This window comes from Nocardiopsis sp. NPDC055824 (assembly GCF_053616335.1).
Genome location: NZ_JBSHDN010000021.1, coordinates 1 through 55,770 on the forward strand (window position 1 = coordinate 1; position 55,770 = coordinate 55,770).

The window sequence follows — 55,770 nt, forward strand, 5'->3', positions numbered from 1 at the left end:
CGGTCCCCCGGCGACGGCCCCACGGCCCGCCGGGCGCCCCTCCCCCGCAGAGCCGGCCCGCCGCCACCCTCCGTGAACGAACGCGGCCCCGACCGCAAAGACGCCGCCCGCGGCAGGGCCTGCGCACCCTCCCCTTCGGGCGAACGCCCCCGGGCGCCGGCCCGCGACGCACCGCGGCCGCCCGCGCCGCGCCCCCGCCGGGGCGGCCCGGCCCCGCACCGCCCGAACGCACGGGCCGCCCGGAGCCGCCCGTGCCCGCGGCGGGAACGCACCGGCAGGAAACCGGCACACCGCGCAGGACCGCACACAGCGGACACCCGCGGAGCCGCCCCGGGAGCGGATCCGCGCCGCGCATGCCCGCGCCCCGGCGCCGCGGGACGCGACCGTCGCCACAGTGCGGGAACCTGGGACGCGGGGACGCACCGGGATGACAATGTCCTCCCCCGCCACGAGAATGTCCCCGCACCGAACAGCCAGAGAGTGGACGTTAAGACAGTGACGACCCCTGTGACACCCACGATCGACCAGCGCATCGCCGAGGAACTCGGCGTGGGCGCACACCAGGTCACCGCCGCCGTCGGACTCCTCGACAGCGGATCGACCGTGCCCTTCATCGCGCGTTACCGCAAGGAGGCCACCGGCGCGCTGGACGACGCCCAGCTGCGCGCCCTCGAGGAACGCCTGCGCTACCTGCGCGAGCTGGCCGAGCGCCGGACCGCGATCCTGGAGTCGATCCGCGGCCAGGGCAAACTGGACGACGAGCTGGAGGCGCGCATCAACGCAGCCGACTCCAAGGCCCGTCTGGAGGACATCTACCTCCCCTACAAGCCCAAGCGCCGGACCAAGGCGCAGATCGCACGCGAGGCGGGGCTCGAACCCCTGGCCGAGGGGCTGCTGGACGACCCGGGGCAGGACCCCCAGGAGGCCGCCGCCGCCTTCGTCGACCCGGACCGCGAGGTGGCCGACGTCAAGGCCGCGCTGGACGGCGCCCGCGCCATCCTGGTCGAGCGCTTCGCCGAGGACGCCGACCTCACCGGGGTCCTGCGGGAGCGGCTGTGGGAGAAGGGGCGCCTGGGGTCGGCCGTGCGCGAGGGCAAGGAGGAGGCCGGCGCCAAGTTCGCCGACTACTTCGACTTCTCCGAGCCGCTCACCAAGCTGCCCTCCCACCGGGTCCTGGCCATGTACCGGGGCGAGAAGGAGGAGGTGCTCACCCTCACCCTGGAGCCCGAGGAGCCCCCGGCCGCGAACGCCGACGGCACGACGCCCCGCAGCACCTACGAGAACGCCATCGCCCACCGCTTCGGGATCGTGGACCGGGGCCGCCCCGGCGACCGGTGGCTCCAGGACACCGTCCGCTGGGCGTGGCGCACACGCATCCTGGTGCGCCTGGACATCGACGTGCGGATGCGGCTGTGGCAGCAGGCCGAGGACGACGGCGTCAACGTGTTCGCCGCCAACCTGCGCGACCTCCTGCTCGCCGCCCCGGCCGGCAGCCGCTCCACCCTGGGTCTGGACCCCGGTCTGCGCACCGGCGTGAAGGTCGCGGTCACCGACGCCACCGGCAAGGTGGTCGCCACCGACACGATCTTCCCGCACGCGCCCCGCCACGCCTGGGACGCCTCCCTCGCCTCCCTGGCCAGGCTGTGCGCGGCGCACGCCGTCGAGCTGATCGCCATCGGCAACGGCACCGCCTCGCGCGAGACCGACAAGCTCGCCGCCGACCTGCTCCGGCTCCACCCCGATCTCGGGCTCACCAAGGTGATGGTGTCGGAGGCCGGGGCGTCCGTGTACTCGGCCTCCGCCTACGCCTCCGAGGAGCTGCCCGACCTGGACGTGTCGCTGCGCGGCGCCGCCTCCATCGCCCGCCGCCTCCAGGACCCCCTGGCGGAGCTGGTCAAGATCGACCCCAAGTCGATCGGGGTGGGCCAGTACCAGCACGACCTGGCCGAGGCCAAGCTGTCGCGCTCCCTGGACGCCGTGGTCGAGGACTGCGTCAACGGCGTGGGCGTGGACGTCAACACCGCGTCCGTGCCGCTGCTCACCCGCGTGTCCGGCGTGACCTCGACCCTGGCGCGCAACATCGTCTCCCACCGGGACGCCAACGGCCCGTTCCGGAGCCGGGACGCCCTGCGGTCCGTGCCGCGGCTGGGCCCCAAGGCGTTCGAGCAGTGCGCGGGCTTCCTGCGCGTGCCCGGCGGCGACGACCCGCTGGACACCTCGGCCGTGCACCCCGAGGCCTACCCGGTGGTGCGGCGCATCCTGGACCGCGTGGGGACGGACCTGCCGACGCTGATCGGCGACAAGGCGGTCCTGTCCAAGGTGCGCCCCGAGGAGTTCGTGGACGACACCTTCGGCCTGCCGACGGTCACCGACATCCTCGCCGAGCTGGAGAAGCCGGGACGCGACCCGCGCCCGGCCTTCACCACCGCGACCTTCAAGGAGGGCGTCGAGAAGCTGTCGGACCTGGAGCAGGGCATGGTCCTGGAGGGCGTGGTCACCAACGTCGCCGCCTTCGGCGCGTTCGTGGACGTGGGCGTGCACCAGGACGGCCTGGTCCACGTGTCGGCGCTCTCGGACAAGTTCGTCGAGGACCCGCGCGAGGTGGTCAAGCCGGGCGACATCGTCAAGGTCAAGGTGCAGGACGTCGACATCCCGCGCAAGCGCATCTCGCTGACCATGCGCCTGGACGACGCGGCCCCGGCCCCGGGCGGGCGCGAGGAGCGCGGCGGCCGGGGCGGGGACCGCCGCCGCGGCGGCGGGAACGGCGAACGCGGCGGCGCCCCGAAGGCCGACGGCGGCCGACGGGGCGGCGGCCAGAACAACCGCAGCGCCCCCGCGCCCCAGGGGGCGATGGCCGAGGCGCTGCGCCGCGCGGGCCTGGGCAAGTAGCCGCCCGGGAGGGTGTTTGCGAGCGGGCGTCCTCACCGCGGACCTGTGCTCGGGCGAACGGCGCCCTGCTGTGGGTGCGCCCGGGTGGCCCGAGGAGCACCGGAGCGCGCAGGGGGTCCCGCCCGCGGGTGCACCCGGGCAGGCGGCCCGGAGGACGGCGGTGTGACAGCCTGACAGGAGGGGGAGGGGTCTGAACGGACCCCTCCCCCTCGTGCGTTCGGGGTGGTCACCAGATGGGGCGCAGCGGGGGCAGGTCTGCCCCGGCCAGTCCCCGGATGAGCCCGGCCAGCTCGGTCCGCAGGAGTGTGAGCTCATCCGGGCCCAGTCGCTCGCCGACCCGCGCCTCCAGCTCGCGCATGACGCGTCCCGCCACAGCGAGGTGCTTCTCGGCCCGGTCGGTGAGCACCACCAGGCGGCGCCGACCCCCCTCGGCGTGCTCCACCCGCCGCACGTAGCCGCGCTCCTCGAGGTAGGCCACGATCTGACCGGCGGCCTGCTTGGTCACGCCCAGGCGTTCGGCCAGCTCCGAGCTGGTCGCTCCCCCGTGCCGAAGCACCTGGAAGGCGAGCCCGTGGATCGGCCGGAGCTCCTCGTAACCCGCGGCCTCGACCTCGCGCACGAACTCGGTGAGCACCAGCTGGAAGGCCATGCCCAGCAGGAAGGTCAGTTCGGTGCGCTCCAGCGGGTCGTTCATGCACCCATCTTGACACATCCGAGTCAAGCGACTTTACTCACAGGAGTAAAGCTAGTTTACTCAGGAGGACCCTTGCTGATCGTCACCGAGAGCGACACCCGCACCACCACGACCCCGGCCGGCGTCATGTCCGCTCTGGCCGGTCCCAGCCGGGGCAGCCACCGGTTGAGTACCTGGCGGGTACGGATGGCGCCGGGCGCGGCCTCGCCCGAGCACGTGATCGACCGCGACCAGGTGTGGATGCCCGTCTCCGGACGGTTCGAGGTCAGCGTCGACGGGGAGGAGGCCGAGATGGCCGCCGGCCAGGCGGCGGTCATCCCCGCCGGCGCGGTGCGCAGGATACAGACCGGCGAGGGGGCCGGGCGAGGCACTGGTGTGCATGGTTCCCGGCGGCCGGGCGTCTGTGGTCGGGCAGGAGGGAACCGTCCCCCTGCCCTGGGCCGAGTGACCCGGAGGCCCCGCCCCCATGACACCGTGGACCGGGCGGCGCTCAGCCGCTCGCGCCGCGCACCCGGTCGCTCAGGGCGCGGAGCAGGTCCTCGGCCACCGGGAGCGCCCGCAGCTCCTCCGGGCCGGGAAGGCGGTCTTCGGTCCCGTCCCCGAGCTCGCGGACCTCGTTGTGCAGGCGCTCCATCGTGACGTCGAGCCGGTTGGCGGTCTCCGCCGCCTCCCTCAGCTCGTCGAGCAGGTCCCGGGGCACGTCCTTGGCGTACTTGTAGTAGATCTTGTGCTCCAGGCTCGCCCAGAAGTCCATCGCGATCGTGCGGATCTGGATCTCCACCGGGACCTGCTCGGTGCGGTCGGACATCCGCACCGGCGTCTCGACCAGCAGGTGCAGGCTGCGGTAGCCGTTGGCCTTGGGCGCCTCGACGTAGTCCTTGACCTCCGTCACCCGGATGTCCTCGTGCCCGGCCAGCATGTCCCGGATCGTGTACACGTCCGAGACGAAGCTGCAGGTGATGCGGATACCGGCGATGTCCAGGATGGTGGCCCGGATGTCCCCAAGGTCCAGCGAGCAGTTCCGGCGGCGCGCCTTCTCCATGATGCTGGCGGGCGACTTCAGCCGCGAGCTGACGTGCTCGATCGGGTTGTGGTCGTGGACGTAGCGGAACTCCTCGTTGAGGATGTTCACCTTCGCCATCGTGGTGTCGATGGCGAACTTGTACGACATCAGGAAGCGCGCCACGTCGTCGCGCGCCTCCGACAACGCCTTGGACACGTCGTCGTCCCCCACCATCGGCCACCCCCCGTGTCCCCGTAGCCTCATGCTAGCGCCAGGGTCGCAGTGGGCACGGGGCGGCCGGGCGCTCCTACCTGGGCGTGAGGGGGATCTCCGACCAGAGCGCGCGCAGGGGCTCCGCGTCCGCGGAGCCGAGCGCGTCCTCGACGTCCCACACCTTCACCGCGGTGGCGCCGGCGGTCACGGCGGGCCACCCCGGGTCCCCCGTGGCGGCGAAGTCGCGCCAGGCCGCCACCATGCGCCCGGACAGGGCCGTGTGGGCCTCGGTGGGCTTGCCGTCGAGGAGGAACAGCGCGAGGTCCGTGTCCAGGTTGCCGAACGCGAACGGCAGGTCCAGCGCGTGGCAGGCCCCCAGCCGGCCGCCCAGGGCGGGGCTCTCGAAGGCCAGCCGGAAGAGGTGCGCGCGTCCCCCGCCGGAGGCGTGCGCCTCGGCGAGGCGCACCGTGTACTCGCCGAACACGGCGTCGCCCTGGATGGCGGCGTACAGCAGGCGCGGGGAGGCCCCGGGGTCCGCCGCCCGGTAGGCGGCGACCGCGCCCTCCCCGAGCCCCAGGCGGGCCGCTGTCAGCTCGAGGGCCGACTCGTCGTCGATCTCCACGCTCTGCCCCAGTTCGGTGAACAGCCGGTACTCGTGGGCGTTGTGGCCGGTGAGCAGGTCCACCCCGGCCGCCGCTCCGCCGGCGACCGCCTCCAGCGGGGGCAGGGGCAGCTCGGGCCCTCCGACGACGGGGGCGAAGCAGGTGAAGGCCTTGGCGCGCACGCCGCCGGAGGAGCCGGACGGGGCGGAGAGCACGGTGTCGACGGCCTCCAGCACCGCCTCCGGCGCGAGCGCGGCGAGGGCGTCGGCGTCCAGGGGCACCCCGGCGGCCCCGGCCACGCGCTCCGAGACCGAGCGGGCGGTGTCCGGGGTGATCATGTCTCCGGGGACGCTGTGCGCGATCGCCCGGCGGAAGAGCCCGTCGGCGACGGGGGAGGCCATGAGGCACACCACGGACCCGGCTCCGGCCGACTCCCCCGCGACCGTGACGTTGTCCGGGTCGCCGCCGAAGGCCGCGACGTTGTCGCGCACCCAGCGCAGCGCGGCCGCCTGGTCGAGCAGGCCCCGGTTGTCGGGGCGGCCCGGCACGTGGCCGAAGCCCTCGAAGCCGACCCGGTAGTTGACGCCGACGACCACGAGGCCGCTCTCGGCCAGCCCGGTGCCGTCGTAGGCGGCCTCGGAGGAGGCCCCGACGATGTACGCGCCGCCGTGGATCCACACCAGGACGGGCGCGCGGTCGCCCTCGCGCGCGGCGGACCACACGGTGAGCGAGAGGCAGTCCGGGGACATCCGCGCGTTCCAGGGCGCGGCGCCGAGGAGCTGGGCGCCCTGCGGGGGCGGCGGGCCGAAGGCGGTGCAGTCGCGGACGCCGTCCCAGGCGGGTGCGGGGGCGGGCGCCGAGAAGCGGAGGTCGCCGAACGGCGCCGCGGCGTAGGGGATGCCGCGGTGGACGGTGACCCCGCCGTTCTCGGATCGCTGGGAGACGGTGCCCCGGACCCGTCCGGCCCTCGTCCTCACTGTGTGCTCGGCGTCCACGTGCGTCCTTCCCTCGGTTCACGACACCCCCACCTAACAACGTTAGGTATAGGCGCGCAAGCCCCCCGGCCCCACCCCTCCGTCTCCGGCGGGCCGGACGCTCCGCCCGCACGGCGGCCGGTAACATACCACCCGGTCGGTATGAGCACACGAACGAAGGGTCCCCATGCGCGCCATCCAGATCACCGAGTTCGGCGGCCCCGAGGTCCTCGAACTCGCGGAACTGCCCGACCCCGAGCCCGGCCCCGGCGAGGTGCTCGTCGACGTCACCCGCTCGGGCGTCAACTACGCCGACACCCACCAGGCGGAGAACAGCTACCTGTCGCCCGCGTCCCTCCCCCTCGTGCCCGGCATGGAGATCGCCGGGCTCACCCCGGACGGCCACAGGGTCGTCGCCCTGTCCTCCAGCGGCGGCTACGCCGAGCGGGCCACCGCGGCCCCCGGCATGAGCTTCGAGATCCCCGACGAGGTGACCGACGACGACGCCCTCGCCCTGGTCGTCCAGGGCGCCACCGCGTGGGTCCTGCTGAGCAAGACGGCTCGGCTGGACCCCGGCGAGTCGGTCGTGGTGCACGCGGCGGGCGGGGGCGTGGGCACGCTCGCCGTCCAGCTCGCCAAGCGGTTCGGCGCGGGACGGGTCGTCGCGGTGGCGAGCAGCGCGGAGAAGCGCGAACTGGCGCTGCAGCTGGGCGCGGACGCCGTCGTGGACTCCTCGGCGCCGGACATGACCGAGGCCCTGATCGAGGCCAACGGCGGACGCCGGGTGGACGTCGTGCTGGACATGGTCGGCGGCCGGGTGACGGACGAGAGCGTGCGGGCCCTCGCCCCGTTCGGCCGCCTGGCGTTCTACGGGATGGCCTCCCGCGAGCTGCCCAGCCCGGTCCAGCCGGCCAACCTGATGAAGTACTCCACCACGGTGGGCGGCATGTGGCTGCCCCACGTGTGGCGGCTGCCCGGCGAGGTCATGGGGACGGCGATGGCGGAGCTCTTCTCCCTGGTGGCCGCCGGGAACCTGAAGCCGGTGCTCGGCGGGACCTATCCGCTCGCCGAGGCCCGCCGGGCGCACGAGGCGCTGCGGTCCAGGGGCACGACCGGCAAGCTCACCCTCGACCCCCGGGCGTGATCCCCCCGGGCGGCCACAGGTCGAGCACTGCCTTTACGACGTAGATTCACCAGTTCGGCAGGGCCCGGCGCGTTCGGCCGCCACCCCGGCGGGGCCCGCGGGGCCGCAGGTCCCGCGGGGGCCGGCCCCGGGCCCCCGGCCGGCCTACTCGGACGGGGACCGGTAGACCAGGTCGGCGTACTCGCGGTGCCGCTGGATCCAGCCCTTGACGAACGGGCACAGCGGCAGGACCGCCAGGCCCCGCGAGCGCACGTCGTCCAGCGCGCCGCGGACCAGGGCGCCGCCCAGCCCCCGCCCCTCGAAGGCGGGGTCGATCTCGGTGTGGGTGAAGGTGACCAGCTCGCCGGTGAGGATGTACTCGGCGTACCCGGCGGTCTCGCCGTCGGCGGTGATCTCGTATCGGCGCTGGTCCGGTCGGTCGGCGACGTCGGTTGTCATGGGGAGTCCTCTGTCTGTGGCTCGGAGGCGGGGGACGGTGGCCCGCGCCGCCATTGTCCCGCTTCCGCGCCGCTCGCGCCCCTTGCGGCACGCGCCTCCGGGGACATAGAGTCTCCGTTGCATACCGACCAGTCGGTTTAAGGAGAACGTGATGACTTCCCGGTTCAGCGGCCGGACCGCCATCGTCACCGGCGCGAGCCGCGGCATCGGCCTGGCCGTCGCCCGGCGACTCGTCGACGAGGGCGCGCGCGTGTGCGTCACCGCGCGCAAGCCCCAACCCCTCCAGGAGGCCGTCGAGGCCCTGGGCGGACCCGGGCACGCCATCGGCGTGCCCGGTCGGGCGGACGACCCGCGCCACCAGGACGAGGCCGTCGCCGCGACCCTGGAGGCCTTCGGCAGCGTCGACATGTTCGTCAACAACACCGGCATCAACCCGGTGTACGGGCGGATGGTGGACCTGGACCTGGACGCCGCCCGCAAGATCTTCGAGGTCAACGCCCTGTCCGCGATCTCGTGGGTGCAGAAGGCGTACAAGGCCTGGATGGCCGAGCACGGAGGGGCGATCGTCAACGTCTCCTCGGTCGCCGGACTCAAGCCGGCCCCCGGCATCGGCTTCTACGGGGCCACCAAGGCGATGCTCCTGCACATCACGGAGGAGCTCGCCGTCGAACTCGGCCCCGGAGTCCGCGTGAACGGGGTCGCCCCGGCCGTGGTCAAGACCAGATTCGCCGCCGCCCTGTACGAGGGACGCGAGGAGAAGCTCGCCGCCGAGTACCCCCTGGGCCGCCTCGGCGTGCCCGAGGACGTCGCGGGCGCGGTCGCGTTCCTGCTCTCGGACGACGCCTCCTGGATCACCGGCCGCACGCTCGTCCTCGACGGCGGCGTCACCCTGACCGGGGGCGTGTGACATGGACCTGACCGACAGCGGGGCGGTCGTCACCGGCGCGGGCAACGGCATCGGCGCCGCCATCGCGCGCAGGCTGGCCGGGGCCGGGGCGCGCGTGGTGGTCAACGACATCGACGCGGGCGCGGCCGAGGCCGTGGCCGCGGAGATCGGCGGGGTCGCGGTCCCGGGCGACGCCGCGAGCGAGGCGGGCGTGACCGCGCTCATCGCCGAGGCCGGGGCCCACCTGGGCGCCATCGACCTGTACGCCGCCAACGCGGGGGTGGGGGTGGCCGGGGGCCCCGAGGCCTCCGAACAGGACTGGGACCTGGCCTGGCAGGTCAACGTCATGGCGCACGTGCGCGCCGCGCGGGAGCTGGTGCCCGGCTGGCTGGAGCGGGGCAGCGGACGCTTCCTGTCCACCGTCTCGGCGGCCGGCCTGCTCACGATGCTGGGCAGCGCGCCGTACTCGGTGACCAAGCACGCCGCCCTGTCCTTCGGCGAATGGCTGTCGGCCACCTACGGGGACCGCGGGATCACCGTCCAGTGCGTCTGCCCGCTCGGGGTGCGCACGAACCTGCTGGAGGCGTCCGGGGACACCGGCAAGGCCATCCTGGCGGCGGAGGCCATCACCCCGGAGGAGGTCGCGGACGCCGTGATGGCCGGCCTGGCCGACAGGCGGTTCCTGATCCTGCCCCACCCCCGGGTCGCCGACCACTACGCCGCCAGGGCGAACGACACCGACCGCTGGCTCGCGGGGATGCGCCGCCTCCAGGCCAAGGTCTTCGAGGGGAACGCATGAGCGACGAACGAACCGGCCTGCCGGGGCTGGACCTGGACCGCCTGCGCGCCCACCTGGACGCCGCACGGCCGGGACTGGTCACGGGACCGCTGCGCGGAAGGGTGGTCGCGGGGGGCAGGTCCAACCTGACCTACGTGGTCCGCGACGGGACCGGCGAATGGGTCGTGCGCCGGCCCCCGCTCGGGCACGTGCTGGCGACCGCCCACGACATGTCCCGCGAGTACCGGGTGATGACCGCGCTGCGGGACACCGGGGTACCGGTCCCCCGCACCCACCTCCTGTGCGAGGACCCGGAGGTGCTGGGCGCGCCCTTCTACGTCATGGAGTACGTGGGGGGAACGCCCTTCCGGACCCGGGACGAGATCGCGCCGCTGGGGCCGGGCACCGCCCGCAGGGTCGCCGAGGAGCTCATCGCCACCCTCGGCGTGCTGCACGCGGTGGTGCCCGAGGAGGTCGGGCTGAGCGGCTTCGGCCGCCCGGAGGGGTTCCTGGAACGCCAGGTGCGCAGGTGGGGCAAGCAGTGGGAGGCCTCGCGCAGCCGGGACGTCCCGGGGATCGACGAACTGCGCGCGAAGCTGGCCGCGACCCTCCCCGAGCCGTCGGCCCCCGCCGTCGTGCACGGCGACTACCGGCTCGACAACGTGCTGGCGACCCCGGAGGGGCGCATCACCGCGGTGCTGGACTGGGAGATGGCCACGCTCGGCGACCCGCTCGTGGACCTGGGCCTGATGCTCGTGTACCAGCAGCAGCCCGTCGGGATCGGCGGGGTCCCGGCGACGTCCGCCGAGGGGTTCCCCCCGCCGGAGGAGCTGGTGGCGATGTACGCGGCCACGACCGGCCGTGACGTGTCCCGGCTCGCGTGGTACGTGGCCCTGGGCTGCTTCAAGCTCGCCGTCATCGCCGAGGGCATCCACTTCCGGCACGGCAAGGGACTGACCGTCGGCGCGGGCTTCGACCGGATCGGCGACGTGGTCGCCCCCCTGGTGGAGCGCGCCCACACGATGCTCGAGGAGGACTGATGGACTTCGCCTACGACGAGGGGACCGAGGAGCTTCGCCAGAGGCTGCTGGCCTTCATGGACGAACACGTCTACCCGGCCGAGGCGGTGCTGGAGGAACAGCTCGCCGCGCGGGAGGACCGGTGGTCGACCGCGCCGGTGGTGCGCGAGCTCCAGGCTCGGGCGCGCGAACAGGGGCTGTGGAACCTGTTCCTGGCCGGACACCCGGAGCACGGCGGGTTGGACAACCTCCGGTACGCGCCGCTGGCCGAGATCACCGGCCGCAGCCCGAGGCTGGCTCCCGCCGCGCTCAACTGCGCGGCGCCCGACACCGGGAACATGGAGGTGCTGACGATGTTCGGCACCCCCGAGCAGAAGAAGCGCTGGCTGGAACCCCTGCTGGCCGCGGACATCCGCTCGGCGTTCGCGATGACCGAGCCGGAGGTGGCCTCCTCCGACGCCACCAACATCACCACCAGCATTGTCCGTGACGGTGACGAGTACGTGGTCAACGGGCGCAAGTGGTTCATCACCGGCGCGCTCAACCCCGAGTGCGCGGTCTTCATCGTGATGGGCAAGACCGACCCCGACGCCGACCGGCACCGCCAGCAGAGCATGGTGCTGGTGCCGCGCGACACCCCGGGGCTGACGGTGCGGCGCGGCATGTCCGTGTACGGCTTCGACGACAGCGACCACGGCGGCCACGCGGAGGTCCTGTTCGAGGACGTGCGGGTGCCCGCGGAGAACCTCGTCGGCGGGGAGGGCGAGGGGTTCGCCATCGCCCAGGCCCGGCTGGGCCCCGGCCGCATCCACCACTGCATGCGGCTCATCGGCATGGCCGAGCGGGCCCTGGAGCTCACCTGCCGGCGCGTGCTGGACCGCGTGGCGTTCGGGCGGCCCCTGGCGGAGCAGGGCGTGGTCCGCGAGTGGATCGCCGAGGCGCGCGTGTCGATCGAGCAGCTGCGGCTGCTGGTGCTCAAGACCGCCTACCTGATGGACACGGTCGGCAACCGCGGCGCGCACACCGAGATCCAGGCGATCAAGATCGCCACCCCGCGCACGGTGGAGTGGATCATGGACAAGGCGATCCAGGCGCACGGGGCCGCCGGGGTGAGCCAGGACCTGCCGCTGGCCGGCTGGATGGCGGGCGTGCGCTCCCTGCGGCTGGCCGACGGCCCCGACGAGGTGCACCTGCGCTCGCTGGGCCGGGCCGAGCTGCGCAAGTACCGCTAGCGCGACGGAAGGCCCGGGACGAGCACGGCCCGGGTGCCCGCGGCGCCCCGGAGGTCGCTGTGCGTGTGCCCTCGTTCCCCGGGAACGCGCACGGCGGCCGGGGGCTCCCGCGCCGTGGGACACCCGGGCACGGGGCGGAGGCCCGGAGGAGCACGGCCCGCGGCGCCCCGCGGGCGCCGCGGGCTCCCCCGTCGCCGGGTCCCGGGTCCGGCGTCCTCAGGACGCCGGGCGCAGCCCCGCGACGAGCAGGTCGGCGAAGTGGCGGCCGACGTCCTCGCCGGTCAGCGGCCCGCCCGGGTGGTACCAGGTGCTCAGGTGGTGGACCGACCCGAAGAAGTAGTTGACCACCAGGTCCGCGGAGACGTCGTCGCGGAAGACGCCCTCGCTCTGCCCCTGGGCCACCATGTCGCGGAAGACCTCGTGGTAGCCGCGCCGTTCGGCGCGCACGGCGCGCTGCTTCTCCTCGCTGAGCTGGTGCATGGAGCGGAAGAAGATGACGGTGTCGTCCAGGTTGGCGATGCTGGTGACGATGACGTCGGCCGCGGCCGCGTGGACGCGTTCGGCCACCGGAGCCTCCCGCCCGGCGATCCGGACCAGGTGCTCGGTCTGCATGCGCAGGACCCGGGCGTAGACCTCGTAGAGGAGGTCGTCCTTGGACCCGAAGTAGTGGTACATCGCCCCCTTGGTGACGCCCGCGGCGACGACCACCTCCTGGACGGAGGTCCCCTCGTAGCCCCGCTCGGCGAACAGCCTGGTCGCCGCCCCCAGCAGCCTCTCGGGGACGGACCCGGTGCCCGTTCCCGGATCGACCGCCTGCTGTGCTCGCGCCATGTCCTGCCTCACTTCGTGCCCCCGCCGTCCTGAGGACGCCCGTCGGCCAAGCATACCGACCGGCTGGTACCTTGCGCACACGCCGGGGCGCCCCGCCCGGCCCCTCAGACGGCGACCACGTCCACCGCGCGGCCGTCGGGGTCGGTGAGCGTGTGGCGGCCGGGCTCCAGGGGAGGCGTCGCGAGGCGGCCGTTCACGGTGAACCCCAGGCGGACGGCGCCCGTGGAGCGCTCGGCCGTCGCCGGGTAGATCTCGAACACCACTCCGTCGGCCAGCACGGCCGCGTGGTGCACGGCCCCCCGGCCGTGCTGTTCGCGGAGGAAGCCCAGACCGAGAGCGGTGTAGAAGGACCGGCACTCCTCCGCGCGGTCGGTGTAGATGACCACGAGGGTGGACCTGGGGGTGGCCACCGGTCCCGTGGGACGCCTGTGGTCCGGCCCCGGGGCCGGTCCCGCCGCACCGCCCAGGGGCGGCACCGCCGACAGCCCGCCCTCCAGGATCTCCCGCGCGCGTGCGTACTTGGCGCGCAGCCGGTCCGCCTGCTCCGCGGGCAGCGCGGCCAGTCGTCCCTCGTCGGAGTTGTGGCGGTTGTCGGCGAGCTTGACCAGGCGCCCCAGGGGGTCGGCCGCTGCCCGTCGGACCAGGTCCCCGTAGGACTCCCCCGGTCTCCGGCTCACCGACTCCACCGCCCGGACGACCGCCTCGGGACAGCCGCGTCCGCGCAGGTCGTCGGCGGTGACGGGGGTGTCCTCCAGGACGTCGTGCAGGACCCCGGCCATCTGGGCGTGCACCCCGTGGGGGGCCAGCAGGTCGCGGACCGCGAACACGTGCTCGCTGTAGGGGCGCCCGGCGCGGTCCACCTGCCCGGCGTGGACGGACCACGCCAGTCGCGAGGCCTGGTCCAGTGTCATCTCCACGGTGTGCGCCCCCTGTCCCGTCGGCATTGCCACCGACCCGACCGTACCCCCGCGAGGGGCGCCCGACCAGACCCGTCCGGGCCCCTCCCGCGCGGAGGGCCCCGTCAGGAGTCGGTGTAGTTCTCCTCGTAGCCGCCCGTGGGCGGGACGGGCGTGATGACGTCGACGAGCACCCCGGAGGGGTCGGCCACGATGAAGTGCCGCTGCCCGAAGTCCTCGGTGCGGATCCCCAGCTCGGGGCGGAGTCCGCCGCGTACGACGAGGCGCTCCCACTCCGCGTCGACGTCCGCCACCTCGAAGTTGAGCAGCACGCCCTGCGCCGGCCGGCGGTAGCCCTCCGGGACGGTGGGGTGGCGGTGGTCGAGCAGTGCCAGCTCGCGGTCGGGCGGCCCGGGGCGGCGCAGGCTGACGTACCAGTCGGCCGCGAAGGTCTCCTCGAAGCCGAACAGGTCCACGTAGAAGTCCCTGGCCTCCTGGATCCGGGTGGTGCCGATGACCGGGTAGAAACCGCTGAGCTCCATGACTCCGCCTTTCACATACCTTTGGTATGTGAAGTACGCTATTCGCGTACCTTCGGTATGTCAACAGGTGGGGGAACATGACCGCGGAGACCGGGAGCCGGGCCAGGCAGCGCGAGCGCACCAGGAGGGCCCTCCTGCGCGAGGGGCGCCGGCTGTTCGCCGAGCACGGGTACGCAGGCGTGGGACTGAGCGGGATCGTGGCGGCGGCCGACGTCACCAAGGGCGCCCTCTACCACCACTTCGAGGGCAAGCCGGACCTCTTCCGCGCCGTCCTGGAGGAGGTCCAGGGCGAGGTCGCCGACGCCGTGGCGGCCGCCGCGGACGCCCGGCGGGACCCGTGGGACCAGCTGACCGCGGGCTGCCGGGCCTTCCTCACCGCGAGCACGGCTCCGGACGTGCGGCGGATCATGCTGGTGGACGGGCCGGCCGTGCTCGGGTGGAGCACCTGGCGCTCCCTGGACGAGGCCGGGTCCGCGCGACACCTCCGGGAGGCGCTCACCGGCCTCGTCCGGGCGGGGGTCCTGCGCCCCCAGCCGGTGCCGCCCCTGGCCCACCTGCTCTCCGGGGCCATGAACGAGGCCGCGCTGTGGCTGGCCGGGAGCGGGGACCCCGGCGACCTGGACGACGTCTGGGCCGCGTTCTCGGGGATGCTGGAGTCCCTGCGCTCGCCGTGACCCGGGCCGCTTCCGAGGACGCCCGGGCACGTCCGGGCGCTATCGTGGCTGCCATGGCGGAGAGCACCGGGGCGGCGGACACGGACGGGGACGAGGGGTTCCGGGACGACTTCGTCCGCGGGTTCTCGGAGTACTGGCAGTCGCAGGGCCGCCCCAGGACCGAGGGGCGCATCGTGGGCTACCTGCTCCTCGCCGACCGCGAGGCGGTGAGCGCCGAGGAGATCGCCGACGGCGCCCGGGTCAGCCGGGGCTCGGTGTCCCAGTCCGTGCGCCGCCTGCGCGAGATGGGCTTCGTCGAGATGGTCGGCGCGCCGGACAGCCGCTCACGGCTGGTCGCCATGGACGAGGACGTGTGGGGCGGGTTCCTGCGCAACGAGCGCTCCTACCTGCGCCGGCAGAGGGACCTCGCGGCGTCCGCGCTGGAGCGGCTCCCCTCCCTGAGCCCGCCCGCGCGTAACCGCCTGCGCAACATGCACGACTACATGAGCTGGCTGGACGACTACCACGACACCCTCCTGTCCCACTGGGAGGAGTTCAAGGCCGGGCGGGACCGGGGGGAGGCGAACGGGGGAGGCGCCTGAGGGCGCCGCCTCAGGAGCGCTCGTGCGGGATGACCAGCGGCGTGCTGGTGCGCGGGTCGGGCACCACGTCGCAGGGCAGCCCGAACACCTCTTCCACCAGTGCCGCGGTCACGACCTGTCCGGGCGGGCCGTCCGCGACGACCCTCCCCCCGTCCATGAGGACCAGGCGGGTCGCGAACCGGGCGGCCTGGGCCAGGTCGTGCAGGACCGCGACGATCGTGCGCCCCTGGCGGTGCAGGTCGGCGAACAGCTCCAGCAGGTCGTACTGGTGCGCGATGTCCAGGAACGTGGTCGGCTCGTCCAGCAGCAGGACGCCGGTGTCCTGCGCCAGGACCATCGCCACCCACGCGCGCTGCCGCTGGCCGCCGGAGAGCGATCCGACCTGGGTGTCGGCCAGGCCGGCCAGCCCGGTGAGCTCCAGTGCCCGGGAGATCGCCGTCTCGTCCCGGGGGCTCCACTGCCGCACCAGCGTGTGGTGGGGGAAGCGCCCGCGAGCGGCGAGGGCGCGCACGGTGATGCCCTCCGGCGCGACGGGGCTCTGCGGCAGGAGCGCCATCCGGCGGGCGACCGCCTTGGCGCGCAGCCCCCGGATGTCCTGGCCGTTGAGGAGCACCCGGCCCGACATCGGCTTGTTCACCCGGCCCAGCGCCTTGAGCAGCGTCGACTTGCCGCACCCGTTGGGGCCGACGATGACGGTGAACTCCCCCTCGGCCACACCGAGGTCCAGGTCGCGCACGACCGGATCGGCCCCGTACCCCAGCGTGAGGCCCTCCGCGGACAGTACCGGACTCACAGCACACCCTTTCGCCATTCACGAACCAGCAGGTAGCCCAGGTAGACGCCCCCGAACCCCATGGTGAAGATCCCGACCGGCAGTCCGTCGCCCACCGGCGACTGCTGCACGGCCAGGTCGGCCGCCACCAGCAGGAGCGCGCCGACCAGGGCCGACAGCGCAAGGTTGGGGCCGGGGGCCCCGCTGAGCCTGCGGGCGATCTGCGGGGCGGTCAAGGACACGAACGCGATCGGTCCGGCGACGCTCACGGCGGCGGCCGAGAGCACCACCGACAGGACGACCGCCCCGGTCCGGGTCGCGGAGGCGCGCGCGCCGAGGGCGTCGGCCAGCTCGTCGCCCATCTCGTTGACGGTGACGGGGCCCGCCAGCGCCGCCACGAAGGGCAGTGCCAGGAGCAGGACCGCCCAGATGGTCCAGGCGTGCTCCCACGCCCTGGCGCCCAGGCTGCCGTTGACGTAGGCGGAGAGGACACCGGCCTGGTCGCGGGCCATCACGGACACCACGAAGTGCGTGAACGCCTGGGCCATCGCGGCCACGCCGATCCCGGCGACGATGAGGCGCCCCGGGTGGCGCAGCCCGGTTCCGGTGGCCGCGGCCACCACGGCCATGGCCAGGGCCGCTCCCGCGAGGGCGCCCATCGGCACGGGGACGACGCCGGGCAGGACGAGGGCGGCGAAGGCGGCCCCCGCCCCGGCCCCCGCCCCGAGGCCGATGACGTCCGGGCTGCCCAGCGGGTTGCGGGTGACGGACTGGAAGAGCGCGCCGGCCAGGCCGAGCGCGGCCCCGGTGCCCACGGCGACGGCCAGGCGGGGGCCGCGCAGCCGTCCGAGGACGAACGCCTCGGTGGCCTCGCCCGCGCCCGTGACCACGGCGGGCAGGCGGGTGAGGGGGATGCCGAGCCTGCCCATGGCGAGGGTGGCCGCCGCGGCGGCGGCCACGAGCACCAGGAGGAGGACCGCGCACAGCACGGAGCGCGGGTGGACGGGCAGGGCGACCGGCCCGAGCGCGAGCACGGGCGGGGCGGCCCCGCGCGGCGGCCGCGGCCGCCGCGTCCGGGTGGTGGACCGGGTCATGAGGCGCTCCGCATCTTCCTGACCGCGTACAGCAGGACGGGGGCGCCGACGAACGCGGTGACCACGCCGACCATCAGCTCCGTGGGGCGGACGATCGTGCGGCCGACGACGTCGGCGGCCAGCAGCAGGGTGGGTCCGACCAGCAGGGCGAAGGGCACCTGGACGCGGAAGTCCACGCCGACCAGGGCCCGCACCACGTGGGGGACGGCGAGGCCGACGAAGGCGATGGGGCCCGCCGCCGCGGTGGCCCCCGCGGCGAGCACGGCGCCCGCGACCAGCCCCGCCGAGCGGATCCACACGGTGTTCGCCCCCGTGGCGATCGCCGCCTCCTCCCCCAGGGCCAGGGCGTTGAGGCCGCCCGCGACGAGGAACGCCAGCAGGACGCCGACGCCGATGACGGGCAGCACGGACAGGACGACGTCGTAGCCGCGTCCGCCCAGGGAGCCGACGACCCAGTAGCGGTAGCTGTCGAAGGTCTCGGGCATGCTCAGCGCCACCGCCTGGACGTAGGCGTTGAGCACGGCGGAGACCACCGCTCCGGCCAGGACGAGGCGCACCAGCCCGCCGTCGCCGCCCCGGCTGCCCACGGTGTAGGCGGCCAGTCCGGCGGCGAGTGCGCCGGGCAGCGCCCACCAGACCGTGCCGGCGACGGAGGTGGGGCCGAGCAGCGCGGTGGCGGTGACCACCGCGGCGGCGGCGCCCGCGTTGACGCCCAGGAGGCCCGGGTCGGCGAGGGGGTTGCGTGTGATGCCCTGCATGAGGGTGCCCGCCAGGGCGAGGGCCGCCCCGGCGACGATGCCGAGGAGGGTACGGGGGTAGCGGCTCTCCACCACGGTGGTGGTGAAGGGGTCCGCCCCGCCCGTCAGCACCTGCCACACCTCCGTGGGGGAGGTGGGCTTGCTGCCCATGACGAGGCTGAGGAGGACCGCCCCGGCGAGGGCCGCGGCGCCCGCGCCGAGCATGAGCACGGCGCGGGCGGGGCCCGGGCGGGACGGAGCCGTGAGTGTCTTCACGTTCGCCCTGTCGGTGGGATCAGCTGTCGGCGTTGGCCGCGGCCTCTTCGATCATGGGCACGTAGCGCTCGATGACCCAGGGGACGGTGAGCGGGTTGATGATCGAGGACGCGGTGACGAAGGAGGTGTCCTCGGCGGCGACCACGGCTCCGCTCTCGACGGCGGGGATCGCCGCGTAGAGGTCCTGCGCCTCGATCTCGGCGCGCGTCTCGTCGTCGGTGTAGAACGTGAAGAGCAGGTCGCTGTCGGCGAGCTGGTCGGCGTTCTCCAGGCCGATGATGGCGGAGTCGGTGCCCTCGGTCTCGGGGAAGGTCTCGACGACGGGGTCGACGGTCAGGCCCAGGCCGCGCACCATGGCGACGCGCTGCTCGTCGGGGAGGAAGACGCCGAGCGTGCCGGGGCCGTCGGTGTAGACGTAGGAGAAGGTGAGGTCGGCGAACTGCTCGTTGGCCGCGGCCGCCTCCTCGAACTGGGTCTCGATGTCCCCGATGAGGCCCTGCGCCTCCTCGGGCTGCCCCAGCGCCTCGCCGATGATCTCGATCTGCTGGTCCCAGTCGGTGCTCCAGGGGAGCTCGGGGTAGGCGACCGTGGGGGCGATGTCGCTCAGGATGTCGTACTGCTCCTGGGTGACGCCGGACCAGGGGGCGAGGATGACGTCGGGGGCCAGCTCGATGATCGCCTCGAAGTCGATGTCGTCGGCGCCGGCGAACTGCTCGGGCAGCTCCTCGCCGGACCCGGTGACGGCCTCGTGGATCCAGGGGAGGTACCCGGTGCCGTCGCTGCCCCACTCGTAGCTCTCGACGCCGACCGGGACGACGCCCAGGGCGATGGCGGTCTCCGCCGAGCCCTGCCCGAGGGTGACGACGCGCTCGGGCTGCTCGGGGATCTCGGCGGTGCCGAGGGCGCTCTCGATGCTGACCGGGAACGCGCCGCCCGCCGTGCCGCCGCTCCCGCCGCCGCTCCCGCCGGTGTCCTCCTCGGCGCCGCCGCAGGCCGTGAGGCCGAGGGCGAGGAGGGCGGTGAGTCCGATGCCGCTGGCGCGGTGGAAGGTGGAGGCCATGCTCACACTGCTTTCTTCGTCATGAGGGTGGCCGCGTCGTACCCGGCGGGCCCGTTCCGCGCAGGGGCTATCGGCCCCGAGGGGAAACACGGAGGACGAAACGGGAGAACCCCGACAGAACAAAGGTTAGTCTAACCTCACTTCCCACGGATTTCAAAAATTCTGAACCCGCCGGACGGACTCCGCCCCAGGTCAGGCGTCGCAGGAGCACGCCCCGGCCCGGGGTCCGGACCCCGGGCCGGCGGGCAGGAGGGTCAGGACCTCCCCAGGTGGACGCGGGCCTCCCAGGGACGCAGGGGCGCGAACAGCCCGTCCTCCTCGGGGTAGTTGCCGATCAGCCGTTCGGGATCGCGCCCGGCGACCTTGGGGTCCAGGTCCAGCTGAGCCGTGTCGGCGCCCCAGTTCACCAGTACCGTCAGCACCCGGTCGTCCAGGGTCCGGGTGTAGGCGTACACCGCGGGGTCCTCCTCCGCCAGGGGCTCGAACCGGCCGTGCACGATCACCGGGTGCTCCTTGCGCAGCGCGATCAGGCGCCGGTAGTAGTGGAACACCGAGCCCCGGTCGGCGACGGCCGCCTCCGCGTTGATCTCGACGTGGTTGGGGTTGACCCCGATCCACGGCGTACCGGTGGTGAACCCGGCGTTGGGCGAGGCGTCCCACTGCATGGGCGTGCGCGCGTTGTCCCGGCTCATCCGGGCGATGCCCGCCATGGCGGCGTCCGCGTCCACCCTGCCGCCCTCCACCGCGGCGCGGTGGTAGTTGAGGGTCTCCACGTCCCGGTAGTCGCCGATGTCGGCGAGGTGGGCGTTGGTCATCCCCAGCTCCTCGCCCTGGTAGACGTACGGCGTCCCCTTCATCATGTGCAGGGTCGTGGCCAGGGCGGTCGCCGACTCGACCCGGTACCGCTCGTCCCCGAAGCGCGACACCGCCCGGGGCTGGTCGTGGTTGTTCCAGTACAGGCTGTTCCAGCCGGTCCCGCCCAGGCCCTCCTGCCAGCGGTTGAGGGAGCGCTTGAGATCGCGCAGGTCCAGGGGGCGCGGGTCGAACTTGCCGCCGGGCCCGTGGTCGAGTTCCACGTGCTCGAACTGGAACACCATGTCGAGCTCGCGGTTGGCGGGGTCGGTGTGCACGCGGGCCTGCGCCACGTCCACCCCGGGCATCTCGCCGACGGTGAGCACGTCCCTGCCCGCGAAGACCTCCCTGTGCATCTCGTGCAGGAACTCGTGCAGGCGGGGGCCGTTCACGGCGTACTCGGCGAAGGACCCGTGCCCGTGCTCCCCCGAGACCGGGCCGTCGGGCATCTGCCGCGTCTTGGAGACGAAGTTGATCACGTCCATGCGGAACCCGTCGGCGCCCCGGTCCAGCCACCAGCGCGCCACGTCGTGGACGGCCTCGCGCACCCGTGGGTTCTCCCAGTTCAGATCGGGCTGGCGCCGGGTGAACAGGTGCAGGTAGTACTCGCCGGTGGCCTCGTCCTGGGTCCAGGCGGGGCCGGAGAACACCGAGCCCCAGTTGTTGGGCGGCCCGCCGTCGCGCCCGGGCCTCCAGAAGTAGAAGTCGCGCTTGTCGGGGTCCCCCGCGCGGGAGGCGGTGAACCACGGGTGCTCGTCGCTGGTGTGGTTGACGACCAGGTCCATCACCAGGCGCATCCCGCGCTCGTGCAGCCCGTCGCGCAGCCGGTCCCAGTCCTCCAGGGTGCCGAACCGGGGGTGGATGTCCCGGTAGTCGCTGATGTCGTACCCGTTGTCGTCCCACGGCGAGGGGTAGACGGGTGAGAGCCACACGACGTCGACGCCCAGGAGTTTCAGGTAGTCGAGCCTGGCGATGACGCCGGGAAGGTCGCCGACCCCGTCGCCGTCGCTGTCGTGGAAGCTGCTCGGATAGATCTGGTAGACGACGCTGGACTTCCACCAGTCGGCGCTCTGCTCCAGGGGCATAGGGGTCCTCTCCTCCGCGGCCGCGTGTGAGCCAAGTTACTGGAGCGCCCCGGGTCGGGACAGTTTTCCTCGATCGTCTTCCCGATTCCCGCAAGATCCCCGCCAACTGGTCTGGACCGGTAGGGTGGCGAACCGCTCGGACGAACCGGGTCCGATCGAAGGAAAGCGGGAAATATGGGGCGCGGCGCACTGTCGGAGCAGGTCGAAGGCGTGTGGCGGTCGGGCGGCGGACGGAAGCTGTGGTCGCGGAACTTCTCCTTGTTCTTCTCCGCCCGCGTCGTGGCCAAGCTCGGTGACGGGATGCTGCCCGTCGCCCTGTCGGCCGGGCTGATCGCGCACGGACACGGGGCCGGCGGGATCGGCCTGGCGATGGCGTCCTTCTCCGCGTGCTTCGTGGCCTTCGTGGTCTTCGGCGGAGTGCTGTCCGACCGCTGGGGGGCGCGCCGGCTGATGATCGCGGCCGACCTGGTGCGCGTGGCGACCCAGGGCACGGTGGCGGTCCTCTTCCTGACCGGGCACGTGGTGCTGTGGCAGATCTGCGTGATCGGCGCCGTGAACGGGATCGCCGCAGGCGCGTTCCAGCCGGGCGTGGGCTCGGTGATCCCGCGGGTGTCCGGGGACGTGCACGGGGCGAACGCGGTCATCCGCACCGCCGAGGCCCTCGCCATGCTGCTGGGCCCGGCCGTGGCCGGGCTGCTGGTGGCCCTGTTCTCCGCCGCCGGCGTCCTGGCCGTCCACGCGGGCGCCTACGCGGTGGGGGCGGTCCTGCTGGGGTTCGTCCGACTGCCCGGGACGGTCAGACGGCGGGGCCAGGGGCCCGGTTACGCCGCCGACCTGGCGGAGGGGTGGCGCGAGTTCCGCAGCCGCACCTGGATGTGGTCGGTGATCCTGTTGTGGATGGTGCTGATGGTGAGCATGTGGGGACCTCAGGTCCCCCTGACCGCGAGTGAGATCATCACCGGCCACGGCGCCCAGGCGTTCGGACTCGTCAGTTCCGCCCTGGGCGGCGGCACGGCCCTGGGCGGCCTGGTGGCGATGCGGGTGCGGCCGCGGTTCCCCCTCCGGGCGGGCACGCTCGCGCTGTTCGGCGCCGGAGCGTTCTCCGTCAGCGTCGGGCTGGGCCTCCCGGCGTCCGCGCTGGCCCTGGGTGCGGCGGTCAGCGGCGCGATGATGGGCTTCTGGGGCGTCATGTGGAGCACCAGCGTGCAGACCCACACCCCCCGCCCGGTCCTCGGCCGGATCCACTCCTACGAGATGGCGGGCTCCCTGGCGATGATGCCCGTGGGGCAGGCCCTGGCGGGACCGGCCGCGGAGCTCTTCGGGGCGCGGCCCCTCCTGCTCGTCGGCGGGGCGGCCACCCTCGTGGTGGGCCTGGTGCTGCTCATGGTGCGCCCCGTCCGGAACCTCCGCGCCGTCCCGGCGCGGCACTGACACCGCCCGCGGCCGAGCCGGCGCCGACCGCCCCGGGCCGCCCGGGCACCACGCCTGACCTGCACAGGCCCTGATCCACCGCCGCCCCTACAGCCCCCCGTGCGTCGACGCGGTGGCCGGACCCGCCCAAATAGTCTATATTTCCTACTGCTTTAGTCGGAAGATGGCGCCGCGCACCCGCCGGCCACGACACCGCGCAACGAGAGAGGAGTCCCGATGGGCGCAGAACCGCTCCTGTCCGTCGACGGGGTCGCGATCGGGTACCCGGGCCCGGGCGGCCGCGTACCGGCGGTCGCCGGCGCCGACCTCACCGTCGGCCACGGCGAGACCGTGATGCTGATCGGCCGTTCCGGCTGCGGGAAGTCCACCGTCCTCAAGGCCGTCGCCGGCTTCCTCACCCCCTCCGCCGGGCGGATCTCCTTCCACGGCGCGGAGGTGGAGGGCCCCGCCCCGGACCGGGCCGTGGTCTTCCAGGAACTGGACCAGCTCTTCCCCTGGCGCACCGTCCTCGGCAACGTCGCCTACGCGCTGCGCGCGACCGGCACGCCGCGCGACGAGGCGCGCGCACGGGCCACGGCCCAGCTGGAGCTGATGGGGCTCGGACACGCCCTGGACCGCCACCCCCACCAGCTCTCGGGGGGCATGAAGCAGCGCGTCGCGATCGCCCGCGCGTTCGCCCTGGAGCCCCGCATGCTGCTGATGGACGAACCCTTCGGCGCCCTCGACGCCCAGACGCGCGGACGCCTCCAGGCGGAACTGGCCGGACTGGCCCGGCGCACCCGCGTGAGCATCCTCTTCGTCACCCACAGCATCGACGAGGCCGTGCTGCTCGGCGACCGGGTGGTGGTGCTGGGCGGGCGCCCCTCGTCCGTCGTGGAGACCCTCGACGTCGCCGGCCTGGACAGCCCGGACACCGAGGGGTTCACCGCGGCGCGCCGCCGCCTGCGCGCGCTGCTCTCCGACGACAGGGAGGAGGCCGGCCGTGCCGTCCTCGACTGAGACCGCGCCGCCCGCCGACGCCGGCGCAGGGGGCCGGCGGTCGGACGGCCCCTGGTCGCGGCTTCCCGTCGGCCTGCGCAGGAGCGCCCTCCTGGTGGCGCTGCTCGGGGTGTGGCAGTTGTACGTGGTCGCCGCCGGCGTCAGTCCGCTCGTCTTCGCGGGGCCCTGGGACGTGGCCGCCGCGTTCGCGGAGGGGTGGGGCGGCGGCGCCCTGGTGGGACCCACCCTCACCACCCTGCGGATCCTCGGCCTGGGGATGCTCATCGGCACGGCGCTGGCCGTCGTGCTCACCGCCCTCGCGGTCGCCACGCGCTTCGGCGACGACCTGCTGACGCTGCTCACCGCGATGGTCAACCCCCTGCCGTCGGTGGCGATCCTGCCCCTGGCCATGCTGTGGTTCGGCCTCGACGAGACCGCCCTGGTGTTCGTGGTGGCCAACGCCGTCCTGTGGCCGATGGCGGTCAACATCGGCATGGGCTTCCGCACCGTCCCGGCCACCACGCTCATGGTCGGCCGCAGCCTCGGCCTGCGCTCGTGGCGGCTGATCCGGGACGTGCACCTGCCCGCGGCCCTGCCGCACACCGTCGCCGGGGTCAGGACGGGCTGGGCGTTCGGCTGGCGCACCGTCATCGCCGCCGAGCTGGTCTTCGGGGTCGCGGGCGCGCAGGGAGGGCTCGGGTTCTTCATCAACGAGGCCCGCTTCCACCTGGACATCCCGGACGTCTTCGCGGGCCTGGTGACCATCGCGCTGATCGGGATCGCGCTGGACCTGCTGTTCACACTGCTGGAGCGGCGGACCGTCGTCCGCTGGGGCATGAAAGAGGGAGCCGCCCTGTGACCGCCATCCGTACACCACGGTCCCCCGGACGCCGCGACGTGCTCCGCGGCGGCCTCGGCCTGCTCGCGGGCGCCGCCGTCGTGGGCGCCGCGGGGTGCTCCGACGGCTCCGGGGCCTCGGACGGGTCCGGCACGGTGGCGATCGCCACCGGATACGGGCTCAGCTACGCGTCGCTGACCGTCGTCGAGGCCAGGGGGTGGCTGGCGGAGGCACTGCCCGACCGCACCGTCGAGTGGCAGGTGCTGAGCGGGGGCTCGGCGAGCCGGGACGGCATGCTCGCGGGCAGCCTCCAGGCGGGCACCGGCGGCCTGGCGCCCTTCCTCCAGGCACGCGACAGCGGCGTCCCGTGGAAGGTCGTCACCGGCCTGAACAACATGCCGCTGTGGATGGTCACCACGGACGACCGCATCCGGAGCCTGTCCGACATCACCGGCGCCGACCGCATCTCCTCGCCCCAACCGGGCTCGATCCAGTCGATCGTGCTGGCGCACGCCGCCCGGGAGGAGTTCGGCGACCCGGACCGGTTCACCGGCAACCTGGTGGCCATGCCCCACCCCGACGCCCTCCAGGCCCTGCTCAGCGGACAGATCGCGGCGGCGGTCACCGCTCCGCCGTTCCAGTACCAGGCCGAGGCCGAGGGCGCGCGGGTGCTCCTCGACAGCTACGAGGTCCTCGGCGGTCCGCACGGCTTCAACGTGGTCACCGCCATGGAGGACTACGCGGAGGAGAACCCCGACGTCGTCGAGGCCCTGCACGCCTGCGTGGAACGCGCCAACGAGCTGATCACCGGGGACCCCGAGGCGGCCGCCCGCATCCTGTCCGAGGCCGAGAACGGGGCGGTCACGGCGGAGGAGTACCTGGAGCACCTGGGCCGGGACGGCATCGAGTACACGACCGCGCCGCAGGGCCTGGAGAGGATCGGCTCGTTCATGGCCGAGATCGGCGCCATCGGCACCGCCCCGGAGAGCTGGGGCGACCTGGTGTTCGACACCGTCGCCGCCGAGGACGGCAGCTGACGCGGGGCCCGCGCGGTTCCGCCGCCCGCCGACCGCCGCGCCCGGTAGCGTGTCGGAGCCCGTCCACAGGGGGCCGCGCACAGGTTGTCCCGGTCCCCGCCCGGGCATACGGCAGAGGACACGACACGAAAGGGACCCCATGTGCCTCCACGGAACCGGTGAGACCGTCCGCGCGCGGAACGGCCTGTCCGACTCCGCCCCGGCCGGCCCCCCGCCCCCGCCGCCCGGCCCCCTTCCGTGGCCCCGGGCCTTCCACCGGGTGGCCGACCTGAGCCACGTGATCTCGCCGACGATGGCCGGGTGGGACGACGTGAAACCCGTGCGGGAGACGGTCTCCGAGGCCGCCCCCGAGGGGGAGTTCGGCCTCTACGTGCAGCAGTGGACGTTCGGTGAGCACACGGGGACGCACCTGGACGCCCCCGGGCACGTGATCGGCGGCGGCCGCCTGGTCCCCGACATCCGGCCGGAGGAGCTGGTCGCGCCCGCCGCCGTCATCGACGTCAGGGCCCGCGCCGCGGAGGATCCGGACACCACGGTCACGGTGGACGACGTCCTGGCGTTCGAGCGGGCGCACGGGGAGATCCCGGCCGGGGCGGCGGTGCTGATGAACTCGGGGTGGAGCGCCCGCTGGGCGCGGGGGGACGAGGCGGTGCGCGGGGTGGCGGCCGACGGCTCGTGGCACTTCCCCGGCTTCGGCGCGGAGGCGTGCGAGTTCCTGGTCGCCCGGAGGCGGGTCGCCGGGGTGGGGGTCGACACGCTGAGCACCGACCCGGGTCGCTCCACGGACTTCGCCGCGCACGAGGTGCTCGGCCGCGCCGACCGGTGGGGGCTGGAGTCGCTGACGGGACTGGACCGGCTGCCGCCGACCGGAGCCCTGCTCAGCATCGGGGTGATGCCGGGGCTGGACGCCTCCGGCGGGCCGAGCAGGGTGCTGGCCCTGTGGTGACGACGGCCGCGGCGCGCCGCCCCCGGCGCGGCGGCGCGGCCGGGCCCACAGGGCGGTTCCTCAGCACCCCCGGGAGCGCGGCGCCCCGCGGCCGTCCGGGTGCCATTCCAGCAGCATGATGGTGGCGTCGTCGGTGAAGCTGCCGCGCTGGTGCTCGTGGATGGCGTGGATGAGGCGCCGCAGGGTCTCGGGGGCGGGCTCGTCGGCGGAGGCCGCACGGATGACGAAGTCCGCGAACTGCTCGAGGCCGAACATCCGCCCCTCGCTGTCGTGGGCCTCGGTCACGCCGTCGGTGTAGAGCAGCACCTGGTCTCCGGGTTCGAGCCGGACGCGGTGGACGGTGCGCGCCTCGGTCCCGCCCAGGACGCCGCCGAGGCCGAGGGGCACCTCCGGTTCCCGGTCCAGGGCCCCGGGCACCAGGCGGCGGTCCCGGATGAGCAGGGGCGTGGGGTGGGCGCAGTTGGCCCAGGAGAACATCCCGTCGGCCAGCTCCAGGGTGGCGAAGACACCCGTGCAGAAGCGTTCGGGAAGCCACTGGAGCAGGGCCTTCTCCACACTCGCGGTGAGCTCGGCGAGGTCGGCCCCGTTGCGCCTGGCGCTGCGGGCCCCGGCCATGGCCACCGACGCGGTCAGGCCGGAGGCCAGGTCGTGGCCCATCGCGTCGAGGATGACGGCGTGCAGGGTGTCCTTCGTGATCGAGTGGTCGAAGGCGTCGCCGCCGAGCTCGTAGGCGGGTTCGAGGACGGCGGTGGACACCCCCCGCGTGGTGCCGAGCGTGCGCGGCGGCAGGAAGGCGCGCAGCATCTCGGTGCGCAGCTGCACCGGCCGCGTGCGGGTGTGGCGGACGTAGGTGTCGCTGTAGGCGCGTTTGGAGGTGACCACCAGGGCCAGGAGGGAGGCCAGCGTCTGGCAGCGGCGCAGGGTGGGCTCGTCCAGGGACTCCGTCCTGACGTGCAGGACGCCCATGCGGTCGGCGCCGTCGCGCAGGGGGAGCCACAGGCTCAGTTCGCCGTCGCCCCCCTCGTCCAGCCGCAGCGTGTCGGAGCGGTAGGCCTCCCCCGCCTCGGTGGAGTCGACGCCGAGCGGGGGTCCGCCGGTGAGGGGGAAGAGGAGGTTCTGCTGGATGTCGACCACGTGGACGGTGACCGCCGTGAGGCCGATGGCCTGGCCGTAGCGCTCGGCCGCCTCCAGGACCTCGATCGGCCCGCAGCCGTGCACGGACCTGACCAGCTCCTCGAACAGGAGCTCGCCCTCACCGATCGGGGACCCGTCGACCATGCGCCCACCTCCCCCGCAAGTCTCACACCGGGGGGCGCGCTCGGGGCGGCACGAAGGCCGCGTGTCCCCCGGGACACGCTCCTGCCGTCCGCCCCACGGAGCGGGGACCGCCGGGGTCAGGCCGAGCGGTCGCGGCGCCGCCTGTTCTGCTCGGTGCGGATGCGCGGCACGATCGTGGGGTTCACGTTGTCGATCACCGTCTCCCGACTGATGATCACCTGCCCCACATCCTCACGCGAAGGCACCTCGTACATCACCGACAACAACACCTCCTCGATGATCGCCCGCAACCCACGCGCACCCGTCCCCCGAATAATCCCCTGCTCAGCAATCGCCTCCAAAGCCTCCGGCGTGAACTCCAACCCCACACCGTCCAACTCGAACAACCGCTGATACTGCTTCACCAACGCATTACGCGGCTCCGTCAAAATCCGGATCAACGCCCCACGATCCAGATCATCCACACTCGTGATCACCGGCAACCGACCGATGAACTCCGGAATCATCCCGAACTTCAACAGATCCTCCGGCATCACCTCACCGAACAACCCCGACTCCGCCACCTCACCCCGAGGCCGCAGAACCGCATTGAACCCCATCCCCTGCTGACCCGTCCGCGACTCGATGATCTTCTCCAGACCCGCGAACGCCCCACCACAGATGAACAACACATTCGTCGTATCGATCTGAATGAACTCCTGGTGCGGATGCTTGCGCCCACCCTGGGGCGGCACACTCGCCGTCGTCCCCTCCAAGATCTTCAACAACGCCTGCTGCACACCCTCACCCGACACATCACGCGTGATCGAGGGATTCTCACTCTTACGCGCGACCTTGTCGACCTCATCGATATAGATGATCCCCGTCTCGGCCTTCTTCACATCGTAATCAGCCGCCTGGATCAACTTGAGCAGGATGTTCTCCACATCCTCCCCCACATACCCCGCCTCCGTCAGCGCCGTCGCGTCCGCGATCGCGAACGGCACATTCAGGATCCGCGCCAACGTCTGCGCCAACAGCGTCTTCCCCGACCCCGTCGGACCCAACAGCAAGATGTTGGACTTCGCGATCTCCACGCCCTCCGACCCCGGACGCTCACCCTCCGACCGCACACGCTTGTAGTGGTTGTACACCGCCACCGACAAGGCCTTCTTCGCCTGGTCCTGACCGATCACATACGAGTCCAGGAACTCGTAGATCTCCCGCGGCTTCGGCAACGAGTCCCACGACAGCTCGGTGGCGTCGGCGAGTTCCTCTTCGATGATCTCGTTGCACAGATCGATGCACTCATCGCAGATGTACACGCCGGGGCCGGCGATGAGCTTCTTCACCTGCTTCTGGCTCTTACCGCAGAATGAGCACTTCAGCAGGTCCCCGCCGTCGCCGATGCGTGCCACCCAGCCACTCCTCAAAACTAAGGCCGCCCCGCCGGTGCCGCTCTGACGCGAAACCGCACGGAAGTCGAATCTCCCGTACCCGTCCACGAAGGTCACGGACGGGGCGATCTGTGTGTCGCTCTCCGCCAGACTAAGCGAAAAACCGGACCGGCTTCACCACCGGGCTCCCCCAGGCGGGTCAAGGGCCGGTCCGGCCCACGCTTCACCACTGCCGAGAATCCCCGGCGGAACACCCCGTTCCCAGGGGGCCGCGGAAGGACTTTCGGCTCCGTCACACCCCTACTTGAGGGAGGCCTTGCGGTACGGCAGCACGAAGTCGATGATGCCGTACTCCTTGGCCTCCTCCGCCGTGAGGATCTTGTCCCGCTCGATGTCCTTGGAGACCTGCTCCGGCGTACGACCGGTGTGGCGGGCCAGGGTGGTCTCCAGCTGCGTACGGATACGGGTGATCTCGTTCGCCTGGATCTCGATGTCGCTGGCCTGGCCGTGCATGCCCTCGGTCGCGGGCTGGTGGATCAGGATCCGGGCGTTGGGGAGCGCGCCGCGCTTCCCGGCCGTGCCTCCCGCGAGCAGGATCGCGGCTGCCGACGCGGCCTGGCCGATGCACACCGTCTGGATGTCGGGGCGCACGAACTGCATCGTGTCGTAGATCGCCATGAGGGACGTGAAAGACCCTCCGGGCGAGTTGATGTACATCTGGATGTCCCGCTCGGAGTCGAGCTGCTCAAGGGTGATGAGCTGGGCCATCAGGTCGTTGGCCGACGTGTCGTCGATCTGCACGCCGACGAAGATGATCCGCTCCTCGAAGAGCTTGTTGTACGGATTCATCTCCTTGACGCCGTACGACGTCCGCTCCACGTAGGACGGCAGGACGTAGCGGCTCTGGGGAGCCATCGAGGCCGCGCCGCCGATGAGACTGGGGTTGTACTCGGTCATTTCACGCCTTCCACGCACTGCGCCGTTCCTGGGACCAGGTCCGACGGGTCAACTCTGGGTACGGTCACCTGGTCACGTCGAGGGTGCCCTCGAGCACCTCGTCGATGAAGCCGTACTCCTTGGCCGCCTGAGCGGTGAACCAGCGGTCGCGGTCGGCGTCCTTCTCGATCTGCTCGACCGTCTGCCCCGTGTGCTCGGAGATCTTCTCGATGAACATCTTCTTCACGTACAGCAGCTGGTCTGCCAGGATCCGGATGTCGGAGGCGGTGCCCCCGATACCACCGGACGGCTGGTGCATCATGACGCGGGTGTGCGGCAGCGCGTAGCGCTTGCCGGGGGCGCCGGCGCACAGGAGCATCTGGCCCATGGACGCGGCCATGCCGATGCCGACGGTACGGACATCGTTGGGGATGTACTGCATGACGTCGTAGATCGCCATGCCCGCGGTCACGGACCCACCCGGCGAGTTGATGTACAGGGTGATGTCCCGCTGGCGGTCCTCGGCGGACAGCAGCAGGAGCTCACCAACCAGGCGGTTGGCGATCTCGTCGTCGACCTGCTGGCCGAGGAAAACGATTCGCTGGCGCAACAGGCGCTGAGGCGTCTGCTCAATAAAAGGGGAAATCTGCGACTCGGACGTACGAGCGTCGAATCGCGGGGACTCATCAAAGGTCGGCGGCACTCTCGTCACCTGCTCCGGAATCGAAACGGTTGCGATACAGCGACACTAACGCCGACGGAAGCCGGGCTCGTCCGGATACCGTCCCTGTTCGCTTTGAGCGCAGGGTGGCGCAGGGCCCGTACAGCACTTTCTTCCACCAGCGAACACATCGGGCCCCGACCGGCCCGAGGGGTCGGTCGGGGCCCGTGCACGCCGGGCGCGAAGCCTACTTGGCTTCCTCGGACTTGTCGTCGCCGGCCTCGTCGGCCGCGGCCGCGGGGGCCCCGGTCTCCTCGGCGTCGTCCTCGATGACCTCGAGGGACTCCTCGGCGGCGACCGCGGCGGCCTTGGCCGCGGTCTCCTCGGCGTTCTCCTGCTCGATGACGTTGCCGTCCTCGTCGGTGACCCGGGCGCCGGCCAGGACCAGGTCCATGGCCTTGCCGCGGACGACCTCGGTGAAGGCGACGCGGATCTGGTTGGACTCGACCAGGTGCTGGGCCAGCTGGTCCGGGCTCACGCCCATGCGCTGGGCCTGCTCGAACACGTACTGGCTGAGCTCGCCCTGGTCGGCGCTCAGGTCTTCCTGGATCGCCAGCTGGTCGAGGATGAACCCGGCCTTGACGGCCGAGCGGGCGCCCGTGGTGAGCTCTTCGTCGAACTCCTCCTCGGTCTTCTCCTGCGACTCCAGGTAGGCCTCCTTGGTGAGACCGCCCTGGGCGAGCTGCTGCTCCAGGCTCTGGCGACGGCGGGTGATCTCCTCGTCGACGACCGCGTCGGGCAGCGGCACGTCGACGGACTCGATCAGCTGCTCCAGGGCCTTGTCACGGGCCGCGGAGAGCTGCTGGAGGCGGCGGACCTCCGACATGCGCTTGCGCACGTCGTCGCGCAGCTCCTCGATCGTGTCGAACTCGGAGGCCAGCTGGGCGAACTCGTCGTCCAGCTCGGGCAGCTCCTTGACCTTCACACTGTGCACGGTGACGGTGACGTCCGCCTCCTTGCCCTCGTGCTCACCACCGACGAGGGTGGTCTTGAAGGTGGCCTCGCCGCCGGCCTCCATGCCCACGAGGGTCTCGTCGAGGCCCTCCAGCATGGCGTTGGTGCCGACCTCGTAGGAGTAGCCGCTGACCGCCACGTCGTCGAGCTTCTCGCCGTCGATCGCGGCGGAGAGGTCGATGGACAGGTGGTCACCGGTCTCGACGGGGCGGTCGGCCCCCACGAGGGTGGAGAAGCGCTCGCGCAGCGTGCCGATCTGCTCGTCGATCTGCTCGTCGGTGACCTCGGCGCTGTCGACGGTCACCTCGATGCCCTTGTAGTTCTCGACCTCGAACTTGGGGCGGACGTCGACCTCGGCGGTGAACGCGAGCTCCTCGTTGTCCTCCAGCTTGGTGACCTCCACGTCGGGCTGGCCGAGCGCGAAGAGCTCCTCCTTCTGGATGGCTTCGTTGTAGAGCTCCGGGACGGCGTGGTTGACCGCTTCGCTGATCACCGCGCCGCGGCCGACGTAGCGGTCGATCAGCCGCGCCGGCGCCTTGCCCGGGCGGAAGCCCTTGATCCGGACCTGCTTGGCGAGCGACTTGTACGTCACGTCGAAAGCGTGATCGAGCTCCTCGAAGGGCACCTCGATGGTCAGCTTGACCCGGGTGGGGCTCAGCTCCTCGACATCGGTCTTCACGGGGCGGTACTCCTAGGTTTGCCGGCTGGTGTCCGCGTCGGCCCGCAGGCGCACCACACACAACGGCGAAATGCACGAGCGCACCCCGGGGCCATGACGACCACGTTCACACGGGGTGCCCTGCGACGGGCTGGGACTTACAGTTTCCTGCTGATCGCACCAAGTCTAGGGCAGATACACAGGGGGCCACGGCGTACGGCCGGAGGCCGATGCCACGGATGGTTTCGTCGGGGTGGCGGGATTCGAACCCGCGGCCTCATGCTCCCAAAGCATGCGCGCTAACCAAGCTGCGCTACACCCCGTACACCGCACCAAGGATCGCACTCCCGGGATGGGGGTGCGACCACGGCTCGGGAGACTGTACTCTTGTCTCCGTCGGCTCCACGAGTCTAGAGGAAACTCGAAGGCTCCGGCGCCACGCGGGCGTAGTTCAATGGTAGAACCCCAGCCTTCCAAGCTGGTCATGCGAGTTCGATTCTCGTCGCCCGCTCCACCGCTCCACCCCGGGCCCCGGCCCCTCCTGCCGGGCCCTCGCACCGGGGCGCCCCGTCTCCACGGCACGGCACACCCCCGCGCGAACGCCCCGGCCGTCCCACGGACCCGGCGGACCGGGGAGCCCGGCCCTGCTCCCCGGAGGCGGAATACCCGCCCCGAACGGGTACGTTGACCTTTCGGGCGAACCCGTCGGCGCGGATCGGACACGGGGGCCCTCGCTTCGTTGGGACGGGTGGCTGAATGACGGACACGGACGCGACGCACGGCGCCGACACTCCCCTCGGCGCCCACTGGTTCGAGCGGCCCGAGCTCCTGGAGCGGCCCGCCGTCGTCACCGGAGCCTTCGACGTCCTGCACGTCGGACACGTCCGCTTCCTCCGGTCCATCGCCGAACGCGGCCTGCCCCTCGTCGTCGGCATCGAGTCCGACCGCAGGGTGGGCGCCTGGAAGGGGCCCGGACGCCCCGTGAACCCCGCCGAGGAGCGCGCCGAGACGGTGGCCGCGCTCGCCTGCGTCAGCGGCGCCTTCGTCATCGAGGGCCCGCCCGGGGTCGCCGACTGGTCCGCCTACGCCGAACTCCTGCGCCCGCTCGACCCCGCCGCCCTGGCGTACACCGCCGGGGACCGGTACACGCAGGCCAAGATCCGCGGAGCCGACGCCCTCGGCGCCCAGGCGTGGGAGCTGCCGTTCACCCCCGGCCGCTCCACCACGGCCGCACTGGGCCGGCTCGCCCACTCCCTCTGACCCCCCGAGCCGCCGGAGAGCCCCCTGGCACGGCGGCTTCGGGCGGCCCCGCACCGGCCGCCGGCCGGGCGGCGCGCTCTCCCCGGGAAGCCGTGCACGGGCGCGGGCGTTGACGCATGCGTGGCGAAGCAGCGAGAAGAACGGGGCCGCCCATGTCCATGATGTCGGGAAGACCTTCCTACAGGTCCCTGGTCAACGACGGGAGCGCGAAGGGCAAGCAACTGCCCCCCGGCCTCACCCGCCGGATCGTCTCCTACGCCCGCCCCCACTGGCGGGCGATCCTGTGGTTCCTCCTGGTGACATCGGTCGGCTCCGCCATCGTGGTCGCCAACCCCCTCCTGCTCAGGGCCATCATCGACGAGGGCATCCTCCCGGGGGACACCTCCCTCGTGGTGTGGCTGGCCGTCGCCGCGGCGGGGCTGGCCGTCCTGGAGGGCGGGCTGACGCTGCTCGGCCGGTGGCTGTCCGCGCGGATCGGCGAGGGCGTCATCTACCTGCTGCGCACCCAGGTCTTCACCCACGTGCAGCGGATGCCGCTGTCGTTCTTCACGCGCACCCAGACGGGTTCGCTGATCAGCAGGCTCAACACGGACGTGGTGGGCGCGCAGCGCGCGATCACCTCCGTGCTCCAGTCGGTGCTGTCCAACCTGATCAGCGTGGTGGCGGTGCTCGTCACGATGCTCGCCCTGTCGTGGCAGGTGACACTGCTCGCCCTCGTCCTGGTCCCGCTGTTCGTGGTCCCCGCGAAGCTCATCGGGCGCAGGCTCGCCCACATCTCCCGCGACGCGATGGACAACAACGCGGACATGAGCTCCCTCATGACCGAGCGGTTCAACGTCGGCGGCGCGATGCTGGTCAAGCTGTACGGCCGCCCGGACGAGGAGTCGGCCGGGTTCGCGGACCGGGCGGGCCGGGTCCGCGACCTGGGCGTCCGCCAGGCCGTCCTCGGCTCCCTGCTCTTCAGCATGCTGGGCCTGATCACGGCCCTGGCGATGGCGATGGTGTACGGGGTCGGCGGGGTGCTGGCGATCGGCGGGGCGTTCGAGGTGGGCACCCTGGTCGCGCTCACCACCCTGCTCACACGGCTCTACGGGCCGGTGACGACGCTGTCCAACGTGCACGTGGAGATCATGACCGCGCTGGTCTCCTTCGACCGGGTCTTCGAGGTGCTGGACCTGGAACCGGGCCTCAAGGAGGACCCGGACGCGCGGGACCTCCCCCCGGGGCCCCTGGGCGTCGAGTTCGACCAGGTGTCCTTCCGCTACCCGGGGGCCCGCGAGTCCTCGGTCGCGTCGCTGGAGCTGGCCCCGCACGCCGAGGTCGACGACGACACCCAGGTGCTGAGCGGGGTGTCGTTCCGGGCCGCGCCGGGCACGATGGTGGCCCTCGTGGGGCCGTCCGGCGCCGGCAAGACGACGCTGACCCACCTGGTCTCCCGCCTGTACGACCCCACCGAGGGCGCGGTGCGCGTCGGCGGGCTGGACCTGCGCGGGGTGACCGGGGACTCGCTGCGCGAGGCGGTGGGCGTGGTCACACAGGACGCCCAGCTGTTCCACGACACGGTGGGCGCGAACCTCCGCTACGCGCGCCCCGGGGCGACCGACGCCGAACTGGAGGAGGCGCTGCGCATGGCCCGCCTCGGGACGCTCCTGGACCAGCTGCCGAACGGCCTGGACACGATGGTCGGCGACCGGGGTTACCGGCTCTCCGGCGGTGAGAAGCAGAGGCTGGCGATCGCCCGCCTGTTGTTGAAGGCTCCGTCGGTGGTGGTGCTGGACGAGGCCACCGCGCACCTGGACTCGGAGTCCGAGGCCGCCGTGCAGGAGGCCCTGGCGGTCGCGCTGGAGGGACGGACGTCCCTGGTGATCGCGCACCGGCTGGCCACTGTCCGCGAGGCCGACCAGATCCTGGTGCTGGAGGACGGGCGCATCCTGGAGCGCGGCACGCACGACGAGCTGCTGGGGCGCGAGGGGCTCTACACGGCCCTCTACCGGACCCAGTTCGCGCCGCAGTCGAGGGCCTGAGGCCGGGGCGGGGCCGCGTTCCCGGATCCCCTGCGGGTCCCGGCAGGAGCGCGGGTCCGCGCGACGGCCCGCGGGACACGCCCTAACCGCGTGCGGCCCTCTCGGCCTCCTTGCGGGCCTTCTTCGCCTTCTTCTCGGCCTTCTCGGCCTTGTCCGCCTTCTTCTTGGCCTTCTTGGCCTTCTTCTTCGCCTTGTCGGACTTCTCGGGCCCCGTCCGGCCCTCGTCCGACCCCTTCTCCGGCCGGGACGCCCCCTCGGGCCCCTTCCCCCCGGAACCCTTCCCGGCCTTCCTGCGCTCCTTCTTGGCGGCCTTGGAGTGCTTGGGCTTCTTGCCCTTCTTCGGCTTCTTGGCGTCCTTGGAGGTGACGTGGTCGGCCAGGACCGCGGGCAGGGGCGCGAGGCCGGGACCGCCGTCGAAGATCCAGTCGTCGATGGCCTCGAGCAGCTCGTCCTCGGTGACCCGCCCCAGCCAGACGGGCCGGCCCCCGGCTGCGCGCCCCTCCCGGGACGGCTGCACGACCACCACGTCGGCCTCGAAGCAGATGCCCAGGCACTTGCTGGTGCGGACGGGGACGGTACGGCCGGAGTGGTCCTCGATGGCGCCGAGGCGGGCGAGCTGGGCCCTGTGGTCCACGCCGGGGACCTTCTTCCGGGTCCCGCAGCAGCACCCCCGGCAGACCGTCAACTGACAGGGCCGCCCCTCCGCAGCGCTCACACCCACCCCTCTCACCGGTTTCGTGAGGTTCGCCTTACCTCACCAGCGTAATCGTCTCCCCCGGCCTCCTGACCAGCGGGTACCTCCTCGACCCCGGGGCCCTCGACCACGACGGGCCGCCAGGTCTCCGGCAGCCCCGCCCCGTCGTCCTGCCCGTTCCAGCCCGGGGCCCACACGATCGGCAGGCCCGCCGCGAACAGGGGTCGCCTGTGGTCCATGAGCTGCACCCGCACCTGCGGTTCGGTGCACGCCCCCGAGTTGCCGCACCTGGCCACCACCTGCCCCGCCCGCACCCTGTCCCCGCGGCCGACCGCCAGGGAGCCCCGCGCCAGGTGGCCGAGGAGCAGGTGGTCGCCGCCCCCGACGTCGATCACGAGGTGGTTGCCGAGCATCCCCGAGGGGCCGCGCAGCTCCCGCAGGGCGTTCTCCACCACCGCTCCGAAGAGCCACGGCCAGGAGTTGCGGCTGCGGTGGTCGCGCCGCCCGTCGTGCGCGGTGACCACCGTGCCGTCGGCGGGGGCGTACACGGCCCTGCCGAACGCCGGGAAGTCCTCCGGCGGGCGGCTGAGCGGACGCCAGGCGATGTCGGGCCGGGCCCCTCCCCCCGGCTCGGCGACCAGGCCGAGCGCATAGGTCTGCCCGTAGGCGTGGCTGCCCTGGCTCGGGGTCCCGTCAACGGGGCTCGTGAGCGCCATCCACCTGCCGCGCACCGGCGGCAGCACCGCCCTGGGCTCGCGCCGCACCGTGCCGAGCCGCAGGTACACGGCCAGGGCCGCGACGAGCAGCCCCGTGCCCGCCCACCACGGCACGCCGGCGTAGGCCGCGAGCAGGAGGAGGGTGGCGGCCCACATCAGCGGCATGCGGACCCTGGCGGCCAGGACCGGCAGGCGTCCGCCTCCCCGTCCCGCCCCGGATCCGACCGGGCGCCGGGGGCCGCCGGAAGCCCTCGGGCCCCCTCCGCGCAGCGGTGTGTTCGAGGCGTCCGAAACCACGGTGGGCACACGGCTGTCGGCGGGGTCCTGCTCGGTCTCCCGGTCCGTCGCGCCGGGTTCGGCGGAGAGGGTCGCCGGGGGCCGCGGCACGGTCGGCGCCCCCTTCGGGGCGGCCGGCCCGTCCGGGCCGGGGAAGGGGAACGGGGCGGGTGAGGGCATCCTCCATTGTGGACGCACCCCGCCCGCCCCGCTCACGCACGGCGGCCGGCGCTACTTCCTGTCCTCCCGTGCACGCTTGCGCAGGTACTCCGTCGCGGCTCCGGCCCCCTTGTCGATCCTGTCGTCGTGGGCACCTCCCGTAGCCCTCTTCGCGGCGTCGGCTGCCTTGCCGACCAGCCCCTGGGCCTTCTCGGCGTTGTCGTCGACGGCCTTCTTCAGCCGCTTGAACGCATCTCCGGTACCGGACATGGAATCCCCCCTAGATCCGTCCTGCTCCTGACGCGATACCCGGTTCACACCCTCTTCATGCGGATTGTGCAGTCCGGGCGGTCGGTCCCGGCGGATCAGATGCCCAGGACGAGACGGGCGATGGAGAAGTAGATGATCAGGCCGGTGGCGTCCACGAGGGTCGCCACCATCGGTGAGGACACCACGGCGGGGTCCACGCCGACCTTGCGCGCGAGCAGCGGCATGGCCGATCCGATGACCGCCGCCCACGTGCACACCGCGACCACCGAGCACGCCACCACCGCGGCGACGGCGAACCCGACGAGCAGGGAGCCGATGGCCAGGGCGAGGCCCGCGAGCATGACGCCCAGGAGCAGCCCGACCCGCGCCTCCTTCCAGATGACCCGGGGGAGGTCGCGCACCCGCACCTCGCCCACGGCCAGGGCGCGCACGATGGCGGTGGCCGACTGGGCGCCGACGTTCCCGCCGGTGCCGATGAGCATCGGCACGAACATCGCCAGGGCCGTGACCTCCTCCAGGGTGGCCTCGAACGCCTGCATGACGTTGACCGTCAGCGTGGCCGCGACGATGAGCAGCATCAGCCAGACCGACCTCGCGCCCACGAGCCGCAGCACGCTGACGGAGACGTAGTGGTCGCCGACGGGGCTGGCGCCGGACTGCCGGGCCATGTCCTCGGAGTCGGCGGCCTCGATGACCTCCAGGGCGTCGTCGAAGGTCAGCAGGCCCACGAACCGGTCCTCGGAGTCCACCACGGCCAGGGAGACCAGGTTGGCCTCCTGCATCAGGCGTGCGGCGTCCTCCGCGGACTCCGAGGCGCCGACGCGGGGGGCGAACACGTCGACGATGTCCTTGAGCAGCCGGTCGTCTTCGCTGACGACCAGGTCCCCCAGGGTCACCGTGCCGACCAGTCGGCGGCCGTCGCTCACCACCGGCAGGGTGTAGATGGTCTCGGCGTCCGCCCCCCGGGCGCGCACGACCTCCAGGGCGCGGTGCACCGTCAGGTCACGGTGCAGGATGACGGTCTCCGGGGTCATGAACCGGCCGACGGCGTCCTCGGGATACCCCAGGAGGGCGGCGGTCATCTTGCGCTCGGCGGGACTGAGGCCGGCCAGGGCCCGGGTGGCGATCTTCGCCGGCGCCTCCCCGATGAGGCGGGCCCGGTCGTCCGGGTCCATCTCCTCCAGGATCTCGTGGAAGGCGCTGTCGCGGAGGCCGAGCAGGATGGCCTGCTGCTGGCTGGGGTCGAGTTCCTCGAAGACCTCCAGCTCGCGGTCCTTGTCCAGGAGCCGGAACGGGATGATCGCCTCGCCTCCGGCCATGCGTGAGAGTTCGTCGGCGATCTCGTAGGGCCTGTGCTCGGCCAACCAGAGCCGGATGCCGGTCAGGTCGTTGTTCTCGACCAGATCGGTCAGTTCTTCAGCGCGCTCGCCTTCTGACATGCGAAGCACCCCCTCGCGTCTCCTACGCCCTGCGGGAGGACCCGCGGGCGGCACCAGTCTTCGGATAGCGGTGGGCCTGTGGAGGGGCCCCGCTCCGGTCCCGTCGTCACTGGTGTGGTGGGCCGTGGGAGTTGGCGCCCGGGGGCTGCGGGGGCGGGCACGGCGATCCGGGGACGTGTACGGACTGACCGCCGTACGCGGGGACGGGGAGCATTCCGACCCTACCCTCAGGCCGGCTCGGACGCCGCACCGCACACCCCCGCGGCGCGGCACGCGGGGCCCGGGCGGCTCAGTCGCGCCAGAGGACGACGAGGGCGCAGTCGTCGTTCTTGTCCTTGGACAGGGTGTCGACGAGCTCCCCGGCCCCGGTGGCGAACCCGTGGGGGACGAGTCGCTCGGCCTCGCCGAGGAGCCGGTCGATCCCCGCGTCGAGGTCTTCACCAGGGGTTTCGATGAGGCCGTCGGTGCAGAGCATGATGGCGTCACCGGGGCGGAGCTTGCCCTGGACGGATGTGTAGGTCATCTCGGGGATGACCCCGAGGACCACGCCCTTGGCCTCGGTGGTGCTCCAGAGCCCGCCGCCGCTGTCGTAGTGCAGCGCGGGCGGGTGACCCGCGGAGGCGATCTGGTACTCGCCTGTGTCGAGGTCCACACTGAGGTGCACGGCGGTCACGAAGCCCTCGCCGCCGCTGTTGCGCATCAGGTAGTCGTTGCAGTGGGAGAGGAAGTCTCCCGTGGGCACCGCGCCGATGAGTCCGCTGAAGGCCCCGGAGAGCATGAGCGCCCGGGTCCCCGCGTCCACGCCCTTGCCGGAGACGTCCACCACGGCCACGTCCAGCCGGTCCTCCCTGCGGATGGAGACGACGAAGTCCCCTCCGAAGGAGGAGCCGCCGGCCTGGCGGAGGACGGCGGTCCGCCCCCACCCCTCGGGGAGCCGGGGCATGCGGCCCTGGTGCCGGATCCGGTCGCGCAGGTCCAGCAGCATCATCTCGCCGCTGAGGCCCTGCACCCCCAGGCGTTCGCGCACGCCCGACAGCAGGTAGGAGAGGACCGCGGTGACGCCGATCGTGACCAGCAGGCCGGGGCCGACCTGGCCGAAGTCGAGCATGTAGGCGACGAAGACCAGGACGGCGGCGACCACGCCGAGCAGGAAGGCCAGGCTCTTGCGCTTGAGGAGGAGACCGCCCGCGAGGACGGTGAGGATCGTGGAACTGGGCGGGAACCACCCGGAGGGGCCCCACACGGCGCCGACGCCGATCCCCACGGCCAGGGTGACGAGGGTGATGAGGACGAGCCTGTAGCGGAACAGCACCTTGCGCCGGAGCACCGCGACGAGCCTCTGCGCGGAGGAGCGCAGGAGCCGGGTGGTCTTGGCGGTCGGTGTGGGCTTCATGGATCCTCATCATCGGCGCACCCGCTTCACCAGCGGGGTCGCCCTCTCGGGCGGCGCGGTCGGACGGCACGGTCGGACGGCCGCGGGGGCCGCGTCGCCACCGGGCACCTGTTCGGCGGGCCGGGGCGGTGTGGGGCACTCCCCGGTCGTGGTGGCTGGAGACGCCGATCGACGGGCACCACCGTGCCGCGGACAACGAGGGCCCGCCACTGTGCACGAACTGTAGCGCGCGGAATGTCGCCCTGGCACGTGCAACCAGCGGTGTTCTCCCCCAAACCGAGGGTTTGGGTTCAGCCGATAACCGAGCGTACGGAGTCGGGCACTTCCCCGGTCCCGGGGAACGGCTCTGTTTTCCGGGGATGTACACCCTTCTCGGACACTGTGCGGTGACCGGACCCGCCCGCGTCCGGGTGGCGGGGCGCGGCGCGCGTCCCGGGGGCGCGGCCGGACCCCAGGGTCTCACAGCGCTCGGCGCCCCACCAGGGCCGTGCGGCCCGCGGGCGGGCGGCCGGGGCCGGTGCGGACGCGGCCCGGACGGCGGAACGCCCCCGCGCGGGACCGTGGCGGCCGGGCGGGGGCGTGGGACGGGGTTACGGGAGGGGCGGCAGTTCGCCGGTCTGCTCGTAGCCGGTCAGCATCGCGATGCGGCGGGTGTGCCGCTCCTCGTCGCTGTACGGGGTGGCGAGGAAGACCTCCACGAAGCGGGTCGCCTCCTCCGGGGAGTGCATCCGTCCGCCGATGCCGAGCACGTTGGCGTCGTTGTGCTCGCGCGCCAGGCGGGCGGTCTGCTCGCTCCAGGCCAGGGCGGCGCGGACGCCCCTGACCTTGTTGGCGGCGATCTGCTCGCCGTTCCCGGAACCGCCGATGACGACGCCCAGCGAGCCGGGGTCCGCGGCGACGCCCTCGGCGGCGCGCAGGACGAAGGGCGGGTAGTCGTCGACCGCGTCGTAGACGCGGGGTCCCGCGTCGACCACGTCGTGGCCCCGCTCCTTCAGCCAGGAGACGAGGTGTTCTTTGAGCTCGAAGCCCGCATGATCTGATCCAAGGTAAACACGCACGTGTCCAGTCTGGCAGGTCACGGGGGTGACGGGCACGGCGCCCCGCCCCGCGTCCGGGGACGCGGGCGGGGCGCCGTCGTGCACGGGTCCGCTCAGACCGCGCCGGAGGCGGCGGCGGCCACGCTCAGGCCCAGGACGGCGAAGAGCGCCATCGAGATGACGGCGACGGCGTTGTAGACGATCATCGACTTGATGTCCTTGCCGATGGGGCCTGCCTTGGAGACCGCGGGCTTGCTGCTCAACTCACACCTCATTGGGTTCGACCAGGGATGACCAGACGGAATTTTTCCACACCCCACAACGCGGCCGTCACCGGGGCCGATTCCTCGGAAGGGCGGCCGGGGGCCGTGAGACCGCGCACACCGGACGCGGCCCCGGCACCCCGGGGGTCACATCTGGACGGCCTTGACCTCGCAGAACTCCTCCAGGCCCGCCAGCCCCCACTCACGGCCGTTCCCCGAGCGCTTGTAGCCGCCGAAGGGCGCCCGGGGGTTGAGCGCGCCGCCGTTGAGCTCGACCTGCCCCGCCCTCAGTCTGCGGGCGACGGCCAGCCCGCTCTCGCGGTCGGCGGACCACACGGCGGCGTTGAGCCCGTACACGGTGTCGTTGGCGACGGCGACGGCCTCCTCCACCGTGTCGTAGGGGATCATGACCAGCACCGGGCCGAAGATCTCCTCCTGGGCGATGCGCATGTCGTTGCGCACGTCCGCGAAGACCGTGGGCCTGGCGTAGTAGCCCCGGTCCCGGCCCTCGACGGGCTCGGGACCCCCCGTGACCAGGCGGGCGCCCTCCTCCACGCCGAGCCGGACGTAGCCGCGGACCTTCTCCAGCTGGGCGGCGGAGACGAGCGGGCCCAGGCGGGTGGCCTCGTCCTCCGGGTCGCCGGGCACGTACTTGGCGGCGGACTCGGCCGCGAGGGAGACCGCCTCCTCGTAGCTGTCGCGGTGGACCAGCATGCGGGTGAGCGCGTTGCAGCTCTGGCCCGTGTTGCGCATGACGTCGGCGACGCCGCGCTTGACCGCCTTGGCGAGGTCGGCGCCGGGCAGGATGACGTTGGGCGACTTGCCGCCCAGTTCGAGCGCGACCCTCTTGACGGTCTCGGCGGCCACCTGGCTGACCCGGGTCCCCGCGCGGGTCGAGCCGGTGAAGGACACCATGTCCACGCGCGGGTGGGCTGCGATGGCCTCCCCCACGACCGGTCCGGTGCCGGACACGAGGTTGAACACCCCGGCGGGCAGCCCGGCGTCGTGGAACACCTCGGCGAGGGCGTAGGCGCCGAGCGGGGCGATCTCGCTGGGCTTGAGGACGACGGTGTTGCCCGCCAGGAGGGCGGGGACGACCTTGAGGACGATCTGGTGGAGCGGGTAGTTCCACGGCGTGATGGCGCCGACGACGCCGACCGGCTCGCGCACGACCAGGGAGTTGCCGACGGTCTCACCGCCGAAGTAGCGCTCCCCGGCCTCCTCGACCAGGTCGATGTAGGTCCGGAACATGAGCTCGGGCAGGCCCGCCTGCACCCTGCGTGAGAACACCGCGGGCGCGCCCATGTCCCGGGTGAGCCCGGCGGCGATGTCGTCGATGCGGGCGCCGAACAGCTCGTGGGCCTTGGCCAGGTGGGTGACGCGCTGCCCCGGGGTCAGCGCGGACCAGGCCGGGAAGGCGGCGGCCGCGGCCTCGACCGCGGCCCCGACGTCCTCGGCCGTTCCGGCCGGAACGGTGTCGATGACCTGCTCTGTCGCCGGGTTCACCACGTTCAGGGCCTCGTCGGAGGCGGAGTCGCGCCAGGCGCCGTCGATGTAGAGGGATCGCATGGCCCCACTGTGGCAGAACGTGATTCGGGTTGGCCAGGGCGGGACGGGGGCGGGGCCGCGCACCCGTGGTTCCACGGACGGCTCCGGCCCCGGGTCAGCCCCAGTGCGGGGGGCGGTCGGCGATGAGCCGCGCGGTGGAGTCCTCCTCGGAGTCCTCGCCCCAGCCCACTCCGCGTTCGTCGCTGGTGGTGTCGGGCAGGATGTCGAGGTCGTCGAGGAACTCGACCCTGCGGTCGTCGTCGGGTCCGGGCATGTGCGGTCCTTCGCTCTGCGGTGGGTCCGGGCCCCGGCGTCCGGGGACCGGCGGCGCGGACGGGCGTCCGGAGCCGGGCCGGCCCCCGCCGGGCCCGCTTCCAGTGTGCCGTGTCGCCCCGGCCCCCGGGACCGCTCCCCGCCGCTCCGGGCGGCGGCCCGGAGCGCCCCCCGGCTCACCGGGGCCGGGGCGCTCAGTCGAAGACGGGGTTGCGGGTGCGGGTGCGCTTGAGCTCGAAGAACCCGTCGGTCCCGGCGACCAGGCGGACGCCGTCCCACAGTTTCCCGGCCTCCTCGCCGCGGGGCACGGGCGTGACGACCGGGCCGAAGAAGGCCACGTCCTCCACCCGGACGACGGGGGTGCCGACGTCCTCGCCGACCAGCTTCATGGCCTCCGCGTGCGAGGCGCGCAGGGCCTCGTCGTACCCGGTGCCCTCCGCGGCCTCCACCAGGTCCTCGGGCAGGCCCGCGTCCGCGAGCGCGGCGCGGATCGTGTCGGCGGTCCGCGGTTCGGCGCCGTTGTGGAACCGGGTGCCCAGTGCGGTGTACAGGCCTCCGAGAACCTCCGGGCCGAAGCGCTGCTCGGCCGCGACGCACACGCGCACGGCGGCCCACGCCCCGTCCAAGGACGCCCTGTAGTCCTCCGGCAGGTCCCTGCCCTCGTTGAGGACGCTGAGGCTCATCACGTGCCAGCGGACCCTCACCGGACGGACGCGCTCCACCTCGAGCAGCCAGCGCGACGTGATCCACGCCCACGGGCACGCGGGGTCGAACCACATGTCGGCGTACACGGTCTCGGGCCCGCTGCTCGGGTCGGCGGTCTGCGTCATCGCTGCTCCTCGGATCGGTCGGGGGGGACGGAACTTCACGTCGTAGGTAGGCAACCCCGGCCATCGGTTGCGCATTCCGCCCGTGCGCGTGGCAGGATCGATGCCGAGTGAAGACGACCCCCGGCCCGACGACGCTCCACCCACGCGGCGGACTCGCCGTGGTCGGCAACGATCCGGCCGGCGGGGACGGCGGCCGTGGAGGGAGCGTGGCGTGGCAGGGAACCTGACACGGGACGAGGCTCAGGAGCGGGCGCGGATTCTCAGCGTCGACTCCTACGCCGTGGAGCTCGACCTGACCACCGGTGACGAGACCTTCCGGTCCACCACCGTGGTCCGCTTCTCCAGCTCGGAGCCGGGTGCTCGGACGTTCGTCGAGCTGGCCGCCCCGAAGGTGATCACGGCGACGCTGAACGGCGCCGAGCTCGACCCGGCCGAACTGTTCGACGGCGAGCGCCTCGTGCTTCCCGAGGTGGCGGCCGAGAACGAGCTGACCGTCGTCGCCGACGCGGCGTACATGCGCACGGGCGAGGGCCTGCACCGCTTCGTCGACCCCGTGGACGACTCGGTGTACCTGTACACCCAGTTCGAGACGGCGGACGCGCACCGCATGTTCACGTGCTTCGACCAGCCCGACCTGAAGGCCACCTTCGAGCTGACGGTGTTCGCGCCCCCGTCGTGGGAGGTCGTGTCGAACAGCGCCCCCGACGTGGTGCGCGAGGCCGCCGGCGGGGAGCGGGTGCGCTGGCACTTCCCCGCCACGCCGGTGGTGTCCACCTACATCACCGCGCTCATCGCGGGCCCGTACCACGTGGTGCGCGACGAGCACGACGGCATCCCGCTGGGGCTGTACTGCCGCGCCTCGCTCGCCGAGCACCTGGACTCCGAGGCCCTGTTCGAGGTCACCAAGCAGGGGTTCGACTTCTTCCACGGCCTGTTCGACCTGCGGTACCCGTTCGGCAAGTACGACCAGCTGTTCGTCCCGGAGTTCAACGCGGGCGCCATGGAGAACGCGGGCGCGGTCACCTTCCTGGAGGACTACGTCTTCCGGTCCCGGGTCACCGACGCGCGCTACGAGCGCCGCGCGGAGACGATCCTGCACGAGATGGCGCACATGTGGTTCGGCGACCTGGTCACCATGCGCTGGTGGGACGACCTGTGGCTGAACGAGTCGTTCGCGACCTACGCCAGCGTGTACTGCCAGGCCAACGCCACCAAGTGGACCGACGCCTGGACGACGTTCGCGAACGTGGAGAAGTCCTGGGCGCTGCGCCAGGACCAGCTTCCCTCCACGCACCCGATCGCCGCCGACATGGTCGACATCCAGGCGGTCGAGGTCAACTTCGACGGCATCACGTACGCCAAGGGCGCCTCGGTGCTCAAGCAGCTCGCCGCGTACGTGGGCGTGGACGCGTTCTTCGCAGGAGTGCGCGCCTACTTCAAGGAGAACGCGTTCGGCAACACCGAGCTGAAGGACCTCCTCAAGCACCTGGAGGCCGCCTCCGGGCGGGACCTGTCCGGCTGGTCGCGCGAGTGGCTGGAGACCACGGGCGTCAACACGATGCGCCCGGAGTTCGAGGTGGACGCCGACGGGGCCTTCACGTCGTTCGCCGTGCTCCAGGAGGCCGACCCCGGGCACCCGACGCTGCGCTCGCACCGCCTCGCGATCGGGCTGTACGACCGCACCCCCGAGGGCATCGTGCGGCGCGAACGCGTGGAGCTGGACGTCAGCGGCGCGCGCACCGAGGTCCCCGAGCTGATCGGCACGGCCCAGCCGGACCTGGTGCTGATCAACGACGACGACCTCACCTTCACCAAGCTGCGCCTCGACGAGCGCTCCCTGCGCACGGTGGTGGAGGGCGCCGGCGAGATCCGCGAGTCGCTTCCGCGGGCCCTGGCCTTCGGCGCCGCCTGGGACATGACCCGTGACGGCGAGATGGCCGCCCGCGACTACGTGGCCCTGGTGATCTCCGGGATCAGCGGCGTCGACGACGTGATGGTGGCCCAGACCCTGCTGCGCCAGGCGTCCTCCGCCCTGCACATGTACGCCGACCCCGCGTGGCGCCCGTTCGGCTTCGAGCAGCTCTCCGACCGGCTGCGCGAGCTGCTGACCTCGGCCGAGCCCGGAGGGGACCTCCAGCTCGCCTACGCCAACGCGCTGGCGGGCACGGCCGCGAGCGACGCCCACCTGTCCCTGGTCCGGGGCCTGCTGGACGGCGCGATCACCGTGGACGGGCTGACCGTGGACACGGACCTGCGGTGGACGCTGCTGCGCCGCCTGGTCGCCGCCGGGGAGGCCGGCGAGGCGGAGATCGCCGCCGAGCTGGAGTCCGACCCGACCGCGGCGGGCCAGCGGCACGCCGCCGGGGCCCGCGCCGCGATCCCCACGGCCGCGGCCAAGGCCGCCGCGTGGGAGCGGATCGTGGGCGAGGAGCTGGCCAACGCCGAGTTCCGCGCGGTCCTGATGGGCTTCACCGAGCCCGGCCAGGCCGAGCTGTACCGGCCCTACACGGAGAAGTACTTCGCGCAGCTGGCCCCGGCGTGGGAGAAGTGGACGGGCGAGTTCGCCCAGACCTTCGCCGAGGTGATGTACCCGAGCGGGCTGGTGGAGGAGGCGACCCTGGAGCGCACGGACGCCTACATCGCGGAGGCCTCCCCCGCCCCGGCGCTCCGCCGGCTGCTGATCGAGGGCCGCGCGGGCGTGGAGCGCGCGCTGCGCGCCCGCGCCGTCGACATCGCCGCGGGCCGGGCCCGCGCCTAGGACGTGGTCCGCGGGTCATTCCGGGCTCGCGTCCGCCGGGCTGCCTCTCGCCGCGCCGACTGCGCTCGGACAGCCAACACCGGGCTGACCTTCGCCACTCGTCTTGCGAGAGATGGCCCGGCGACCGCTCGCGGTGGTCGGCGCAAGCGCCGAGCCGACCGAAAGCACCCACGTACCACGCCCTAGAAGCGGACACAACGGCGGCCCCGGGGGTTCCCCCGGGGCCGCCGCCGCGTCCGGTCCGCCTACAGCGCGCGGCCGTGCCCTCCCCCGACCGGTCCGAGGGTGCGGCGTATGCGCGCCACCATGCGGGGGTCGGCCAGCAGCTCGTCCACGAGCACCGGCTCCCCCTCGGCACTGGTGAGCGGGATGCGCCAGTTCGGGTACTCGGTGGTGGTGCCGGGCTGGTTCTGCATCCGCCGCTCCCCCACCACGTCGGTCAGCGCCACCCCGATCATGCGGGCCGGGGTCGCCACCAGGTAGGCGTGCATGGCCGCCACCACCGCGGCCGGGTCGGCCACGGGGTCCACGTCCTCGTCGAGCAGGCCCAGGTCCACCAGCAGCCGCCGCCAGCGCTCGACCCGGGCCTCCGCCCCGGCCCGCTCCTCCTCCACCGGCCGTCCGAGGAGGCCGAGCCGGTCGCGCAGCTCCACGTGCTCGGCGGAGAGGAACGACGCCACCGGGGGCAGGTCGTGCGTGGCCACCGTGGCGAGGCAGTCGGCGCGCCAGTCCCCGGGCCGGCGCGGCTCCCCGTCGCCGTCCTGCTCGGACCACAGGACGGACGTGCCCAGCACGCCGCGGTCGGCGAGGTGGTCCCGCACCCACGGTTCGACGGTGCCCAGGTCCTCCCCGACGACGACGGCGTCCGCCAGGTGCGCGGCCAGGACGAGCGTTCCCACCATGCCCTCGTGGTCGAACCTGAGGTAGGTGCCCTGGTCGGCGGAGGCGCCCTCGGGCACGCACCACAGCCGGAACATGCCCATGACGTGGTCCATCCGGACCCCGCCCGCGTGGCGCAGGGCCTGGTCGAGGATCTGCCGGAACGGCCCGTAGCCGCGTTCGGCGAGCCGCACCGGGTTCCAGGGCGGCCCGCCCCGGTCCTGGCCCAGCCGGTTGAACTCGTCCGGCGGCGCACCGACGCGCAGCCCGGGGACCAGGGCGTCGCCGTACATCCACGCGTCCGCTCCGCCCGCCTGCACGCCGATGGCGAGGTCGTGCACGATGCCGACGCCCATCCCGCCGGCCCTGGCCGTGGCCTGGGCCTGGGAGAGCTGCTCGTCGAGGACCCACTGGAGCCAGCGGTGGAACTCCACGGCGGGCCAGCGGCGCAGGGCCTCCGCGCCCACGGCGCGGGAGCCCGCGTCGCGCAGGTCCCCGGGCCAGGCCCGGTAGTCGCTCCCGTACTCCTCCGCCAGCGCCGACCAGGTCGCGAACTCGACGAGGGGGCGCCCCTCGCGTTCGAGGTAGGCGCGTAGGGCCGCCTCCCGGCCGGGGGCGCGGGGGACCTCGAAGAGCACCTCCAGTGCGGTGCGCTTGGCCTTCCAGACCTCGTCGCGGTCGAGCAGGTCCGCGGTCCGGCCCCGCTCGCGCAGGGGGCGGGCCAGGCGCTGGACCCCCTCCCTCCGGGCGGGGTCGAGCCGGGCGTACTCGGGGACGTCCTCCACCCGGATGTAGAGGGGGCTGGCGTAGCGGCGGCTGACCGGCAGGTAGGGCGAGGGCTCGACCGGCGGCAGCGGCTCGGTGGCGTGCACCGGGTTGACCAGGGTGAAGTCGGCGCCCAGGTCGCGGGCGCTCCAGTCGGCGAGCTCGGCCAGGTCGCGCAGGTCCCCGGTCCCCCAGGAAGCGCGGGACCTGACGCTGTAGATCTGTGCCATGACCCCCCACAGCCGGGGGTGGTCCCTCAGCGCGCCGGGGTCGAGCCGGTCGGGGACGACGAGCAGGGGCGCGTCGTGCTCGACGCCGCCGTCCGTGACGCGGAGCACGTGGGAGCCGAGCGGCAGGCCGGGGTCGAAGGGCAGCAGGGAGCCGTCGGCGGTCTCGACGACGCCGCGCGCGCTGCCCGGGAGCACCAGATCGGGCGCCTTCCCCTCGCGGACGACGACCGCCGGGGGCAGCAGCCCGCGAGGCGCGGCGGCGTCGGGCGCCTCCGGGTCCACCCCCAGGGCCCGCAGTACATGGCGGATGGTGTCGGGGCCGACCGGGACCCGCCGTCCCCGCCAGTCCTCGTAGCTCGTCGCGACCCCGTACTGCTCGGCCACGCGGGCCAGCTGAACGTCCCTCACAGAACCCGATCATGCCCTACCCGGCGCTTCGTACACCGGAGGCCGTCCCGGCGTGGGGCCAGAACGTGTCCGCGGCCCGGGTCGGCGGACACGGCGCGACGAGACTCCGCGCAACGTGACGGCACCGGCCCTGAGCAGGACGCTTATCGAATGGCCCAAAGGGCGATACGTCTGCATAATCGTGGTGTGCTCGCTAACTACCGGCGGCTCTTCGCCGTGCCCCACGTCCTGTCCCTCCTCTCCTGGTCCCTGGCCGCCCGCTTCTACACCCCGGGCCTGATGATCGCGGTCACGTTCCTGGTCGAGGGCTGGACGGGCTCCTACACCCTCGCGGGGCTGGTGGCGGGCGCCTTCACGCTCGGCATGGCCCTCGTGGGGCCGCTGCGCGGGCGCATGGCTGACCGGGGAGGGACCGACCGGCTGGTGCTGGTGTGCGGCCTGGTGTTCAGCGTGGGACTCGTGGCGCTGGCCCTGCTCCCGGGGTCGCTGTGGTGGCTGTCGCTCCCGCTGTCCCTGGTGACGGGGTTGTTCGGCACGCCCGCCAACCAGATCGTGCGGGCCCTGTGGCCGCGCCTGACGCGCGGGCCCGAGAGGCAGGCCGTCTACGCGGCCGAGGCGACCACCCAGGAGCTGCTCTTCATCTTCTCCCCCGTGCTCATCGCCGGCGTGGTGGCGGCGGCCGGTCCGCGCTGGGCGCTGTTCCTCCTCGCCGCGCTGGGCTTCCTCGGCTCCGTGGGCTTCGCGTGGTCGCTGCGCAGGGCCGGGGTGACCGGCCCCGCCCCCGCCGAAACGGACGGGGGCGGGGCAGCGGAGGACACGCGCTCCCGCAGGAGCCTGCTGTTCCACCCCGCCCTGTGCGCGGTCTTCGCGATGTGCCTGCTCATGGTCTCCGGCGTCATCGGCATGGACCTGGTCATCGTGGCCTGGGCCAACGAGCTCGACGCCCCCCAGTACGTGATGGTGATGGCCTCGGTCTGGGCTGCGGGGTCGCTCGTGGGCGGCGTGGTCGCGGGGGCCCTGCGCGGGCGTCCCCGCCTGGCGCTGCGCAGCTTCGCGGCGGCCTTCGGACTGGCGATCCTGATCCCCTTCGTGCCGCCGGTCACGCACCTGCCCAGCCCGCTGTTCATCACGCCGCTGCTCTTCGTGTCCGGGCTGGCCCTCGCGCCGACCCTGGCGGCGGTGATGGGGCGCGTCGGGGACATGGCGCCGTCCCACCGCAGGGCGGAGGCCTTCGGCTGGACGGCCACGGCGATGGGGACCGGCGGCGCCATCGCCGGCCCGCTCAGCGGTGCGCTGATCGACGGCAACGGCATCGTCGGCGGCGTGATCGGCGCGGCGGGCCTGGTCATGGTCGCCGCGGTGCTCAGCCTGTTCCTGCCCCGGCCCGCCCCCGGGTCGGACGACGGCCCGTCGGCGGCCGAGGTCGCCCCCGTCCTGGACGCGCCCCCGGTCCACGGGGCGGCCCCGGGCGCCGGGGCCGCGGCCGCCCCGCACGACGGGCGCCGCTGACACCGCGTCGCGCGCTCAGCCGTTCCAGCCCGGCGGGACCCGGTGGGCCCAGGGCCTGGCCCGCTCGAGCTGGGCCGACAGCGCCAGCAGAACGCCCTCGCCGCCCATCCGGCCGGTGAGCATGGAACCGATCGGCAGGCCGTCCGCCGTCCGGTGCAGGGGGACGCTCACCGAGGGCTGGCCCGAGACGTTGTACACCGACGTGAACGGGGTGAAGGCGGTCATCCTCCCGAACTCCTCCTCCGGCCCGTCCGCGGAGAAGTGGCCCAGCGGGACCGGGGGCAGTGCCAGGGTGGGCGTGAGCACCGCGTCGTAGGGAGCGGACCCCGCGCTGGAGCCGGGCGCAGGCCGCGATGTAGACGGGGACCGGCGTGGACCGGGCCCGCTCGCGCAGCCAGCGGTTGAGGGGGCCGAGTTCCCCCTCCCGTTCGGGGGGTACCGGGGACGCCGAGGCCATGGCGGCCCACACCACCTGGAAGTCGTCGGCGAAGGCGCCCCCGAAATGGGCGTCGCCGGGCTCGGAAACCTCCTCGACGTCGTGGCCGAGGTCCTCCAGCAGGCGGACCGCCTCCCCGTGGGCGGCCAGGACCTCCGGGTGGACGGGGATGCCCGAGGACCCCGTGGAAGAGTAGGCGCCGATGCGCAGGCGGCCCGGATCGCGGTCCACGTGGTCGGTGAACGGCCCGTCCGCCGGCGGAGCGGGGTAGAGGTCCCCCGGCCGGGAGAACGCCATGGCGTCCAGGAGGAGCGCGGCGTCCCGGACGCCGCGGGTGAGGGGGCCCGCGGTGGACAGGCCCAGGAGGTCGGGTTTGAACGGCGCCCCCGAGATCCGGCCCCTGGTGGGCTTGAGCCCGAAGAGCCCGCAGGCCGAGGCCGGGATGCGGATCGAGCCGCCGCCGTCGCTGCCCTGCGCGGCCGGGGCCAGACCCGCGGCGACGGCCGCGGCTGCGCCGCCGCTGGAGCCTCCGGGCGAGAGGTCGGTGTTCCACGGGTTGCGGGCGGGCGGCGCGACGTCGTTCTCCGTGTAGCAGCTGGAGCCGAACTCGGGGGTGTTGGTCTTCCCCACCATGACGGTGCCGGCCGCGCGGAGCCTCGCGACGAGGTCCGAGTCGGCGGGCGCCACGGTGTCGCGGTGGACGGCGGAACCCTGCGTGAAGCGGACCCCGGCGACGGGGTCGAGGTCCTTGACGGGGAGGGGGACGCCGAGGAGCGGCGGGAGGGTGTCCGGCGTGTCGCCCATCTGACGCTTCTCCGCGTACCGGGCTTGTTCTAGCGCCATTTCTGACGCGACCGTAATGTACGCGCCATAGTGCGGTTCGTACCGTTCGATCCGGTGCAGATAGTGCTCAGTTATCTCAGGAGGGGACAGTTCGCGACTGCGGACCATCGCCGCGAGCCGGTGCGCCGGAAGGTCGTGGATCTGGGTCATGCCGACCCAGATTAGTGGGCACTACACCGGGCACCACGAAGGAGGACGACAGTTCTCCAGAGAGATCGACGAACCCCTGACCATTCCCTGGTCCGGTGCATTCGACACCTGTCGACACCGAACCGTAAGGGAACAAAAGTGTGAGAAGTAATGCACTAGGACTCGGATATGGATCCAACTAACCTGTCCGACGTGGAATCGGCAACCAGAGCGAAAGACCAGGGCCAAGCCCCCCGGGAAGCGGCGAAGGAGGGGCCCGAAGCCCTCTTCTTCCCCAATCAGCGCAAGAACAAGGAAGCCTCCGGCACCAGAGCCGTGTACGGCGCCCTCAAGGAGAACCAGTCCGCGCGCAAGTGGATCGTCCGCGGGGGCTCCGCGACCGCGGTCACCGTGGTCTTCGGGCTCCTCACCTCCGACTGGCGCCTCGGCGCCACGCTCGGGCTCCTGACCCTGGTCGGCACGATGGTGTACTACTCCCGGCGCGAGTCGGAGATTCCCCATTGGCGCAAGCCCTCGGCCGCGCAGCGGCGCACCGAGGTCCAGCTCAAGGTCATGAAGCAGCTCGGCTACCGGGTGCTCCACGCCCGCGCCGTACCGGGCGGCAACGGCCAGATCGACCACTTCATCGTGGGCCGGCGCGGAGCCTTCGCGATCGACTCCGAGTCGTGGGACAAGCGCCTCCCGCTGCGCAACAAGCTGGAGAAGCTCTACCACGGCAGGTTCAGCAAGAACGAGCGCATCGACGAGGCGCTGGAGGAGGCCAAACGGGCGGAGGAGCTGATCAGCACCGAGCTCGGGCGCGAGATCAAGGTGCGCGCCTCGCTGGCCATCTACGGCCCCGGCATGCCCTGGGACAGCCACCGGCTGCGGGGCGTGGACATCATCACCGGAACGAAGGTCCGCAAGTGGCTGCGCAGCGGCCGGGACCGACTGACGGAGACCGAGATCGAGGAGATCTACAGGGCCGCGGAGAAGGCCCTGCCCCCCCGGTACTGAGCGGGGGGCGCCTCCCCTCGGCGCCCCGGCACCCCTGACGCCGTACGGGCCCGGGACCGACCACGACGCCGTGGCGCCCGGGCCTCCCGTGTGCCCGGACCCGCGCCCGCGGAGCCGCTCCCCCTGCTCCGGACCCGACCGCTCCGGCCTCCCTCCCGCTCGCGGGACCAGGCTCGTCTCACGATCCGGAATACGAGTCTTCCACTCCGAGACCGAAGCCGCTCTCACGAGGGACTACCATCGAGGGGAAACACCCGTAACGATGGGAGCCCACCCCATGCCAGTCCTACGCTCACGCACGGTCACTCACGGCAGGAACATGGCAGGCGCGCGTGCACTCATGCGCGCGACCGGCGTGGAGCGCGAGGACTTCGGCAAGCCCATCGTGGCCGTGGCCAACAGCTTCACCGAGTTCGTGCCCGGCCACGTCCACCTGCGCGAGGTCGCGGACGTGGTCGCCAAGGCGATCCGCGAGGCGGGCGGCGTGCCCCGCGAGTTCAACTCCATCGCCGTGGACGACGGCATCGCCATGGGCCACGGCGGCATGCTGTACTCGCTGCCCAGCCGCGAGCTGATCGCCGACTCCCTCGAGTACATGGTCAACGCCCACTGCGCCGACGCCCTGGTGTGCGTGTCCAACTGCGACAAGATCACCCCCGGCATGCTGCTGGCCGCGCTGCGCCTCAACATCCCGACGGTGTTCGTCTCCGGCGGTCCCATGGAGGCCGGCAAGGTCACGGTCGTCAACGGCACCGCCACGACCGTCCGCAAGCTCGACCTGATCAACCCCATGATCGCCGCCGCCGACGAGAGCGTCTCCCAGGCGGAGCTGGACGAGCTGGAGGAGGCCGCCTGCCCCACCTGCGGCTCCTGCTCCGGCATGTTCACCGCCAACTCGATGAACTGCCTCACCGAGGCGATGGGCCTGGCCCTGCCCGGCAACGGCACCGTGCTCGCCACCCACACCGCGCGCCGCGCCCTGTACGAGGACGCCGGACGCCTGGTCGTGGAGGCCGCCAAGCGCTACTACGAGGACGACGACGAGTCCGTCCTGCCCCTGTCCATCGCCACCCCCGCGGCCTTCGGCAACGCGATGGCCCTGGACGTGGCCATGGGCGGCTCCACCAACACGATCCTGCACCTGCTGGCCGCGGCCACCGAGGCCCGCGTCGGATTCGGCCTGGACGAGATCGACGCCGTCTCACGGCGGGTCCCGTGCCTGTGCAAGGTCGCGCCCAACACCGAGAAGTACCACATCGAGGACGTCCACCGGGCGGGCGGCATCCCCTCCATCCTGGGCGAACTCGCCCGCGGCGGGCTGCTCGACACCTCCCTGCCCACGGTGCACGGCAAGACCGTCGGCGAGTTCATCGCCGAGTGGGACATCACCTCCGACACCGTCCTGCCGGAGGCGGTGGAGCTGTTCCACGCCGCCCCCGGGGGCCGGCGCACCACCAAGGCGTACTCCCAGGACACCCGGTGGGACACCCTGGACACCGACCGGGAGAACGGCTGCATCCGCTCCGTCGAGCACGCCTACACCAAGGACGGCGGCCTGGCCGTGCTGTTCGGCAACCTCGCCCCGGACGGCGCCATCGTCAAGACGGCGGGTGTGGAGGAGGAGCTGTGGACCTTCTCCGGCCCCGCCAAGGTGTTCGAGTCCCAGGAGGACGCCGTCGACGGCATCCTCAACAAGCGGATCGTGCCCGGTGACGTGGTGGTCATCCGCTACGAGGGCCCCAAGGGCGGCCCCGGCATGCAGGAGATGCTGTACCCGACGAGCTTCCTCAAGGGACGCGGCCTGGGCAAGGCCTGCGCCCTGATCACGGACGGCCGCTTCTCCGGCGGCACGTCGGGCCTGTCCATCGGCCACGCCTCCCCCGAGGCGGCCGCGGGCGGGGACATCGCCCTGGTCGAGGACGGCGACACCGTGACGATCGACATCCCCAACCGGGGCATCACCCTGGAGGTCTCCGACGAGGAGCTCGCCACCCGGCGCGAGCGCCTGCTCAAGGAGCTGGGCCGGTTCCGGCCGCGTGACCGTCAGCGGCCGGTGACGGCCGCGCTGCGCGCCTACGCGGCGATGGCCACCTCGGCCTCGACCGGCGCGGCGCGCGACGTGTCCCAGATCGAGGGGTAGGGGCCGGAGCCGGTCCGGGAGCAGTGAGCAGGGGCGGTCCCGTCGGGGC

The 55,770-nt window shown here is 72.8% G+C and carries 47 protein-coding genes, 2 tRNA genes and 2 pseudogenes; 21 read left to right on the top strand and 30 right to left on the bottom strand.

The window, feature by feature from the left end; all coding sequences use genetic code 11:
- Nucleotides 1-507 precede the first annotated feature (507 nt).
- Nucleotides 508-2,889, top strand: a complete 2,382-nt coding sequence (locus ACWGL3_RS07510) for a Tex family protein (RefSeq protein ID WP_452461064.1) — start codon at nt 508-510, stop codon at nt 2,887-2,889.
- Between the two features lie 226 nt (nt 2,890-3,115).
- Here the strand turns inward: ACWGL3_RS07510 and ACWGL3_RS07515 are convergent, their stop codons facing one another.
- Entirely contained in the window at nt 3,116-3,583 is a 468-nt protein-coding gene (locus ACWGL3_RS07515) for a MarR family winged helix-turn-helix transcriptional regulator (RefSeq protein ID WP_267949100.1), read from the bottom strand.
- Nucleotides 3,584-3,769: 186 nt separating this feature from the next.
- Between ACWGL3_RS07515 and ACWGL3_RS07520 the strand changes: the two are divergent.
- Nucleotides 3,770-3,865 (top strand): annotated as a pseudogene (locus ACWGL3_RS07520) (cupin domain-containing protein); the annotation flags it as partial.
- Nucleotides 3,866-4,073: 208 nt separating this feature from the next.
- Here ACWGL3_RS07520 and ACWGL3_RS07525 read toward each other — a convergent pair.
- Both ACWGL3_RS07525 and ACWGL3_RS07530 read right to left on the bottom strand, forming a co-directional pair.
- Entirely contained in the window at nt 4,074-4,820 is a 747-nt protein-coding gene (locus tag ACWGL3_RS07525; RefSeq protein ID WP_267949098.1) for a GTP pyrophosphokinase, read from the bottom strand.
- A 73-nt stretch (nt 4,821-4,893) separates the two neighbouring features.
- Entirely contained in the window at nt 4,894-6,396 is a 1,503-nt protein-coding gene (locus tag ACWGL3_RS07530; RefSeq protein ID WP_267949097.1) for a carboxylesterase/lipase family protein, read from the bottom strand.
- 166 nt (nt 6,397-6,562) lie between these two features.
- Here ACWGL3_RS07530 and ACWGL3_RS07535 point away from each other — a divergent pair, with 166 nt between their 5' ends.
- Nucleotides 6,563-7,519, top strand: a complete 957-nt coding sequence (locus ACWGL3_RS07535) for a quinone oxidoreductase family protein (RefSeq protein ID WP_330158200.1) — start codon at nt 6,563-6,565, stop codon at nt 7,517-7,519.
- Between the two features lie 144 nt (nt 7,520-7,663).
- Here ACWGL3_RS07535 and ACWGL3_RS07540 read toward each other — a convergent pair whose 3' ends face one another.
- Entirely contained in the window at nt 7,664-7,957 is a 294-nt protein-coding gene (locus ACWGL3_RS07540) for a GNAT family N-acetyltransferase (RefSeq protein WP_267949095.1), read from the bottom strand.
- Between the two features lie 151 nt (nt 7,958-8,108).
- Here ACWGL3_RS07540 and ACWGL3_RS07545 point away from each other — a divergent pair, with 151 nt between their 5' ends.
- The 4 genes from ACWGL3_RS07545 to ACWGL3_RS07560 are packed head-to-tail and all read left to right on the top strand — an operon-like array spanning nt 8,109 to nt 11,872.
- A complete protein-coding gene (locus tag ACWGL3_RS07545) occupies nt 8,109-8,864 on the top strand; it encodes an SDR family oxidoreductase (protein ID WP_267949094.1) in 756 nt (251 codons plus the stop codon).
- A 1-nt stretch (nt 8,865) separates the two neighbouring features.
- Nucleotides 8,866-9,642 (top strand): SDR family oxidoreductase, encoded by a 777-nt coding sequence (locus ACWGL3_RS07550; RefSeq protein WP_267949093.1) that lies wholly within the window; start codon nt 8,866-8,868, stop codon nt 9,640-9,642.
- Complete coding sequence (locus ACWGL3_RS07555) at nt 9,639-10,661, top strand: phosphotransferase family protein (protein WP_267949092.1); 1,023 nt, start codon at nt 9,639-9,641, stop codon at nt 10,659-10,661. Before ACWGL3_RS07550 ends, ACWGL3_RS07555 begins: the two co-directional genes overlap by 4 nt.
- Entirely contained in the window at nt 10,661-11,872 is a 1,212-nt protein-coding gene (locus tag ACWGL3_RS07560) for an acyl-CoA dehydrogenase family protein (RefSeq protein ID WP_267949091.1), read from the top strand. The genes ACWGL3_RS07555 and ACWGL3_RS07560 overlap by 1 nt, the downstream gene beginning before the upstream one ends.
- Before the next feature lie 216 nt (nt 11,873-12,088).
- Here the strand turns inward: ACWGL3_RS07560 and ACWGL3_RS07565 are convergent, their stop codons facing one another.
- The 3 genes from ACWGL3_RS07565 to ACWGL3_RS07575 all read right to left on the bottom strand — a co-directional run bounded on the left by ACWGL3_RS07565 (nt 12,089) and on the right by ACWGL3_RS07575 (nt 14,141).
- Nucleotides 12,089-12,703, bottom strand: a complete 615-nt coding sequence (locus ACWGL3_RS07565) for a TetR/AcrR family transcriptional regulator (protein ID WP_267949090.1) — start codon at nt 12,701-12,703, stop codon at nt 12,089-12,091.
- Nucleotides 12,704-12,807: 104 nt separating this feature from the next.
- Nucleotides 12,808-13,647: a VOC family protein gene (locus ACWGL3_RS07570; RefSeq protein ID WP_344184088.1), complete on the bottom strand. Its 840-nt coding sequence runs from the start codon at nt 13,645-13,647 to the stop codon at nt 12,808-12,810.
- 77 nt (nt 13,648-13,724) lie between these two features.
- Nucleotides 13,725-14,141, bottom strand: coding sequence for a VOC family protein (locus tag ACWGL3_RS07575; RefSeq protein ID WP_267949089.1), 417 nt, complete (start codon nt 14,139-14,141; stop codon nt 13,725-13,727).
- 77 nt (nt 14,142-14,218) lie between these two features.
- Here ACWGL3_RS07575 and ACWGL3_RS07580 point away from each other — a divergent pair, with 77 nt between their 5' ends.
- Both ACWGL3_RS07580 and ACWGL3_RS07585 read left to right on the top strand, forming a co-directional pair.
- On the top strand, nt 14,219-14,815 hold the full coding sequence (locus ACWGL3_RS07580) for a TetR/AcrR family transcriptional regulator (RefSeq protein ID WP_267949088.1): 597 nt from the start codon (nt 14,219-14,221) through the stop codon (nt 14,813-14,815).
- 53 nt (nt 14,816-14,868) lie between these two features.
- The gene (locus ACWGL3_RS07585; protein ID WP_452461065.1) at nt 14,869-15,396 is read left to right on the top strand and encodes a GbsR/MarR family transcriptional regulator; all 528 of its coding nucleotides are present in this window, start codon (nt 14,869-14,871) and stop codon (nt 15,394-15,396) included.
- A gap of 10 nt (nt 15,397-15,406) precedes the next feature.
- On the opposite strand, the gene ACWGL3_RS07590 is transcribed toward ACWGL3_RS07585, so the two are convergent.
- From ACWGL3_RS07590 to ACWGL3_RS07610, 5 genes are all read right to left on the bottom strand, one after another.
- Nucleotides 15,407-16,189, bottom strand: coding sequence for an ABC transporter ATP-binding protein (locus tag ACWGL3_RS07590; protein WP_267949086.1), 783 nt, complete (start codon nt 16,187-16,189; stop codon nt 15,407-15,409).
- Nucleotides 16,186-17,262, bottom strand: a complete 1,077-nt coding sequence (locus ACWGL3_RS07595) for a FecCD family ABC transporter permease (protein WP_267949085.1) — start codon at nt 17,260-17,262, stop codon at nt 16,186-16,188. Before ACWGL3_RS07595 ends, ACWGL3_RS07590 begins: the two co-directional genes overlap by 4 nt.
- Entirely contained in the window at nt 17,259-18,224 is a 966-nt protein-coding gene (locus ACWGL3_RS07600) for a FecCD family ABC transporter permease (protein ID WP_344184089.1), read from the bottom strand. The genes ACWGL3_RS07595 and ACWGL3_RS07600 overlap by 4 nt, the downstream gene beginning before the upstream one ends.
- A gap of 70 nt (nt 18,225-18,294) precedes the next feature.
- Nucleotides 18,295-19,335: an iron-siderophore ABC transporter substrate-binding protein gene (locus tag ACWGL3_RS07605; protein WP_452461072.1), complete on the bottom strand. Its 1,041-nt coding sequence runs from the start codon at nt 19,333-19,335 to the stop codon at nt 18,295-18,297.
- A gap of 254 nt (nt 19,336-19,589) precedes the next feature.
- Complete coding sequence (locus ACWGL3_RS07610) at nt 19,590-21,272, bottom strand: glycoside hydrolase family 13 protein (RefSeq protein ID WP_452461066.1); 1,683 nt, start codon at nt 21,270-21,272, stop codon at nt 19,590-19,592.
- A gap of 174 nt (nt 21,273-21,446) precedes the next feature.
- On the opposite strand from ACWGL3_RS07610, the gene ACWGL3_RS07615 reads away from it, so the two are divergent.
- The 5 genes from ACWGL3_RS07615 to ACWGL3_RS07635 all read left to right on the top strand — a co-directional run bounded on the left by ACWGL3_RS07615 (nt 21,447) and on the right by ACWGL3_RS07635 (nt 26,502).
- A complete protein-coding gene (locus tag ACWGL3_RS07615; protein ID WP_452461067.1) occupies nt 21,447-22,703 on the top strand; it encodes an MFS transporter in 1,257 nt (418 codons plus the stop codon).
- 216 nt (nt 22,704-22,919) lie between these two features.
- Entirely contained in the window at nt 22,920-23,702 is a 783-nt protein-coding gene (locus tag ACWGL3_RS07620) for an ABC transporter ATP-binding protein (RefSeq protein WP_267949082.1), read from the top strand.
- Nucleotides 23,686-24,540 (top strand): ABC transporter permease, encoded by an 855-nt coding sequence (locus ACWGL3_RS07625; protein WP_452461068.1) that lies wholly within the window; start codon nt 23,686-23,688, stop codon nt 24,538-24,540. Before ACWGL3_RS07620 ends, ACWGL3_RS07625 begins: the two co-directional genes overlap by 17 nt.
- The gene (locus tag ACWGL3_RS07630) at nt 24,537-25,556 is read left to right on the top strand and encodes an ABC transporter substrate-binding protein (RefSeq protein WP_267949080.1); all 1,020 of its coding nucleotides are present in this window, start codon (nt 24,537-24,539) and stop codon (nt 25,554-25,556) included. The genes ACWGL3_RS07625 and ACWGL3_RS07630 overlap by 4 nt, the downstream gene beginning before the upstream one ends.
- A gap of 139 nt (nt 25,557-25,695) precedes the next feature.
- Nucleotides 25,696-26,502 carry a cyclase family protein gene (locus ACWGL3_RS07635; RefSeq protein WP_267949079.1) on the top strand — a complete coding sequence of 269 codons (807 nt, stop codon included), beginning with the start codon at nt 25,696-25,698 and terminating at the stop codon, nt 26,500-26,502.
- A 60-nt stretch (nt 26,503-26,562) separates the two neighbouring features.
- Here ACWGL3_RS07635 and ACWGL3_RS07640 read toward each other — a convergent pair whose 3' ends face one another.
- The 6 genes from ACWGL3_RS07640 to ACWGL3_RS07665 form a co-directional block, all read right to left on the bottom strand.
- The gene (locus ACWGL3_RS07640; protein ID WP_267949078.1) at nt 26,563-27,780 is read right to left on the bottom strand and encodes a PP2C family protein-serine/threonine phosphatase; all 1,218 of its coding nucleotides are present in this window, start codon (nt 27,778-27,780) and stop codon (nt 26,563-26,565) included.
- A gap of 116 nt (nt 27,781-27,896) precedes the next feature.
- Entirely contained in the window at nt 27,897-29,177 is a 1,281-nt protein-coding gene (gene clpX, locus ACWGL3_RS07645; RefSeq protein WP_452461069.1) for an ATP-dependent Clp protease ATP-binding subunit ClpX, read from the bottom strand.
- A 279-nt stretch (nt 29,178-29,456) separates the two neighbouring features.
- Nucleotides 29,457-30,113: an ATP-dependent Clp protease proteolytic subunit gene (locus tag ACWGL3_RS07650; protein WP_267948591.1), complete on the bottom strand. Its 657-nt coding sequence runs from the start codon at nt 30,111-30,113 to the stop codon at nt 29,457-29,459.
- A gap of 64 nt (nt 30,114-30,177) precedes the next feature.
- A complete protein-coding gene (locus ACWGL3_RS07655; RefSeq protein WP_267948590.1) occupies nt 30,178-30,702 on the bottom strand; it encodes a ClpP family protease in 525 nt (174 codons plus the stop codon).
- A 298-nt stretch (nt 30,703-31,000) separates the two neighbouring features.
- Nucleotides 31,001-32,446, bottom strand: a complete 1,446-nt coding sequence (gene tig, locus ACWGL3_RS07660; protein ID WP_267948589.1) for a trigger factor — start codon at nt 32,444-32,446, stop codon at nt 31,001-31,003.
- Between the two features lie 227 nt (nt 32,447-32,673).
- A tRNA-Pro gene (locus tag ACWGL3_RS07665) sits at nt 32,674-32,748 on the bottom strand.
- Nucleotides 32,749-32,865: 117 nt separating this feature from the next.
- Between ACWGL3_RS07665 and ACWGL3_RS07670 the strand changes: the two genes are divergently transcribed.
- The 3 genes from ACWGL3_RS07670 (at nt 32,866) to ACWGL3_RS07680 (ending at nt 35,709) form a co-directional block, all read left to right on the top strand.
- Nucleotides 32,866-32,939, top strand: a tRNA-Gly gene (locus ACWGL3_RS07670).
- A gap of 242 nt (nt 32,940-33,181) precedes the next feature.
- A complete protein-coding gene (locus ACWGL3_RS07675; RefSeq protein ID WP_267948588.1) occupies nt 33,182-33,685 on the top strand; it encodes an adenylyltransferase/cytidyltransferase family protein in 504 nt (167 codons plus the stop codon).
- A gap of 158 nt (nt 33,686-33,843) precedes the next feature.
- The gene (locus ACWGL3_RS07680) at nt 33,844-35,709 is read left to right on the top strand and encodes an ABC transporter ATP-binding protein (RefSeq protein WP_267950276.1); all 1,866 of its coding nucleotides are present in this window, start codon (nt 33,844-33,846) and stop codon (nt 35,707-35,709) included.
- A gap of 82 nt (nt 35,710-35,791) precedes the next feature.
- On the opposite strand, the gene ACWGL3_RS07685 is transcribed toward ACWGL3_RS07680, so the two are convergent.
- The 10 genes from ACWGL3_RS07685 to ACWGL3_RS07730 all read right to left on the bottom strand — a co-directional run bounded on the left by ACWGL3_RS07685 (nt 35,792) and on the right by ACWGL3_RS07730 (nt 44,607).
- Nucleotides 35,792-36,343: a (2Fe-2S) ferredoxin domain-containing protein gene (locus ACWGL3_RS07685; protein ID WP_267948587.1), complete on the bottom strand. Its 552-nt coding sequence runs from the start codon at nt 36,341-36,343 to the stop codon at nt 35,792-35,794.
- A 92-nt stretch (nt 36,344-36,435) separates the two neighbouring features.
- Nucleotides 36,436-37,506 carry a peptidoglycan DD-metalloendopeptidase family protein gene (locus ACWGL3_RS07690; RefSeq protein ID WP_452461070.1) on the bottom strand — a complete coding sequence of 357 codons (1,071 nt, stop codon included), beginning with the start codon at nt 37,504-37,506 and terminating at the stop codon, nt 36,436-36,438.
- Nucleotides 37,507-37,626: 120 nt separating this feature from the next.
- On the bottom strand, nt 37,627-37,824 hold the full coding sequence (locus tag ACWGL3_RS07695) for an antitoxin (protein WP_267948585.1): 198 nt from the start codon (nt 37,822-37,824) through the stop codon (nt 37,627-37,629).
- A 95-nt stretch (nt 37,825-37,919) separates the two neighbouring features.
- Nucleotides 37,920-39,263: a magnesium transporter gene (gene mgtE / locus ACWGL3_RS07700; RefSeq protein ID WP_267948584.1), complete on the bottom strand. Its 1,344-nt coding sequence runs from the start codon at nt 39,261-39,263 to the stop codon at nt 37,920-37,922.
- Nucleotides 39,264-39,552: 289 nt separating this feature from the next.
- Entirely contained in the window at nt 39,553-40,656 is a 1,104-nt protein-coding gene (locus ACWGL3_RS07705) for a PP2C family protein-serine/threonine phosphatase (protein ID WP_267948583.1), read from the bottom strand.
- A 590-nt stretch (nt 40,657-41,246) separates the two neighbouring features.
- Nucleotides 41,247-41,714, bottom strand: coding sequence for a ribose-5-phosphate isomerase (locus ACWGL3_RS07710; protein WP_267948582.1), 468 nt, complete (start codon nt 41,712-41,714; stop codon nt 41,247-41,249).
- Between the two features lie 92 nt (nt 41,715-41,806).
- Nucleotides 41,807-41,956 carry a hypothetical protein gene (locus tag ACWGL3_RS07715; RefSeq protein ID WP_267948581.1) on the bottom strand — a complete coding sequence of 50 codons (150 nt, stop codon included), beginning with the start codon at nt 41,954-41,956 and terminating at the stop codon, nt 41,807-41,809.
- A gap of 147 nt (nt 41,957-42,103) precedes the next feature.
- The gene (locus ACWGL3_RS07720; protein WP_452461071.1) at nt 42,104-43,525 is read right to left on the bottom strand and encodes an aldehyde dehydrogenase family protein; all 1,422 of its coding nucleotides are present in this window, start codon (nt 43,523-43,525) and stop codon (nt 42,104-42,106) included.
- Nucleotides 43,526-43,619: 94 nt separating this feature from the next.
- Nucleotides 43,620-43,778: a hypothetical protein gene (locus ACWGL3_RS07725; RefSeq protein ID WP_267948579.1), complete on the bottom strand. Its 159-nt coding sequence runs from the start codon at nt 43,776-43,778 to the stop codon at nt 43,620-43,622.
- A 193-nt stretch (nt 43,779-43,971) separates the two neighbouring features.
- On the bottom strand, nt 43,972-44,607 hold the full coding sequence (locus tag ACWGL3_RS07730) for a mycothiol-dependent nitroreductase Rv2466c family protein (protein WP_344184635.1): 636 nt from the start codon (nt 44,605-44,607) through the stop codon (nt 43,972-43,974).
- A gap of 211 nt (nt 44,608-44,818) precedes the next feature.
- On the opposite strand from ACWGL3_RS07730, the gene pepN reads away from it, so the two are divergent.
- Nucleotides 44,819-47,365: an aminopeptidase N gene (gene pepN, locus ACWGL3_RS07735; protein ID WP_352986701.1), complete on the top strand. Its 2,547-nt coding sequence runs from the start codon at nt 44,819-44,821 to the stop codon at nt 47,363-47,365.
- A gap of 245 nt (nt 47,366-47,610) precedes the next feature.
- Here pepN and malQ read toward each other — a convergent pair whose 3' ends face one another.
- Nucleotides 47,611-49,647, bottom strand: coding sequence for a 4-alpha-glucanotransferase (gene malQ / locus ACWGL3_RS07740; RefSeq protein WP_267948576.1), 2,037 nt, complete (start codon nt 49,645-49,647; stop codon nt 47,611-47,613).
- A 186-nt stretch (nt 49,648-49,833) separates the two neighbouring features.
- Between malQ and ACWGL3_RS07745 the strand changes: the two genes are divergently transcribed.
- Nucleotides 49,834-51,156 carry an MFS transporter gene (locus ACWGL3_RS07745; RefSeq protein ID WP_267948575.1) on the top strand — a complete coding sequence of 441 codons (1,323 nt, stop codon included), beginning with the start codon at nt 49,834-49,836 and terminating at the stop codon, nt 51,154-51,156.
- 15 nt (nt 51,157-51,171) lie between these two features.
- Here the strand turns inward: ACWGL3_RS07745 and ACWGL3_RS07750 are convergent.
- Nucleotides 51,172-52,585: pseudogene (locus ACWGL3_RS07750) on the bottom strand (amidase).
- 192 nt (nt 52,586-52,777) lie between these two features.
- On the opposite strand from ACWGL3_RS07750, the gene ACWGL3_RS07755 reads away from it, so the two are divergent.
- Complete coding sequence (locus tag ACWGL3_RS07755; RefSeq protein ID WP_267948573.1) at nt 52,778-53,581, top strand: nuclease-related domain-containing protein; 804 nt, start codon at nt 52,778-52,780, stop codon at nt 53,579-53,581.
- 277 nt (nt 53,582-53,858) lie between these two features.
- Nucleotides 53,859-55,721 (top strand): dihydroxy-acid dehydratase, encoded by a 1,863-nt coding sequence (ilvD, locus tag ACWGL3_RS07760; protein WP_267948572.1) that lies wholly within the window; start codon nt 53,859-53,861, stop codon nt 55,719-55,721.
- The last annotated feature ends 49 nt before the right edge of the window (nt 55,722-55,770 follow it).

Coding starts and splice junctions, on each gene's coding strand:
- ACWGL3_RS07580 (WP_267949088.1), top strand. CDS start 14,219: ATGACCGCGGAGACCGGGAGCCGGGCCAGGCAGCGCGAGCGCACCAGG.
- ACWGL3_RS07515 (WP_267949100.1), bottom strand. CDS start 3,583: ATGAACGACCCGCTGGAGCGCACCGAACTGACCTTCCTGCTGGGCATG.
- ACWGL3_RS07640 (WP_267949078.1), bottom strand. CDS start 27,780: ATGGTCGACGGGTCCCCGATCGGTGAGGGCGAGCTCCTGTTCGAGGAG.
- ACWGL3_RS07540 (WP_267949095.1), bottom strand. CDS start 7,957: ATGACAACCGACGTCGCCGACCGACCGGACCAGCGCCGATACGAGATC.
- ACWGL3_RS07695 (WP_267948585.1), bottom strand. CDS start 37,824: ATGTCCGGTACCGGAGATGCGTTCAAGCGGCTGAAGAAGGCCGTCGAC.
- ACWGL3_RS07605 (WP_452461072.1), bottom strand. CDS start 19,335: ATGGCCTCCACCTTCCACCGCGCCAGCGGCATCGGACTCACCGCCCTC.
- ACWGL3_RS07680 (WP_267950276.1), top strand. CDS start 33,844: ATGATGTCGGGAAGACCTTCCTACAGGTCCCTGGTCAACGACGGGAGC.
- mgtE (WP_267948584.1), bottom strand. CDS start 39,263: ATGTCAGAAGGCGAGCGCGCTGAAGAACTGACCGATCTGGTCGAGAAC.
- ACWGL3_RS07555 (WP_267949092.1), top strand. CDS start 9,639: ATGAGCGACGAACGAACCGGCCTGCCGGGGCTGGACCTGGACCGCCTG.
- ACWGL3_RS07550 (WP_267949093.1), top strand. CDS start 8,866: ATGGACCTGACCGACAGCGGGGCGGTCGTCACCGGCGCGGGCAACGGC.
- ACWGL3_RS07705 (WP_267948583.1), bottom strand. CDS start 40,656: ATGAAGCCCACACCGACCGCCAAGACCACCCGGCTCCTGCGCTCCTCC.
- ACWGL3_RS07535 (WP_330158200.1), top strand. CDS start 6,563: ATGCGCGCCATCCAGATCACCGAGTTCGGCGGCCCCGAGGTCCTCGAA.
- ACWGL3_RS07545 (WP_267949094.1), top strand. CDS start 8,109: ATGACTTCCCGGTTCAGCGGCCGGACCGCCATCGTCACCGGCGCGAGC.
- ACWGL3_RS07525 (WP_267949098.1), bottom strand. CDS start 4,820: ATGGTGGGGGACGACGACGTGTCCAAGGCGTTGTCGGAGGCGCGCGAC.
- ACWGL3_RS07575 (WP_267949089.1), bottom strand. CDS start 14,141: ATGGAGCTCAGCGGTTTCTACCCGGTCATCGGCACCACCCGGATCCAG.
- ACWGL3_RS07560 (WP_267949091.1), top strand. CDS start 10,661: ATGGACTTCGCCTACGACGAGGGGACCGAGGAGCTTCGCCAGAGGCTG.
- ACWGL3_RS07595 (WP_267949085.1), bottom strand. CDS start 17,262: ATGACCCGGTCCACCACCCGGACGCGGCGGCCGCGGCCGCCGCGCGGG.
- ACWGL3_RS07725 (WP_267948579.1), bottom strand. CDS start 43,778: ATGCCCGGACCCGACGACGACCGCAGGGTCGAGTTCCTCGACGACCTC.
- ilvD (WP_267948572.1), top strand. CDS start 53,859: ATGCCAGTCCTACGCTCACGCACGGTCACTCACGGCAGGAACATGGCA.
- ACWGL3_RS07720 (WP_452461071.1), bottom strand. CDS start 43,525: ATGCGATCCCTCTACATCGACGGCGCCTGGCGCGACTCCGCCTCCGAC.
- ACWGL3_RS07675 (WP_267948588.1), top strand. CDS start 33,182: ATGACGGACACGGACGCGACGCACGGCGCCGACACTCCCCTCGGCGCC.
- ACWGL3_RS07600 (WP_344184089.1), bottom strand. CDS start 18,224: ATGCTCGGCGCGGGCGCCGCGGCCCTCGCCGGGGCGGTCCTCCTCAGC.
- ACWGL3_RS07570 (WP_344184088.1), bottom strand. CDS start 13,647: ATGCCGACGGGACAGGGGGCGCACACCGTGGAGATGACACTGGACCAG.
- ACWGL3_RS07635 (WP_267949079.1), top strand. CDS start 25,696: ATGTGCCTCCACGGAACCGGTGAGACCGTCCGCGCGCGGAACGGCCTG.
- ACWGL3_RS07615 (WP_452461067.1), top strand. CDS start 21,447: ATGGGGCGCGGCGCACTGTCGGAGCAGGTCGAAGGCGTGTGGCGGTCG.
- ACWGL3_RS07565 (WP_267949090.1), bottom strand. CDS start 12,703: ATGGCGCGAGCACAGCAGGCGGTCGATCCGGGAACGGGCACCGGGTCC.
- ACWGL3_RS07730 (WP_344184635.1), bottom strand. CDS start 44,607: ATGACGCAGACCGCCGACCCGAGCAGCGGGCCCGAGACCGTGTACGCC.
- ACWGL3_RS07650 (WP_267948591.1), bottom strand. CDS start 30,113: ATGACCGAGTACAACCCCAGTCTCATCGGCGGCGCGGCCTCGATGGCT.
- ACWGL3_RS07585 (WP_452461065.1), top strand. CDS start 14,869: ATGGCGGAGAGCACCGGGGCGGCGGACACGGACGGGGACGAGGGGTTC.
- ACWGL3_RS07610 (WP_452461066.1), bottom strand. CDS start 21,272: ATGCCCCTGGAGCAGAGCGCCGACTGGTGGAAGTCCAGCGTCGTCTAC.
- ACWGL3_RS07620 (WP_267949082.1), top strand. CDS start 22,920: ATGGGCGCAGAACCGCTCCTGTCCGTCGACGGGGTCGCGATCGGGTAC.